At 56.6% G+C, this 46,884-nt stretch carries 42 protein-coding genes and 1 tRNA gene; 17 read left to right on the forward strand and 26 right to left on the reverse strand.

Annotated elements, in window-relative coordinates; genetic code table 11:
• Positions 1–920 precede the first annotated feature (920 nt).
• From ACLQ3M_RS12340 to rlmB, 9 genes are all read right to left on the reverse strand, one after another.
• On the reverse strand, positions 921–1,550 hold the full coding sequence (locus ACLQ3M_RS12340) for a DUF4830 domain-containing protein (RefSeq protein WP_411677986.1): 630 nt from the start codon (positions 1,548–1,550) through the stop codon (positions 921–923).
• 99 nt (positions 1,551–1,649) lie between these two features.
• A complete protein-coding gene (locus ACLQ3M_RS12345) occupies positions 1,650–3,722 on the reverse strand; it encodes an elongation factor G (RefSeq protein WP_411677987.1) in 2,073 nt (690 codons plus the stop codon).
• Positions 3,723–3,934: 212 nt separating this feature from the next.
• Positions 3,935–5,224 carry a S41 family peptidase gene (locus tag ACLQ3M_RS12350; RefSeq protein WP_411677988.1) on the reverse strand — a complete coding sequence of 430 codons (1,290 nt, stop codon included), beginning with the start codon at positions 5,222–5,224 and terminating at the stop codon, positions 3,935–3,937.
• Between the two features lie 183 nt (positions 5,225–5,407).
• The gene (locus tag ACLQ3M_RS12355) at positions 5,408–6,676 is read right to left on the reverse strand and encodes a S41 family peptidase (RefSeq protein WP_411677989.1); all 1,269 of its coding nucleotides are present in this window, start codon (positions 6,674–6,676) and stop codon (positions 5,408–5,410) included.
• An 82-nt stretch (positions 6,677–6,758) separates the two neighbouring features.
• Positions 6,759–7,385, reverse strand: a complete 627-nt coding sequence (locus tag ACLQ3M_RS12360) for a hypothetical protein (RefSeq protein ID WP_411677990.1) — start codon at positions 7,383–7,385, stop codon at positions 6,759–6,761.
• Positions 7,382–7,882 (reverse strand): flavodoxin family protein, encoded by a 501-nt coding sequence (locus ACLQ3M_RS12365; protein ID WP_411677991.1) that lies wholly within the window; start codon positions 7,880–7,882, stop codon positions 7,382–7,384. Before ACLQ3M_RS12365 ends, ACLQ3M_RS12360 begins: the two co-directional genes overlap by 4 nt.
• A 61-nt stretch (positions 7,883–7,943) precedes the next feature.
• Positions 7,944–8,546, reverse strand: a complete 603-nt coding sequence (locus tag ACLQ3M_RS12370) for a TetR/AcrR family transcriptional regulator (protein ID WP_411677992.1) — start codon at positions 8,544–8,546, stop codon at positions 7,944–7,946.
• Between the two features lie 897 nt (positions 8,547–9,443).
• Positions 9,444–12,470, reverse strand: a complete 3,027-nt coding sequence (locus ACLQ3M_RS12375) for a hypothetical protein (protein WP_411677993.1) — start codon at positions 12,468–12,470, stop codon at positions 9,444–9,446.
• Positions 12,471–12,488: 18 nt separating this feature from the next.
• Positions 12,489–13,259 carry a 23S rRNA (guanosine(2251)-2'-O)-methyltransferase RlmB gene (gene rlmB, locus ACLQ3M_RS12380; RefSeq protein WP_411677994.1) on the reverse strand — a complete coding sequence of 257 codons (771 nt, stop codon included), beginning with the start codon at positions 13,257–13,259 and terminating at the stop codon, positions 12,489–12,491.
• A 399-nt stretch (positions 13,260–13,658) separates the two neighbouring features.
• On the opposite strand from rlmB, the gene ACLQ3M_RS12385 reads away from it, so the two are divergent.
• The 6 genes from ACLQ3M_RS12385 to ACLQ3M_RS12410 all read left to right on the forward strand — a co-directional run bounded on the left by ACLQ3M_RS12385 (position 13,659) and on the right by ACLQ3M_RS12410 (position 20,007).
• Entirely contained in the window at positions 13,659–14,426 is a 768-nt protein-coding gene (locus ACLQ3M_RS12385) for a DNA-3-methyladenine glycosylase family protein (RefSeq protein ID WP_411677995.1), read from the forward strand.
• 105 nt (positions 14,427–14,531) lie between these two features.
• Positions 14,532–15,470 (forward strand): class II fructose-1,6-bisphosphate aldolase, encoded by a 939-nt coding sequence (gene fba / locus ACLQ3M_RS12390; protein ID WP_411677996.1) that lies wholly within the window; start codon positions 14,532–14,534, stop codon positions 15,468–15,470.
• A 216-nt stretch (positions 15,471–15,686) separates the two neighbouring features.
• The gene (larA, locus tag ACLQ3M_RS12395; protein ID WP_411677997.1) at positions 15,687–16,961 is read left to right on the forward strand and encodes a nickel-dependent lactate racemase; all 1,275 of its coding nucleotides are present in this window, start codon (positions 15,687–15,689) and stop codon (positions 16,959–16,961) included.
• A gap of 30 nt (positions 16,962–16,991) precedes the next feature.
• On the forward strand, positions 16,992–17,306 hold the full coding sequence (locus ACLQ3M_RS12400) for a UxaA family hydrolase (protein WP_066645602.1): 315 nt from the start codon (positions 16,992–16,994) through the stop codon (positions 17,304–17,306).
• Entirely contained in the window at positions 17,303–18,466 is a 1,164-nt protein-coding gene (locus tag ACLQ3M_RS12405; RefSeq protein ID WP_411677998.1) for a UxaA family hydrolase, read from the forward strand. Before ACLQ3M_RS12400 ends, ACLQ3M_RS12405 begins: the two co-directional genes overlap by 4 nt.
• Before the next feature lie 137 nt (positions 18,467–18,603).
• Positions 18,604–20,007, forward strand: a complete 1,404-nt coding sequence (locus ACLQ3M_RS12410) for a GntP family permease (protein ID WP_411677999.1) — start codon at positions 18,604–18,606, stop codon at positions 20,005–20,007.
• An 80-nt stretch (positions 20,008–20,087) separates the two neighbouring features.
• On the opposite strand, the gene ACLQ3M_RS12415 is transcribed toward ACLQ3M_RS12410, so the two are convergent.
• From ACLQ3M_RS12415 to ACLQ3M_RS12440, 6 genes are all read right to left on the reverse strand, one after another.
• The gene (locus ACLQ3M_RS12415) at positions 20,088–20,792 is read right to left on the reverse strand and encodes a GntR family transcriptional regulator (RefSeq protein ID WP_411678000.1); all 705 of its coding nucleotides are present in this window, start codon (positions 20,790–20,792) and stop codon (positions 20,088–20,090) included.
• Positions 20,793–21,157: 365 nt separating this feature from the next.
• Complete coding sequence (locus ACLQ3M_RS12420) at positions 21,158–21,622, reverse strand: DUF4358 domain-containing protein (RefSeq protein ID WP_411678001.1); 465 nt, start codon at positions 21,620–21,622, stop codon at positions 21,158–21,160.
• A gap of 16 nt (positions 21,623–21,638) precedes the next feature.
• Positions 21,639–22,547 (reverse strand): GDSL-type esterase/lipase family protein, encoded by a 909-nt coding sequence (locus tag ACLQ3M_RS12425; protein ID WP_411678002.1) that lies wholly within the window; start codon positions 22,545–22,547, stop codon positions 21,639–21,641.
• A 145-nt stretch (positions 22,548–22,692) separates the two neighbouring features.
• The gene (locus ACLQ3M_RS12430; protein ID WP_411678003.1) at positions 22,693–23,391 is read right to left on the reverse strand and encodes a GNAT family N-acetyltransferase; all 699 of its coding nucleotides are present in this window, start codon (positions 23,389–23,391) and stop codon (positions 22,693–22,695) included.
• A gap of 121 nt (positions 23,392–23,512) precedes the next feature.
• A complete protein-coding gene (locus ACLQ3M_RS12435) occupies positions 23,513–24,523 on the reverse strand; it encodes a GGGtGRT protein (protein ID WP_411678004.1) in 1,011 nt (336 codons plus the stop codon).
• 23 nt (positions 24,524–24,546) lie between these two features.
• Entirely contained in the window at positions 24,547–25,239 is a 693-nt protein-coding gene (locus tag ACLQ3M_RS12440) for an iron-sulfur cluster assembly scaffold protein (protein ID WP_066645591.1), read from the reverse strand.
• A 230-nt stretch (positions 25,240–25,469) separates the two neighbouring features.
• Between ACLQ3M_RS12440 and ACLQ3M_RS12445 the strand changes: the two genes are divergently transcribed.
• The 3 genes from ACLQ3M_RS12445 to ACLQ3M_RS12455 all read left to right on the forward strand — a co-directional run bounded on the left by ACLQ3M_RS12445 (position 25,470) and on the right by ACLQ3M_RS12455 (position 27,649).
• The gene (locus ACLQ3M_RS12445; protein WP_411678005.1) at positions 25,470–25,784 is read left to right on the forward strand and encodes a hypothetical protein; all 315 of its coding nucleotides are present in this window, start codon (positions 25,470–25,472) and stop codon (positions 25,782–25,784) included.
• Between the two features lie 381 nt (positions 25,785–26,165).
• Entirely contained in the window at positions 26,166–27,158 is a 993-nt protein-coding gene (gene pta, locus ACLQ3M_RS12450) for a phosphate acetyltransferase (RefSeq protein ID WP_411678006.1), read from the forward strand.
• Positions 27,159–27,247: 89 nt separating this feature from the next.
• Complete coding sequence (locus tag ACLQ3M_RS12455) at positions 27,248–27,649, forward strand: C-GCAxxG-C-C family (seleno)protein (protein WP_411678007.1); 402 nt, start codon at positions 27,248–27,250, stop codon at positions 27,647–27,649.
• Between the two features lie 79 nt (positions 27,650–27,728).
• Here ACLQ3M_RS12455 and ACLQ3M_RS12460 read toward each other — a convergent pair whose 3' ends face one another.
• Both ACLQ3M_RS12460 and ACLQ3M_RS12465 read right to left on the reverse strand, forming a co-directional pair.
• Complete coding sequence (locus ACLQ3M_RS12460) at positions 27,729–28,559, reverse strand: alpha/beta fold hydrolase (protein WP_411678008.1); 831 nt, start codon at positions 28,557–28,559, stop codon at positions 27,729–27,731.
• A gap of 85 nt (positions 28,560–28,644) precedes the next feature.
• Entirely contained in the window at positions 28,645–29,598 is a 954-nt protein-coding gene (locus tag ACLQ3M_RS12465; RefSeq protein ID WP_411678009.1) for a dipeptidase, read from the reverse strand.
• A gap of 122 nt (positions 29,599–29,720) precedes the next feature.
• Here ACLQ3M_RS12465 and ACLQ3M_RS12470 point away from each other — a divergent pair.
• From ACLQ3M_RS12470 to ACLQ3M_RS12485, 4 genes are all read left to right on the forward strand, one after another.
• A tRNA-Arg gene (locus ACLQ3M_RS12470) sits at positions 29,721–29,797 on the forward strand.
• A 149-nt stretch (positions 29,798–29,946) separates the two neighbouring features.
• The gene (locus tag ACLQ3M_RS12475) at positions 29,947–30,573 is read left to right on the forward strand and encodes a potassium channel family protein (protein WP_411678010.1); all 627 of its coding nucleotides are present in this window, start codon (positions 29,947–29,949) and stop codon (positions 30,571–30,573) included.
• A gap of 17 nt (positions 30,574–30,590) precedes the next feature.
• A complete protein-coding gene (locus tag ACLQ3M_RS12480) occupies positions 30,591–31,253 on the forward strand; it encodes a potassium channel family protein (protein WP_411678011.1) in 663 nt (220 codons plus the stop codon).
• 31 nt (positions 31,254–31,284) lie between these two features.
• Positions 31,285–31,782 carry an HD domain-containing protein gene (locus tag ACLQ3M_RS12485; RefSeq protein ID WP_411678012.1) on the forward strand — a complete coding sequence of 166 codons (498 nt, stop codon included), beginning with the start codon at positions 31,285–31,287 and terminating at the stop codon, positions 31,780–31,782.
• A gap of 56 nt (positions 31,783–31,838) precedes the next feature.
• On the opposite strand, the gene ACLQ3M_RS12490 is transcribed toward ACLQ3M_RS12485, so the two are convergent.
• From ACLQ3M_RS12490 to ACLQ3M_RS12520, 7 genes are all read right to left on the reverse strand, one after another.
• Positions 31,839–32,414, reverse strand: a complete 576-nt coding sequence (locus ACLQ3M_RS12490; protein ID WP_411678013.1) for a class I SAM-dependent methyltransferase — start codon at positions 32,412–32,414, stop codon at positions 31,839–31,841.
• A 106-nt stretch (positions 32,415–32,520) separates the two neighbouring features.
• Complete coding sequence (locus ACLQ3M_RS12495; RefSeq protein ID WP_411678014.1) at positions 32,521–33,189, reverse strand: HAD family hydrolase; 669 nt, start codon at positions 33,187–33,189, stop codon at positions 32,521–32,523.
• Between the two features lie 99 nt (positions 33,190–33,288).
• Positions 33,289–34,719 carry an alanine/glycine:cation symporter family protein gene (locus ACLQ3M_RS12500; RefSeq protein WP_411678015.1) on the reverse strand — a complete coding sequence of 477 codons (1,431 nt, stop codon included), beginning with the start codon at positions 34,717–34,719 and terminating at the stop codon, positions 33,289–33,291.
• A gap of 339 nt (positions 34,720–35,058) precedes the next feature.
• Positions 35,059–36,960: an NAD(+) synthase gene (locus ACLQ3M_RS12505; RefSeq protein ID WP_411678016.1), complete on the reverse strand. Its 1,902-nt coding sequence runs from the start codon at positions 36,958–36,960 to the stop codon at positions 35,059–35,061.
• Positions 36,953–38,080, reverse strand: coding sequence for a lysylphosphatidylglycerol synthase transmembrane domain-containing protein (locus tag ACLQ3M_RS12510; protein ID WP_411678017.1), 1,128 nt, complete (start codon positions 38,078–38,080; stop codon positions 36,953–36,955). Before ACLQ3M_RS12510 ends, ACLQ3M_RS12505 begins: the two co-directional genes overlap by 8 nt.
• Positions 38,081–38,114: 34 nt before the next feature.
• Positions 38,115–39,095 carry a glycosyltransferase gene (locus ACLQ3M_RS12515; protein WP_411678018.1) on the reverse strand — a complete coding sequence of 327 codons (981 nt, stop codon included), beginning with the start codon at positions 39,093–39,095 and terminating at the stop codon, positions 38,115–38,117.
• A gap of 176 nt (positions 39,096–39,271) precedes the next feature.
• Positions 39,272–40,939: a VanW family protein gene (locus ACLQ3M_RS12520; RefSeq protein WP_411678019.1), complete on the reverse strand. Its 1,668-nt coding sequence runs from the start codon at positions 40,937–40,939 to the stop codon at positions 39,272–39,274.
• Between the two features lie 199 nt (positions 40,940–41,138).
• Between ACLQ3M_RS12520 and ACLQ3M_RS12525 the strand changes: the two genes are divergently transcribed.
• The gene (locus ACLQ3M_RS12525; protein WP_411678020.1) at positions 41,139–42,260 is read left to right on the forward strand and encodes an MGDG synthase family glycosyltransferase; all 1,122 of its coding nucleotides are present in this window, start codon (positions 41,139–41,141) and stop codon (positions 42,258–42,260) included.
• A gap of 76 nt (positions 42,261–42,336) precedes the next feature.
• Here the strand turns inward: ACLQ3M_RS12525 and ACLQ3M_RS12530 are convergent, their stop codons facing one another.
• Entirely contained in the window at positions 42,337–42,792 is a 456-nt protein-coding gene (locus ACLQ3M_RS12530; RefSeq protein WP_411678021.1) for a hypothetical protein, read from the reverse strand.
• Positions 42,793–42,951: 159 nt separating this feature from the next.
• A complete protein-coding gene (locus tag ACLQ3M_RS12535; protein WP_411678022.1) occupies positions 42,952–43,680 on the reverse strand; it encodes a DUF975 family protein in 729 nt (242 codons plus the stop codon).
• A gap of 280 nt (positions 43,681–43,960) precedes the next feature.
• Here ACLQ3M_RS12535 and ACLQ3M_RS12540 point away from each other — a divergent pair, with 280 nt between their 5' ends.
• From ACLQ3M_RS12540 to ACLQ3M_RS12550, 3 genes are all read left to right on the forward strand, one after another.
• The gene (locus tag ACLQ3M_RS12540; protein WP_411678023.1) at positions 43,961–45,163 is read left to right on the forward strand and encodes a quaternary amine ABC transporter ATP-binding protein; all 1,203 of its coding nucleotides are present in this window, start codon (positions 43,961–43,963) and stop codon (positions 45,161–45,163) included.
• Positions 45,156–45,998, forward strand: coding sequence for an ABC transporter permease (locus tag ACLQ3M_RS12545; protein ID WP_411678024.1), 843 nt, complete (start codon positions 45,156–45,158; stop codon positions 45,996–45,998). The genes ACLQ3M_RS12540 and ACLQ3M_RS12545 overlap by 8 nt, the downstream gene beginning before the upstream one ends.
• A gap of 68 nt (positions 45,999–46,066) precedes the next feature.
• A partial coding sequence (locus ACLQ3M_RS12550) for a glycine betaine ABC transporter substrate-binding protein (RefSeq protein WP_411678025.1) occupies positions 46,067–46,884 on the forward strand: 818 nt, incomplete at its 3' end.

The following is a 46,884-nucleotide window of genomic DNA, read 5'->3' on the forward strand; positions in this document are numbered from 1 at the left end:
ACGGCGCCCACGGCTGAAGAATCGTGTTTTGCTTTACTTTCTCTCGCCGCTCTTGTTACCGACACTTTGGATGCAGCGTCACGCTGCCCCCCCGACCCGTACTTTGCATACTTTCGTACGGGATCGAAAGTATGGGCCCGTCCGGCCTGAGCACAAACTGAAAATAAGAAATAATTTGGGTTAAGGAGAACACCGCCCCAGAAAAATATAATGAGAATATTAAGACATCACAGCGCGATAGATGCCTTGCGTTCTCGTGCGGCCTGAGCACATTAAAATAAACTAAAAGAAATAATTATGAAAAGAAAACATAATTAAAAATTGCTAAAAGTAACGGCGAACGCCGCCGCTTTCAAACGATAAAAATATTTAGTTGAATTTTGGAAAATAAAGGATTATAATGAAATTGCAAGGCAAATAAAAAGCGCAATGCAGAGACAGAGTGCTAGCCCACTCTGCCCCCTGCATACGGAGTCCAAGCTCCATATACCACGGAATTCACCGCGCATTGCAGAAACCATTATACTTCCTTTTTCCGTTTTTGTACAGAGGGAAGAAAGATGGTCCACAATCTGATTGCGCGCGCGCCGGTGTATGGAATGACCCTTTTCCGTACCGGCGCTTTTTGTTTTCTTGCGGGTAGCGGCTGTCGCGCCTGGCAAAGGGTGAACTCCTCGGCAGGCACGCGGCGGCATGTTCCCCGCCGGCGAAACTGATGTTTGTGAAAAGAACTGTGGAAAAAGTAATGCAACCCCTACCATACCCGGCGCGCGCGGAGCGTTTTTGCCGGCAAAAGGGAGCAAAGCGCCCGTTCGGCGGGCGCTTTGCTCCTGATTTTTTTATGCCGGTCCGTCCGGACGGGGCGCGCCTGCGGTTTCCCCATTTTTAAGGGGCGAACCGCGCATGGGGGCCCAGCCTGCTCAGTCCGTCGGCCACGCGTTCGCGGGAATTTCCGACGAAGCCTTCGACTGCGCTTCCTCCACCGCCGATGAAACCGTCTTAGCCGGGGCCATGGTCAGCGCGTCGTCGTTCCCCCGCGCGAGCGTCGGTTCGTTGACGCCGTAGTCGTTGCTGTCGAGCTGCCCGTCAAAGCCGGTCATAAAGCCGTCCAGCGCCGGCGTGCAGAGGTCGCCGCCGACGACCTTGCCGTCGTAGACGAGCAAAGTCCCCCGCATGACCTCCTGTTCCGGGAAATTCGTGATTTCATACACCCACTGCTTGCAGGTTTTGCCCGCATAAGGGGCGAGGTCGAGCCCCTGCTCCTGCTGAATGTTGTTGTATTTTGTGTAAACGTCGTCAAATGTCTGCGGAATCGTCACTTCGCCGTCGGAAACCGACTGCGGCTTTACCTCCCAGCCGAACTGCTGAAAAAAGGCGACGCGCTCTTCGTTGGTCGAAGCGGCCAGGCTGTATTTTTTGCCGCTGTTGTCGGCTTGCGGCGCGGAGTTGTTCAGCTTCACCACAACAATGGCGGCGGTGACCACCAAAAGCACGGCCGCAAGAACGGCGATTGTTTTCCTTTTTCCCGTTTTAACCGAAATTACAAACATAATTCCGCCCCCTCAGGCAAATACATATGCCGGGGGGGCGGAAAAGATTCTCAGTTTCGACGGCAATTGCCCTGCCGCTGAAATAAAAATTAAGCGGGATCAGGCGTCCGCGGTCTCCGCGGAGGTGGAGGATTCCATGACCTTCTGCGCGACCTGCGGCGGAGCCTCCTCATACCGCGCAAAGGTAAAGGTAAACGAGCCGCGGCCCTGCGTCACCTGACGGACGAAGGTGGTAAAGTCGTGCATTTCCGACTGGGGAACGTCGGCCTCGATGGTCTGCGTCCCCGCTCCGGCCGGTTCCATGCCGAGCACGCGGCCGCGCCGTTTGTTGATTTCGCCCATCAGGTCGCCCATGTTGTCGTCCGGCACGGTGCAGCGCAGCGTGCCGATCGGTTCCAGCAGAACGGGGGAAGCCTTCGGCATCCCGGTTTTGTACGCGAGCGCCGCCGCCATTTTGAACGACATTTCGGACGAATCCACCGGATGATAGGAGCCGTCGTAAAGCGTCGCCCGCAGCCCGACCACGGGGTACCCGGCGAGCGGCCCCCGCTCGATGCACTCGCGCAGGCCCTTTTCCACCGCCGGGAAATAGCCCTTCGGCACCGAGCCGCCGACCACGCGCTCCGCGAATTCCAGCCCCTCGGCCTCGCACGGCTCGAATTCGATCCAGACGTCGCCGTACTGCCCGTGGCCGCCGGTCTGCTTTTTGTACTTGCCCTGCACCTGCACCTTTTTGCGGATGGTTTCGCGGTAAGCGACCCGGGGCATTTCCAGCTGAATCGCCACGCCGAATTTCTTCTTCAGCTTGGAGGCGAGCACGTCCAGATGCTGTTCGCCCATGCCGGAAACAATCATCTGGTGCGTTTCCGCGTTGGTGGAAAAGCGCAGGGTGGGGTCTTCCTCCGTGAGCCGTATGATGCCCTGCGCCACTTTATCCTCTTCCCCCTTGGCCTTGGGCAGAACCGCCATGGAAAGGGAGGGCGCCGGGTACTCGACCGGGGCGAGCTTCACCCTGCGCTCGGGGGAACAGAGCGTGTCGCCGGTTTTCGCCGAAAGCTTCGGCACCGCGCCGATGTCCCCGGCCGTGAGGTACGGGACGTCCTCCTGCTTTTTGCCGCGCGGAAGAATCGTTTTTCCGATGCGCTCCGGCTGGCCGGTCGTCATGTTCACCAGTCCGATGTCGGAGGATATTTTCCCCGAGATTACCTTCAGATAGGATAATTTTCCGATAAACGGATCCGCGACCGTCTTAAAGACGATTGCCGCAGACGGCGCCGTTTCGTCCACCGCAAGTTCAACCGGGCTGCCCCCTTCGTCCGTTCCGGTTTCGCCGCTTTTTTCCGCCGCGGAGGGCGCGAGCCAGACAAGGCCGTTTAAAAGCTGGTCGATCCCGTTTAAGAGAAGCGCGTCGCCGCAGAACACGGGGGAGACCGCCCCGGTTTTCACACCCCTGCTGATTCCGACGATGACTTCCTCCGGCGTAAAGCTCTCGCCGGAAAAATATTTGTCGAACATGTCGTCGCCCGTTTCCGCAACGGCTTCGTAAATCGCGGTGCGCAGGCCCTCAAGCCGCGTACCCATATCGGGCATTTTCACCTCGACCGCTTTTCCGTCATGGTATTCGTACGCCTTGTATTCCAGCACGTTGACGTAGATATTCGCCTTTCCGTTCTGGATATACGGCACGACCACCGGGCACACCGACGGGCCGAAATAGGATTTCAGGTTTTCAAACACCTTGTAAAAATCCGCGCTTTCATCGCACAGGCCGTTGACGAAAAAGATTTTGGAAAGCCCGCGCGCGTCCGCCGCGGCGGCGGCCTTTTCGGTTCCGACCGCGACGCCGTCTTTCCCGGAGACCGCGACCAGCATGCAGTCGGCGGCGCGGACCGCCTCGCACAGGCCGCCCTCAAAATCGAACAGGCCGGGCGCGTCCAGCAGGTTGATCTTGTTGTTTTTCCATTCGAGCGGAGCCACCGAAGTCAATACGGACGTTTTCCGTTTGATTTCCTCCGGGTCGAAATCGCAGACGGTATTTCCCTCACCGACCTTCCCCAGGCGGTCGGTGGCGCCGGAAAGATACAGCATCGCCTCGGCAATGCTGGTTTTTCCCGCGCCGCCGTGTCCCGCGAGCGCAATGTTTAAAATATGCTTCGCCTCATATTGTTTCATTAATAGCAGCTCCTTTCAGAGGTTGAAGAATTCATGAGATCAAACATACAATTACTCAACCGAATTTATGATAATTATAGCTTGTTGCTATAAAAAATACAATGGATTCGATTAATTTTGTTTGCTTTGCGCAGCACAATTCTCACGCGGAATTTTTGGCACTGTTGGACAAAAAAAGCCCGCCGGCTGCCCGGCGGACTTCCTTTTCAAATTCAGAAAGACGCTTCGGATCCGCCCCGTTTTTCAATCAAATCCAGGCAGGTTTGCAGCGCGTCCTCCCCCGGTTTGCAGCGAACATCCGGCGTTGTGCCGAACTCCTCGTTGCTGCCGCCGTCCGGGTTCAGCCCCAAACCTGCGGAAAACCTCAGGCAGATTCCAGAGTTCGGCAGGACGAAAAACAGCGGGGCAATTCCAATCCCGTCGCCGCCCGTCGGATCTCCGACGATCGTCGCAAAGCCGGTCTGCTTGCAGAAATGTGCAAATCCCTCCGCCGAAGAATACACGCCGTCATCCGTCAGAAGATAAAACTTCCCCTGAAACTCCTTTTTCCCGATTTTGCTTTTCATGTCAAACCGGTCCTTGATAAAATACTGCATTTGCGCAAGGTCGCTTTTGTTCAAATTCGACAGCTTCGGCAGTTCCGAAATCGGAAAAAACTGTGCGTGTTCCGTCGCTAGATAGTCGCGGCAGGCCTTTCCGCGAAACAAACTGTAATCCGTATAGGAAACGTCCTTCTCCAAGTTTGGCTCGACAATCAAATTCATCCAATACCCGTCGTCTCCGCCGCCGTTGCCGCGAATGTCGATAATACAGTTTTGATCGGACGCGTGCTCCTGAAAAAACTTCTCTATTTTCGGTATGTCAGGCTCGATGTGCTCATTCAAAAAGCTGTGAATCTGTAAGCACACTGTCCGACCTTTTCCAAACGGAATCGTGGTCACATTGCCATTGGAGTTCCCGGTTTCATTTGATAAAGAATAGGATTTTTTATCGCTGTATCCATAAAACGTCCTGCTGGCCGGATTGTTTAGAACGCTGTAAAAATATGCGTTCTGTGGTAATGAATGGTATTTTCCATAAAGTTGCGTACTATAGTCATACAGATTCTGATTAACCAAACACATATGACCGCAGCCTTGAAAATTTTCAGCGCAGGAATTCAGTCGGTCAAAAAAATCCTTGTCGCTCGACGCGTTTGCCACTTGGGCGCGGTATTTTTGCCGGATTTTCTGAAAATCATTTCCCGTTGTCCGCTCCGCAACGCCCATCAGGGGATAATTGTCGTCAATGTCCTTCCACATGGCGTCGTAGTCCGCCATCCGCTGTTCGCGCGTCAGCCTATGGCTGTCGATACTCAGGGTTGCGCCCACGCCTTTCACCTGTGACGACGAACTGCCGGGGCTTCCGTTGTTTCCGCCCGTTTTGGCCCCTGCCGCGGAGCATCCGGAAGAAAGCACCAATGCGGCCGCAAGAAAACAGACGATGCCAGTTTTCAGCTTCAATCGACTCACCTTAATTCGTTTGATGAATCAATTATAGCACTTATTTTTCCCGTTTTCAACTATTTTCTCGCATTGAAAAATTTCTACCGCTTTTGAAAATTTTCCCTCGCGACAAAGCGCCGACGCTTTCGGCCAACTGCTTCAGTGCGGCGAATTATATTAAATCAGGCAGGAAAGTCAATTTTAAGATTTTTCAATCAAATCCAGGCAGGTTTGCAGTGCGTCTTTTCCCGGTTCGCAGGGAACATCCGGCGTTGTGCCGAACTCCTCGTTGCTGCCGCCGTCCGGGTTCAGCCCCAAACACGGGGAAAACCGCAGGCAAATTCCCGAGTTCGGCAGGACGAAAAACAGCGGGGCAATTCCAATCCCGCCGCCGCCCGTCGGGTCCCCGACAATCGTCGCAAAACCGGTCTGTTTGCAGAAATGCGTAAATTCGTCCGCCGAAGAATACACGCCGTCGTCCGTCAGAAGATAAAATTTCCCCTGGAACTCCTTTTTCCCGGTTTTGCTTTTCATGTCAAACCGGTCCTTGATAAAATACTGCATTTGCGCAAGGTCGCTTTTGTTCAGGTTCGGCAGCTTCGGCAACTCGGAAATCGGAAAAAACTTTGTATTTTCTGTCGCTAGATAGTCACGGCAGGACTTTCCGCGAAACAAACTGTAATCCGTATAGGAAACATTATGGTCAATGTTCGGTCTAACAATCAGATTCCACCAATACCCATCGTTTCCGCCGCCGTTACCGCGAATGTCGATAATGCAGTTTTGGTCAGAAGCGTGCTCCTGAAAAAACTTCTCTATTTTCGGAGTGTCAGGCTCAATGTGCTCATTCAAAAAGCTGTGAATCTGTAAGCATACTGTCCGACCTTTGCCAAACGGAATCGTGGCCACATTGCCATTGGAGTTCCCGGTTTCATTTGGAAAGGAATAGGATTTTTTATCGCTGTATCCGTAAAACGTCCTGCTTGCGGGATTATTCAGAATACGGTAAAGATACGCGCAATGTGCTTGTGATTGGTGTTGTCCATAGAGTTGTGTACAATAGCCATACATATCCGGCTCAAACAAACACATATGGCCGCAGCCGTGAAAGTCCTCAATAGATGTTTCCATCCAATAAAAAAAGCTTTTGTCGCTCATAGCATTTGCCACTTGGTCGCGGTATTTTTGCCGGATTTTCTGAAAATCATTTCCCGTTGTCCGCTCCGCAACGCCCATCAGGGAATAATTGTCGTCAATGTCCTTCCACATGGCGTCGTAGTCCGCCAGCCGCTGTTCCCGCGTCAGCTTGTGGCTGTCGGAACTCATTACAGCGCCCACGCCTTTCACCTGTGACGACGAACCGCCGGGGCTTCCGTTGTTTCCGCCCGTTTTGGCCCCTGCCGCGGAGCATCCGGAAGAAAGCACCAATGCGGCCGCAAGAAAACAGACGATGCCAGTCTTCAGCTTCAATCGACTCACCTTAATTCGTTTGATGAATCAATTATAGCGCTTATTTTTTTCATTTTCAACTATTTTCTCACATGAAAAAACTCTACCGCTTTTGAAACAAATCTTTTTTCGCTAACCCGTTTGCCTTAGCCTGCTGCCGCCAGCCGATTTCCGCCGCCGTCTTGTACGCAATTCTGGGATAATTCGGGCTCGTAAACAAATCTTCCCCGCCCGACAAAGCATGGATGCTTTCCGCTAACTGCCGCAGCGCGGCGGAGAAATTCTTCTTCGGCCCTTTTCCCGGCGGCACGCCGGCAATGCCCGGCAGCATTCCACCGCCGCCGAGGCCGACTCCGCGCCCCCAGACAAGACCCGATTTTTCGCACCAGTTCCGCATGATGCGCAGCGCGTGCCGATTCTGGATCCCCTCGTAAAACCCGCAGTTGGCAACGGCGTACACCGTCGGGGGATTCTCTCTTTTGCGGAAGGATTCCTCCAGCCCCGCCATGCAGTTCAGAAGATGGGAGGGAATGCCGTCCACATAAAGCGGGAACGCAAACACCAGCGCGTCCTGATTCGCCAGCTCCTCCGTATTTTCCGGAAGCGCGGGGGTGTGGAATCCGTACTCCGTGACGGCGTGCTCCGCGAGCAGGCCTTTCAATTCTTCCAGAATCACGCCGGAGGCGCTGTCCTTTAATTTCGGGCTTGCATTGATCAATGCGATTTTCATGACAGCACCCCCTTGAAATCTTCCGCGCGCTCCGCGAAATGAACCTCGCCGGCCGTACCGTCGAGGTTCACCGTGTTGGCCTGCACCAGCTCCCGCGCGGTCTGCCGCTCCGCTGCGGTGATGTTTTCTCCGTAAAAACAGACCGACAGTTTGAAACGGTTGTCGTATCGTCCCTTGTGGTGCATTTCTCCGTTGCGGATGGTAAAGTCCGGAAGACTGTACGAAATATTTCTGTCTACTACATTTTTGACGAACGGACTGAATCCGCCGTAAAAGCACCTGCTGATCAGAATCAGCTCCTCGCACTGCGCCAGCAGCGCGCTCACGGTCTCGTACCCGTCGTGAATGACGCACTGCCCCGGGGTTTTGACCCAGCAGCCGAAGCAGCCGACACAGTGGCGAATCTTCCCATTGTCGGAAATCACGCGGATTCCGGATTGCTTCGGGAGGATCGTTTCCGCCTGCTCCGGCGTCAGATCATGAATGATCAGTTTCATTTGTTGTTCAACCTTTCTTCGCCGGAACGGTTTCCGGCGCGATTCTCGAGTTCCTTACGGCTCAGACGCAGGGCTTTTCTCCGGACGACGGCCCCGCGGAATTCTCTTCTTTCCGGATTTGGCTCAAAAAGGAGAAGAACGCGAAATCCACCTGCGGATGAATATCCTCAAACGGAAGCTTCGCCGCTTCCGCCGCAAGCATGCAGGCGATCCCGTGCGTATAAATCATCATGCTCATATAAAGCCGCCGGGCGCCCGCTTCCGTAAGGCCGAGCGTCGATTCTATTTCCTGCGTAACGCCGTTCACCGCGCATTGGCGGTAAACCTCCTCAAAGGTGTTTGCCTTCATGTAGGGCGAGAGGAACAAAAACCGGAACAGGTTCTTTTCCTCCTTTGCAAAGGCCAAATGGCATTTGCCGGCGGATTGGAACCGCTGCTCCGGGTCCGACCGTTCTTCGATGAATCGGTATAAATACCGGCGGCAGCCCTCAAACAGCTCCGTCATCAGTTCTTCCATCCCGCCGAAATAGCTGTAAATCGGCTGGACGGAGCACCCCGCCTCTTCCGCGATTCTTCGCGCGTTCAGCTCGCCGGCCCCCTGCTCCCGCAGGACCCGGAACGCGGCCCGCAGAATTTCTTCTTTCGACGTCTTTTGCTTCGGCAATTCGAATCACCCTTATATTACGTTTGTTATATAACACCTGTAATATATAATATTCCGTGCCGTTTGTCAAGCTGAAATTCATGGAATCCCAAAACGGCTTCAAAAAAGCCCGGGCGCACAATGGAACCGGCGCCGGGGCTTTTTCAATAGCCGAAAAATACTGTTGAAATCTGGAAAAAACAGGTTTATAATGAAAATTGCAGGGCAGAAACAAAAAGTGCAAAGCAGGAACAGGGTGTCGGAAGCACCCTGCCCCCTGTATACGGAGTGCACGCTCCATACACAACGGTTTTCACCGCGCAATGCAGGACTTATTATACTTCCTTTTTCTGTATTTGTACAGAGGGGGGAAGGGTTCGCAAGTCCGTTGAGATTGCACGCGCGCACCGGTGTATGGAATGAAAAAATTCCGTACCGGTGCTTTTTGTTGCCTTGCGGGGGCGGCGTACCGCGATTCATTTTTTCGCACGGGAAGTTTGGAAAAGCTTTGCGGTACCGTTTGTTCCCGCCGGCGGCGGGTGTGTGCCTGAAAGGGCGCGGTGAAAGGAAGTAGTAAAAATAAAAGCGTCGTCCCGCGGTTTTGCGGAGCTTAGGCAAGCTTCGGCAGAGCCGACGGGCCAGCGCGCCGGAATCGGGACCGACCCGGCCTGTGAAACGCGAACGCGCGAAGGGGCCGAAAAAGACCGCCGACGGCGAAGAAAAAAGGAGTGGAGCGCCTCGTTTGGGCGTTCCGCTCCCACTTTTTATCAGATTGCGCCGTCCCGGTCCATCCGGACCGGACGCGCCTGCGGCGTTCACGACTTTCGCTTTCGGGAGTGGCTACCCTCTATCCCGCCCGGCAAAGCCATGAACTTGCTCCGTTCCCAACGGCGGGTCGTTGGTGCGGCGGTACGCTGCTCAGGGTCGGCGGATGCGGGGGACGAGGAAAACAGCAAAAGCCCAGAACGCCTCATAAATGGAAAGCGCGGTCAAACTAAGCTGCTCAAGCCCGGAGTAAAGCGACAAAAACGCCACGAGCGCGAACCCCAGCCCCACGGCGGCGGCCTGAAGCGCGACGGCGATGGAGATGTTCCCGCGCTGCCGGACGCATCCCGTCAGCAGGCGCAGCATGGAAAAGGCCCGCCCCTTCGTCGCGATCATCGCGTCCGCCCGATCCGGTTCCGCGGAAACAAGATCGGTGTAAATCTGGCCGAGCTGTTCCGGCAGAACGGTAATTTCCTGCTCGTACAGCCCGAAGCACTCCGCCAGAAAGCGCGGCGTGATATTCGGGTCGCTGGTTCGCACGATCAGGCCGATCCCGTTGCGCTCCATCCGGCGCAGCTCCTGCGAGCGCCGCAGGTCAGAGCGGTAATTGATGATGAACATGGCGACCAGGCACCCTTCGGTCGCGAGATAGACAAGCCGCTTCCCGCTTTGAATATACTTCTTCTCATAATCGCGGGACGGCGGCTCGATGCCGTGCGCCCGCATCAGCTCACGGGTTCCGATCAGAATCTGCCGACCGGAAACGGTCCCGGTCACGCCCCTGCCGTCCTCATAGACCGGCTCGCCGATTTTGGGCAGGATTTCCCGGCGGCTTTTGATGATCTGGTCGAACAGGTCCGAAAGCGGGCCGCCGACCGTACCCATCAGCGCGGCGGCGTCCAGAATCGCCTCGTCGATGCGCTGCCCGGCAAACGTGCGGATGCCGTTCAAAATCACCGTTCCGCGCGGGAAGAGGTCCTCCGCGTCCAGCATCACGGCGTTTGTCGCGCTGAAGCGGTCGATCGCCGCCCAGCCGGAAACCATCGACCCGCCGCGGCGGGCGATGTTGCTCAGCCGGGAAACAGGCAGGTTGACGCAGAGCATGTTTGTGAACGGAACGCAGATGCAGCAGGACGCCGCGAAGGCGGTCAGCGAGGAAACCGCGTTCCCGGTCAGGAACGCGCACCCGATGCAAAGCGCCAGACTGAGCAGAAACCCGGCGGGAGCCAGCACCTGCGAAACATGGTCGGCCGGGTCCGGCGCATAGGAAATCCGCAGGAAATTGCGGAGAAACGCCGCCTTCGACTGGTAGGCGATGCGCGGCTCGCCGATCACGCAGTCCTTGGCAAGACGCAGAGAGGTATTGTAATCGCCGTAGATTCTGACGGCGTATTTCGGCTCTTTCGCGCAAAGGTACCGGAAGTTGGAATAGATGCGCCTTGCCATGCTGAATTTGCCGCAGGCGTTCAGGAACAGGGCCGCGGCGGCGAGCGGGGCGTACAAATAAATTCCCTGCGGAACGCCGAGAACGAGCAGCACCACCGTCTGGATCAGCACGGCCAGAACCGCGACGGCCGCCGCCGAATCGGAGTTTGCCTGAAAGGAGGTCAGCCCCCGGAGTCCGTTCCAGAAAGTTGGAAAGCTGAACGCCGCCGCGATAATCAGAAACACAAGCTGGAGGACCGGGTAAGCCCCGCCGTTCAGAACCGTATGTAGCTCCGGCGGAAGAATCGCCGGATGCTCGGCCAGAAAGCCGACTAAAAGCAAAATCAGAGTTGCGATGCCCGTCACGGCCAGCCGGAGGGACAGCCGGGTGACGTTTTGCAGAAGGTCGCGCCGGACGGAGGGCGCGTCCTCCTCATCCGTATAATCGTCCAGCTCCTCCTGTTCCCCGAACGGCTCGGCGGCCGACTCCTCCGGCTCCTCGCTCCCGAACAGGCGGAACCGGCGTTTGGTTCCGCGCGCCGGAGGCTGATCTTCCTCCCCGGCCCGCGGTTCGGGCAGGGGGTTTTCACCGATCAGCGGGCCGGGCACGGGCCAGTTTCCCAAATGCTCCGGGTCGTCCGGCGCGAAGTCCGGCTCAGGGTTTGGCTCCCGCTTTTGACCCGGCTCTTCCTCCGGCTCCGGAATCGGGCCGCTCTCATGTTTGGGGAACGGGATCGGCTCCGGCGGTTCGGGCAGCGGATAGGCCGCGGCCTCCGCCGTCAGAATCTCCCGGAATGACCTGGGTTTGATCACGTGGGTCGGCACGGCGCACGCGCGGTACTGCGGTTTTTGCCCGTCGGCCGGTTCCGTGCGCGGCGGGGGAGTGTGCCGGTCCTCTTTTGCCTGCGGCGGCTGCTTTACCGGCTCTTTCACCGGCACGGGCGGAGTTTCCTCCGCTTTCGCAGGACCGCTGTCTTCCTTTTCGGCGGAATCCGCCGGCTGTTCGTCCGGTTCCTGCCGCCCGCCCGTTGTGATTTCGGGTTTTCCGGGCGGCTGCGGCACGGGTTTCGTCACCGGAGGGCGCACCTCCGGCTGGCGCTGCGGCCCGGGCGTCACCGCCGGGTCGTGGGGGCGCTCCGGCTGCGGAACCTCCGGCTCCTGCGGCCCGGGCGCCGGAACCTCCGGCCCGCGCGAAGGCTCTTCCTGCGGCAGAATTTCGTCGGGGTCAAGGCCCGCCTGCCGCATGATTTTTTCCAGCCGCTCGTGGCGTTCCCTGTGAATCCGTTCAAAGGTCTCCGCCATATCCGGGGCGTCTTCCTCCGCGCTTCCGTCAAAAAGGTAGGGGAAACTGGAACCGGTTTCGTCCCGGTTCGCGCGCTCACCCCCGGAGCGGACGGTCTTTTCATATTCCTTGCGGTACTCCTCCAGCGGCTTGAGCTGAAGGCCGTAATAAAGGTCATCCTCCTCGCGGAATTCCTCTTCCTTTTTCTTGCGCCCGAACAGGGAAAACCGGCGCTTTTTCCGTTTCGGCTCCGGTTCGTCCCCGCCGGGCTCCTCTTCGGCAGACTCTTTCTCCGTTCCCGCTTCCATATTCAGCGCACGGCGGGCCCCCTGCAGAATTTCCTCTCTGTCGGGCGGCTCGCTTCGCGCGGTGCCCGGGGCCGGGGATGTTTCGCGGTCCTTGATGATGCGTGCCTCCGCTAGGATTTCTTCGACCGAATAATCTTTCTGCGGAGTTTTTCCGTTGTCGTCCATTCGATCCGCACTCCCGTATTATTTTGTCTTAATTCCAAGCCGCTGCCGGGCGATTTCATAACAGATGATACCGCATGCGACGGAAGCATTAAGCGAGTTTATCTTTCCCCTGATCGGCAGGGATATTACAAAATCCGATTTTTCTTTGACCAGCCGCCCGACGCCGAACCCCTCCGATCCGATGACCACCGCCGTCGGGCCGGAATAATCCGCTTCGCACCACGGCTGGCCGTCCATGTCGGCGGCATAAATCCACACGCCGCGTTTTTTCAGGTCCTCCAGCGTGCTGGCCAGGTTGGTGACCCGCGCGACCGGAACGTATTCCACGGCGCCGGCGCTGGATTTTCCAACGGCCCACGTCAGCCCGACGCTGCGCCGCGACGGCAGAATCACCCCGTGCGCGCCGGAACATTCCGCCACGCGCAGAACGGCGCCCAGGTTGTGGGGGTCCTCCAGCCCGTCGGCAAGAATCAAAAACGGCGGCTCTCCGCGTTCCTGTGCCAGTTGAAACATATCATCGACCGTCGCGTATTCCTTCGCGGCCGCGATGGCGGCCACGCCCTGGTGAACCGCCCCGGCGCACATAAAGTCCAGCTTTTTGGGGTCGATTTCCTTGACGGGAATGCCGCGCTGCTTCGCCTTGGCAATTAAAGCGGCGACTGAGCCGGACCTTTCCCCCCGCGCAAGGCAGAGCTTGTCGATCGCCCTGCCGCTTCTCAGCGCCTCCGCGACGGCGTTCCTTCCGGCGATTACGCCGCTGTCCTGTTGTATTTCTCCGCCGTTTTTCAACTTGCACCTCTCCAAATCCGGATGACATCCTGTATTGATACTGGTTATTATACCATATTTTACAGAAAACAGCAGGAAATTTCCTCAAGTTTCATTGATTCCCCGCAAGTATGCAGCGGGAAAACGCCCGTGCAAGGCCGATTATACCCATCGTATTTACATGAGTTGACATAAAATACGCGAACAAGCTGTGGAAAACTCTGTGGAAAATGTTGATAAGTCAGGCGGGCCGACTGTGGAAAATGTGAATTCATAAAACTGCATATTCAATTATGTAAACCTAAGACGGCGCTTTTCCACTTTCTGCCGATAACCGTCCGTATTCCCGGAGCGGTTGAAGCGCGGCCCGGTCCATGCTATAATAAACGCTGATTTCAGCAAAAAAGGAGGGACGGCGTCATGAATCTGGACACGCTCGGCCAGAGTGTGGACTGCGGGCAGTGCTTCCGCTGGGAGCGCCTGCCGGACGGCTCCTGGAGCGGCGCGGCCGGAAGCCGGTGCGTTCACGTCACGGGGGAAAACCTCGGCGGCGTGCTGTCGGACGCGTTCTGGGCGGACTATTTCGACATGGGCCGCGACTACGAAGCGATCCGCGAGCGGTTCTGCGCGCTCGACCCGATTCTGGGGCAGGCCGCGCGCTACGCGCCGGACCTGAGGATTCTGAACCAGGACCCATGGGAAGCGCTTTGCTCGTTCCTTTTGTCCCAGTGCAACAACATCAAACGGATTAAAGGCCTGGTTTCCCGCCTGTGCAAAACCTACGGGGAATCAAACGGCGCGTGCGCTTCGTTTCCCCAACCGGAAGCGCTCGCCGTGCTTTCGGAGCAGGACCTGCGCGCGCTTGGGTGCGGGTACCGGGCGGGGTATCTGGTTGGCACGGCCCGCCGGGTTGCGGAAGGCGCGCTGGATTTTGAGCGCCTGCGCCGCCTTCCGCTGGAAGAAGCGAAGCGGGAGCTGACTGCGCTGCCCGGGGTCGGGCCGAAGGTCGCGGACTGCGCGCTGCTGTACGGCCTTCACCGGTTGGAGGCGTTCCCGATGGACGTCTGGATGAAGCGCGCGATGAAAGTGCTCTTCCCCGGGCGAAAACCGGAAGATTTCGGGGAATACGCGGGCATTGCACAGCAGTATATTTTCCATTACAGCCGAAACCATCCGGAGTTGTTCTGAACAAAAAGATCATTAAATTTTTAACAATCTCTATCCCTTTCCATATTTATCTTTTCCGGAGAATGAGGTATAATAAAGGAAATTAAACATTAGGAGTGAAAGCCGATGTCGTTGGTCAATACAAAAGATATGTTTCAAAAGGCCTACAACGGCGGGTATGCCGTCGGGGCATTCAACGTCAACAACATGGAAATTGTGCAGGGTATCACCGAAGCGTGCGCGGAGCTGAAAGCCCCGGTGATTCTGCAGGCTTCCGCGGGCGCGCGCAAGTATGCCTCCCACACCTATCTGGTCAAGCTGGTCGAGGCGGCGGTCGTGGAAAACCCGGATATTCCGATCGCGCTGCATTTGGATCACGGCCCTTCCTATGAAGTCTGCAAAGACTGCATTGACGGGGGATTCACTTCCGTCATGTTTGACGGCTCCTCCAAGCCGTACGAGGAAAATGTGGAAGAAGCGCGCAAGGTTGTGGAGTACGCCCATAAGTACAACGTGACCGTGGAAGCCGAGCTCGGCAGGCTCGCCGGGATTGAAGACGCTGTGGCGGTTGAGGACGATAAGGCGCAGTTTACAGACCCGGATCAGGTTCAGGATTTTGTCAAGCGCACCGGCGTCGATTCCCTCGCCATCGCAATCGGAACAAGCCACGGCGCTTATAAATTCAAGCCGGGCCAGAAGCCCCAGCTCCGCTTCGACATTCTGGAGGAAGTCGCTTCGCGCCTGCCCGGATTCCCGATCGTGCTGCACGGCGCTTCGAGCGTCATTCCGGAATTCGTTCAGATGATCAACCAGTACGGCGGAAAGATGCCGGACGCGATCGGCATTCCGGAGGACATGCTCCGCAAGGCCGCGACCATGGCGGTCTGCAAAATCAACATCGACTCCGACCTCCGTCTTGCCATGACGGCAAGCGTCCGCAAATACTTTGCGGAGCATCCGGACCACTTTGATCCCCGCCAGTACCTCAAACCCGCCCGCGACGCGATCAAAGGAATGGTCGAGCATAAAATCACCGCGGTTCTCGGCTGCGCCGGAAAGGCCTGATCTTCGGCATCTCGCTTCTATGAATTGCCAATTCCCCTGTCTCCGTCTGAGGCAGGGGAATTTTTTATACATATATAACAATTATTTGTTTCATAATGGAATCTTTTTAACAAAATTCACTTTTAATTCTGATCTGTAAATTATAAATCAGTGTAGAGTGTAATATAAATTGTGTCATGTATACAATGTACATAAAACAAGATAGGAGGGCCTTTCTTGAAAACAATACCGATTCCATATTACAGGTCGACTTTGGACCTGCATGTTGAGGAACAGAACCTTGCCGCGGTCATCACCGCCAAAATGCACGGGGTTCGGGCGGAAAAAAGCGAACAGGAGCTTGTCCGCGACGCCCTTGCGCATCCGATCGGCACCAAAAGCCTGCGCGAACTGGCGAAGGGAAAGCAGAAAGTCGTCGTCGTAACCAGCGACCACACGCGGGCGGTGCCGAGCAAAATCACGCTGCCGATCCTGCTCGCCGAAATCCGGTCCGGCAACCCGGCCGCCGAGATTACGATCCTGATCGCAACCGGCCTGCACCGGGCGACGACGGAGGAAGAGCAGAGAAAGATGTTCGGCGACGAAATCGTGGATCACGAAAAAATCGTCGTCAACGACGCGTTTCGGCCCGAGGATTTCGTGTTCGTGCAAAAGCTACCCTCCGGCGCGGATTTTCATGTGAACCGCCTTGCGACCGAGTGCGACCTGCTGGTGACGGAAGGCTTCATCGAACCCCATTTCTTCGCGGGGTTCTCCGGCGGACGCAAAAGCATTCTTCCGGGAATCTGCTCTCAGGAAACCGTCAATGAAAATCACAGCTTTCAGGCGATCGCCAGTCCCTACGCGAAAGCGGGGGTGCTCTCCCACAACCCGATCCACGAAGACATGGTCTGCGCGGCCCGCGCGGTCAACGTCCGGTTTATTCTGAACGTCGCGCTGGACGGAAATAAAAAAATCATCTCGGCGTTCGCGGGCGACCTGGAGCAGGCGCATGAAAAGGGCTGCGATTTTATCAGGAGCCTTTCCCAGTGCCCGGTCGTCACCGGAGATATTGTCGTTACAAGCAACGGCGGCTACCCTCTGGACCAGAACCTTTACCAGGCCCCGAAAGCGGTCGCGACCGCCGAAGCCTGCGCGGGGGAGGACGGAGTCATCATCATGTGCGCGTCCTGCGTTGACGGTATGGGCGGAACTCATTTTGAAAAACTGATTCTCTCCGGCACCGTGGATGAAATCGAAAAGCGCCTTTCCGCCATCCCGCCGAAAGAGACCATCCCGGAGCAGTGGTGCGCTCAAATCTACTCCCGTATTCTGAAAAAGCACAAGATCATTCTTGTAACCACCTATCTGGACCATGACCTGGTGCGCAGGGCAAACATGATTCCGGCTTCCAGCCCGGACGAGGCGCTCGCCATGGCGTATGAAATCAAGGGAAAGGACGCGAAGGTGGTTGTCATCCCGGACGGCGTTTCGGTTCTGGCGGTCAAATAACCGGACATTTTGTGAAGGAGGTATTTTAATATGAGCCTGCAGCTGGCCTTAAAAATCAATGACCGGGACAATGTGGCGACGATTTTCGCCGACGGCATTGTCTCCGGAAGCGAGGTGGAGGTGCGCGACAAACAGGGGAATTCCGAAATAATCAAAGTGCTGGGCGACATCCCCTTCGGACACAAGATTGCGCTGAAAGACATTCACCCGGGCGAGGAAATCTTCAAGTACGGCGAAGAAATCGGGGCCGCCACCAAGGAAATCAAAAAGGGCGAGTATGTTCATGTGCACAACCTGGACAGCATGCGCGGCCGCGGCGACCTGAAAGGAGAGCGGAACAAATGAATTTTATGGGTTATGTCAGACCGGACGGGAAGGTCGGCGCAAGGAACCATGTGGCGGTCATCCCCAGCGTCATCTGCGCCAACGACGTCGCGCAGGCGATTGTCGGCCAAGTGCAGGGCACGGTCGGTTTTTTCCACCACCAGGGCTGCTGTCAGCTGCCGCCGGACCTCGAGCGCGTCACGGACACCCTCATCGGCTTGGGGTGCAGCCCGAATGTCGGCGCGGTGCTGATCGTAAGCCTTGGGTGCGAAGGCACCGACCATGAGCGGATGCTTGAAACCATCGCCAAAACGGGCAAGCCGGTTCAGATCATCCGCATTCAGGAGCTGGGCGGCGCAAGCCGCGCGATTCAGGCGGGAATCGACGCCGCGCAGGAGCTTGTCAGGCAAATTTCCGGGCTGCAGCGCGAACCGGCCGACCTTTCGAACATCGTCATGGCGATCAAATGCGGCGCGTCGGACACGACGAGCGGAATGGCCTCCAACTGCGTTGTCGGCTACGTCGCCGATAAAATGGTGGACCTGGGCGCAACGGTGGTGTTCGGCGAGACAACCGAATTCATCGGCGCCGAGCATATTCTGGCGCGCAGAGCCGTGAACAGGGAAGTGGCCGACAAAATTTACGAAATCGTCAACCGGATGGAAACGAGGGCGAAATCCCTCGGCTGCGACATGAGGAAAGGGCAGCCCACCCCCGGAAATATCGCGGGCGGACTCTCCTCCATTGAGGAAAAATCCCTGGGCGCAATCGTAAAATCCGGTTCCAGGCCGATTCAGGGCGTTCTGGAGTACCCGGACATGGTGAACGGCCAAAAGGGCCTTTGGATTAAGGACACCCCCGGCCGCGAACCGGAAATCCTGACCGGAATGGCCTGCACGGGCGCGCAGTTCATGATGTTTTCCACGGGGCGCGGTGCGCCGCAGGGCTTCCCGAGCATGCCCGTCGTGAAAATCTGCGGCAACCCGAACACCTTTGAGCGCATGAGCCACGACATGGACCTGAACGCCGGTTTGATCATCAAGGGCGAAAAAACGATTGAACAGGTTGGCGAGGAGGCTTTTCAGAAAGCCCTATGTGTTTTAAACGGTGAAATGACGAAAAACGAAGCGATTAAGTATTTCAATTCCATCGACATTCACACCCTGGGGCCTGTCATTTAAGTCCTCACTCTTTTCGCGATTCGGCCGCAAGACCTTCCAATGCGGTTCATCTGGTAATCTCATTTCTGCGATGACTGGGGAAAACGGCTTTTTCACTTGGGAAAGCACACTTTGTATTGTTAAGGGAGATTGTCATTATGATCAGTATTATTGCGCTTTTAATCGGCATCGCGCTGCTCATCTTTTTAGTCGTCAAGACAAAAATCCAGGCGTTTCCCGCGTTGATCCTTTCCGCAATCGTCATCGGGCTTCTGTCCGGCCTTTCGACCGACAAAACCATCAGCGCTGTCACCAAGGGGTTCGGCAATACCCTGGGCAGCATCGGCATTGTCATCGGCCTTGGCTGCATCATGGGAAAATTCATGGAAAAAAGCGGAGCGGTCAAGCGAATGGCGCTGACCATCCTCAAAAGAATCGGCATTAAACGGGCGGATGTTGTTTTGGGCATCACCGGTCTGCTGGTTTCCATTCCCGTCTTCTGCGATTCCGGTTTCGTCATTCTTTCCTCCCTTGCGAAGGAATTCTCAAGACTGACGCGTAAATCCATGATCCTGATGGGCGGCCTGCTCGGCATGGGACTTTACATCACGCATTTCCTGGTTCCGCCGACCCCCGGCCCGCTGGCCGTCTGCGGCGCGTTTGGAATCGACATCGGGGAATTCATTCTTTACGGCGTTTTGCTTGCAATTCCTCTGTTCCTTGTGGCTGTATTCTATTTCCGCTGGGTTGCAAAAAAGAATCCTGACATCATTCCCGAAATGGGGGAAGAGGATTTCAGCCAGCTTTCCGCAGATCAGCGCGCCGCACTTCAAAAAATTGAAGCAAAGCAAAAAAGCGGCCGCGACCTTACCAACGACGATTTTAACGAGCTGCTGAAGGACGAAGCCATGCCGGGAACCTTTATTTCCTTTGCAACCCTGTTGGTTCCGATTCTTCTGATTCTGACCAACACGGTTCTGGGCTTTATGAAGGTTACGGGCCCGGTCAAATCGTTCTTCACCCTGTTCGGCTCCCCGGTCTGCGCGCTCTTTATCTCGGTACTGATGGGCGTTTACCTGCTCTGCGGAAAAATGCCGAAAGGCGAAGCTCTTAAAACAATGGAATCCGCGCTGGCGGACGGCGGCCTGATCGTGTTCGTAACCGGCGCGGGCGGCGCGCTCGGCGGTGTTATTTCGGCAACCGGCGTCGGCACCCTGATGGCAAAAAGCATTGTGGCGGCGGGGCTTCCCGCAATTCTCGTTCCTTTGCTTGTGGGCACGCTGCTCCGTTTCCCGCAGGGCTCCGGAACCGCGGCAATGGTCACGGGCGCTTCCATCCTCGCGCCGATGCTCCCCACGCTGGGAATCAATCCGGTTCTGGCGGGCCTGGCCCTCTGCTCAACTGCAATGTGCCCGTCCTACATGAACGACTCCTACTTCTGGGTTGTGACCAGATTCAGCGGATTCGACGAAAAGACCTCCCTGAAGACATGGACCCCCGCAACCGTGCTGATTCCGCTTGTTTCTTCCGTAATCCTGATTCTTGTGAGCGTAATTTTCTGAAATCTTTGCAGTATATTTTTAGCCCGCCTTGTATACAACACACCGTATACTTGGCGGGCTAAGTTTATTTTACAGAGTTTTTACGAATCGGTCCGGATACATTTGGAAAGGTATTCCTTGCTGGTGATATATTCAATCACCTTTTCCTTTGCCAGAGCTAAATGACTGCGGTTGATCTCCTCCGCCTTTTCAACGTCTCCGGCAAGAATATTGCTTACAATTCCTTCATGCTCCACAATGGATTCGTCAAACCTCTGGCGGCTGACCAGCGAATAAATGCGAAAGGGCTGAATGATGGAGTGTATCTTGTCATAGGTCGATTCGATCAGGCTGTTGCCGCCCAGGCTGATAATCAGCGAGTGCAGCGTGGTATCATGCTCGATATAATTTTTCAGATCGTTGCTTTGATAGGTTTTTTTCAGATTTTCCAGACAGCCGGCAATGACTTTCTTCATCTCCGGCGTCAGAAACCGGGGCGATTTGCGGATGGCCTGCGACTCAAGCAGAACCCGGAATTCAAATACTTCGTCGATGTCCTTCGCGGTGAACACCCGCACAAAGGTGCCCTTGTTGGGAATTGTGTCCACCAGGCCGTCATTCGACAGCTTGCGCAGAGCGTCGCGAATCGGCGAACGGCTCACGTGCAGATGTTCCGCCAGTTCCTTTTCCTGCAGCCACTGGCCGGGCGAATAGGTTCCGTCGCATATCTCGCTTTTCAGGATCTGATAAACCTGATCCTGCATGGTTGTCACTAAATTGTTGCGGTTTCCGAACAATGATTTCATCCCCATAAACGACTAATTTAAATAAGACTCCGCGCGGCGAAACATAAAACTCTATTTTCATTCTTGATTGCTTCGATCCTTTACGGTACGAACCTTTGGGTCGGTTTCCCTTTTTTGTAAATAAAAAAGAAAGCCCCCAAAACAAGAGCCTTCCAGCATCTTTTCGAATAGCTTCAGCTATCGTTTTGCAGTCCTGGCCGCCTAATTTGCCAAAGAATCGGGTTCATCCCGAATCATGTATGAAGAATACATCCTTCTACTATAAACTACCTCATTTTATCTTTTTTGTCAATACCTAAAAAAGGCCGAACAAAGCCCGGAAAAGCGGCTTTTGCCGCCTCTTCCGGGCTTTTGATTCCCGTCTGTCAGGACAGGAACCCGTCTATGGTCTTTTTCGCGGTTTCATTGTCGTTCGAAACGCACAGAACCACGTATTTTCCTTTTTGCACAAGAACCGGGTCCTGCAGCTTTGCCATTTCGGCGGGCTGGTAATCCTGAAAACCCGCCCTTTGCGTCGTGATCCGCTCTTCCGCTTTTTCTTTCACCCGGCCGGCGGCCTGATCGTCCTTTGCCTCAAACGCGGCGACCTCTTCCGCGGTCGCGCCGGTGCTTTCATACACGGCGGCCTTTACGACGTCGCCGGAGTCGATTCCGTAGATTTGAATTGCCATATCCTGTTTGATTTCGGACATCTGGTCCTGAAACTTTACGCTTCCGATCAGACCGTCCGCAATTTTCTGTACATCCGCCGTTTGAGCGGCCCTCCCGCCGGAGCAGCCCGGCAGCAAAAGCAGCAGCACAGCCGCTGCGCATAGAATTCCCTTTTTCATTCCCGCTCCCCCGTATTCACTCGTTTGCTTTCAGATAATCGCACCATTTGGCGCAGTATTCGGAATTCAGATGAACCCCGTCCGTCGAGGCATCCTCCGGCAAAACGCCGTTTTCAGAAACCGCCCGCGCCGTATCCAGATAGATGACCTTCTGATCTTTTGCAATTTTTTGAATCGCCTGATTGTAGGAGACGATTTTGCTGTTTTTATAAATGGAGCTTTCAGCCGATTTTTGCGCGGAAACCGGAAAAATCGCCTGAAGATAAATTTCCGCCTTCGGATGGTCTTTTTTCAGGTCTTTCACCATTTTGGAATAATCGTCCACAAACGACTGCATGCTGGACCAGCCCAGCTCGTTCACGCCAAGCATCACATAGATTTTGCCGAACGGATGCTTCGCCTGAGCCTCCATCACGGTCTTTTTCGACCCGTTGTCCATAATTTCGCGCCGGGTGTATACCGTGTTGACCATCAGCCCTTTTAAGGCATAATAGGTCGCGCCGGATAAACCGTCGTAGTTTCTCAGCCCCTCTGTTCGGCTGTCCCCGATAAACAGCGCGTCGGAAAACCAGCCCTGCGCCGCCTGCCTGCCGGGCGGCGGCCCGGACTCCGAAGAAGGCGCGTTCCCCAAAGACGACGGGTCGGCAGCAGGCGCCCGGGAAGAAACCGAGGCCTGTGAAGACACGGCCGGTGCGAAAGATTCGGCAGCCGCGGTCTGCCGTGCCGAAGAAGCCGGCCGCGCGGAAGAATCACTCTGTGAGGAGAAAGCCGGCCGGGAGCCTGAAAGATCCGCCACCACCGCGGTCGTGCCCTTGACCACCGCGACCAGCAGAGATAAAAGGCACAGACAAACGGCAGTCCGCCACAGAAAAAGCCTCCTGCGTCTTTTTTTTCGGCGCACCACTTTTTCACTGATAGGCTGCATACGCGAACGGTTCCTTTCCCGGCTCAATGCGTTGACGGTCGCTTTCTTTCCTTATTATACTCCAACGAACCCGTTCGTAAAAGAGGAAAATCCGGGAATGACAAAACTGTTATTCCCATTACCTTTTTGTAAACATTCTGTCCCACTACCGCATCAGCCAGCAAATGGAATACTCCGAAAAACGGAACCCAAGCCCACGGTGAAGCGCGACGGACGCCGCGTTTCCGGCTTTAATCTGCGCGTACGGAACCCGGCCGTTCCGCAGCAGCCGGTTGGCCTGGAATGTTTCCAGCTGCCTTGCGATTCCCCGTCGGCGGTATTCGGGCAGAACCTCCAGCATACCCATTGCACCGTCGTCGTGCCGCCCGATGAACCCGGCGGGCTCGCCCCGCACAAAAGCGCCGAACGTCTCGCCGGAGCGCAGCCGCTCCCGCAGGTAGTCTTCGTCGTCGATGTTTTGATAATGCTCTTTGACAAACGGCAAAAAAGTTTCATCCAAAGCCCTGATTTGGGCCGGATTTTTGTCTGCGGGCAGCGGGCTTTCGCCAAAATAGACCGCGTTGCAAACCTGCAGCCGGGTGTGCAGGCCGAATTTTTCTTCGGCGTATTCCATCCCGTACTTCCGGTGCGCCACGACCAGCTCCGCGCGCTCCGCCGCCGAAAGCAGCCGCCGGGCCGCTTCCTCGCTTTTTGCGCTGAGCGTGTACGCGCCGCTGCCCGTGTCGTACAGCAGCACGCCGTTCTCCTCCGCCTGCAGAACGCGGGCGCTGCCGCGGCGGACGCTTTCCAGCATGTCCGTGTGCAGAAGCGGGTCCTGTTCCAAATATGCCAGTGCCGGTTCCATGAGATCACCTCGTCTTTCCAATATAAAAAAAAGGAGCATGACGCCCCGTCATGCTCCCGCCGGGCCGTATGGCAGCGGCCCGGACCAAACCAGCCGAATTGCTTCGGCCGTATGCTTTTTCTCAGTCCGCCAGCGCCTTGTAGACGGCAACCGCGCAGGCGACCGTCGCGCCGACCATCGGGTTGTTGCCCATGCCGATCAGGCCCATCATCTCCACGTGCGCCGGCACGGAGGAGGAGCCGGCGAACTGGGCGTCGCCGTGCATTCTGCCCATCGAATCGGTCAGGCCGTAGGAAGCGGGGCCCGCTCCCATATTGTCCGGGTGCAGGGTGCGGCCGGTACCGCCGCCGGAAGCGACGGAGAAATATTTCTTGCCGTTTTCAATCGCCCATTTCTTGTAGGTGCCCGCCACAAGATGCTGGAAACGAACCGGGTTGGTGGAGTTGCCGGTGATGGAAACGTCCACGCCCTCCGCCTGCATGATCGCGACGCCCTCGCGCACGTCGTTCGCGCCGTAGCACTTTACCTTCGCGCGCTCGCCGTCCGAGAACGGGCGGGTCTCGACAACTTTCAGCTCATCCGCGAAATAATCGAAGTCCGTTTTGACATAAGTAAAGCCGTTGATGCGGGAAATGATGTATGCCGCGTCTTTGCCGAGGCCGTTCAGAATCACGCGGAGCGGTTCCTTGCGGGCGGAGTTTGCGGAGCGGGCGATTCCGATCGCGCCTTCCGCCGCCGCGAAGGATTCGTGGCCCGCGAGGAAGCAGAAACACTTTGTCTCGTCACGCAGAAGCATCGCGCCCAGATTTCCGTGGCCGAGGCCGACCTTGCGCTGTTCCGCGACGGAGCCCGGCACGGTGAAGGATTCCAGGCCCGCGCCGATTTTTTCGGCGGCCTCCGCGGCGTTCGCGACGCCGGTCTTCAAACCGATGGCGCAGCCGACGGTGTAGGCCCAAACCGCGTTGTCAAACGCGATCGGCTGAACGCCCTTGACGATTTTTTCAACGTCCACCCCTTTGGAAAGGCAAAGATCGCGCGCTTCCTCAAGACTTCCCAGGCCATACTCGGCAAGACACTTTTCGATTTTGGCCATTCTTCTTTCTTTATTTTCGAATTTCACATCGTTAGCCATTTCGTTTGTCCTCCTCACTGGTCTCATTCTTCGCGCGGGTCGATATATTTCGCCGCGCCGTCGAAGCGTCCGTACTGGCCGATATTTTTCTTGTAGGCTTCGTCCGGGCTGACTCCGTGGCGGATGTCTTCCATCATTTTGCCAAGGCGGACAAACTGGTAGCCGATGACTTCGCTGTTTTCATCCAGCGCGAGCTTCGTCACATAGCCCTCCGTCATTTCAAGGTAGCGAACGCCCTTCGGCACGGTGCCGTACATGGTGCCGATCTGCGAGCGCAGGCCCTTGCCCAGGTCCTCGAGGCCGGCGCCGACGGGCAGGCCGTCCTCTGAAAACGCCGTCTGGCTGCGGCCGTAGGCCAGCTGCTTGAACAGCTCGCGCATCGCGACGTTGATCGCGTCGCAGACAAGGTCCGTGTTCAGGCACTCCAGCAAAGTCTTGCCCGGCAGAATTTCCGCGGCCATCGCGGCGGAATGCGTCATGCCGGAGCAGCCGAGGGTTTCGACCAGAGCCTCCTGCACAATGCCGTTCTTCACGTTCAGCGTCAGCTTGCAGGCGCCCTGCTGCGGCGCGCACCAGCCCACGCCGTGCGTCAGGCCGGAAAGATCCTTGATTTCATAGGCCTTGACCCATTTTCCCTCTTCCGGGATGGGCGCCGGGCCGTGTTTCGGTCCCTTTGTTACCACACACATTTTTTCCACTTCTGCGGAATAGTTCATATCGGTGCTCCTTTCGGTTTTGTTTCCCCCTGAAAACCTTCCCATGTTTTAAGATCTTGCATATGGCTTTCATTATAGCGGATTGTTTAAAACTTATCAATATCTAATCCCACAAATCGGCCGAAAGGCCTTTTAAAGTTTTAGATAAATAGGAAGTTTTTTTCGAAGCGTTTGCTTTATTTCATCATTCGTATTATGATGAAAATTGTCAAAAAAAGGAGGAACAGAACATGGAAAACCAAAACCCAATGCCGCAGCCCGCACAGTACCAGCCCCAGCCGCCGCAGGCGTATCAGAACCCGGCGTCTTATGAGGACGCCTCGCCGCTGAGCGTGGGGAACTACATCATCATGATGCTGATTTCGGTCATTCCGATCGTCAACCTCATGATGCTGTTCGTCTGGGGCTTCGGCAACAGCAACCGGAACAAAAAGAACTGGGCGCGCGCGCAGCTGATTATGCTTGCGGTCGGTATTTTGCTGTGCGTCCTGTTTGGGGCAAGCCTGGTCGCATCCATTGCAAGCATGGGCGTAGCCCGTTACTAAAAATCCGGTTTATTTGCGGCGGGGGCTCCCTTAGCAGGGGAGCCCTCTTTTTTTCATGCCCTTCATTCTCCCAAAATTCCAAACGGATACAGCGCCATGGCAAAATTTCCGCGGGCCGGCCTGTGCTTTTCATTGTTTGAAATCCACCCTGATTTCCTAACGAAAAAAAGCCCGGTGCGCTTGTTTCTTCCCTTTTTAGGTATTTCGACCGTTCGGGGAAAGAAATCCAGGCGCCGTTTGCCTTTTACTCTGTTAAAATGTTAACTTTTCTTTTTTTTCCGGTTGGAAAGAGGTATAATAACCAAAGAATACTGTTCGGCACAGGCGAAAATGTCAAACGTCTCACTATGATTCATATACAAAGAGAGGAAGTCTGAAGCAATGAATTTTATCGATCAGATGATTGAAAAGGCAATCGCCGACAAAAAGACGATCGTCCTTCCGGAGGGTACCGATAAACGCGTCGTCACGGCGGCCGCCGAAGTAGTCAAACGCAAAATCGCGAACGTGATTCTGCTCGGCAAAGAAGAGGAGATCAGGAAGGCGGCGGACGGAGCCGACCTTTCCGGCATAAAAATCATCGACCCGGAAAACACTGATCTGCACGACGATTACGCGAACACCTTTTATGAAATGCGCAAGGCGAAGGGCATGACCCCGGAAAAAGCCTCCGAAACCATGAAGGACGCAACCTATTTCGGCGTCATGCTGGTGAAAAAGGGCGTCGCGGACGGCATGGTTTCCGGCGCGTGCCATTCCACCGCGAACACGCTCCGCCCGGCGCTGCAGATCATCCGCACCGCTCCGGACGCGAAGATGGTCTCCGCGTTCTTCCTCATCAACGTGCCGAACTGCGAATACGGCGAGAACGGCACGTTCATCTTCGCGGACAGCGGCCTGAACATCAACCCGAGCGCGGACGAGCTTTCCGAAATCGCCATCGCTTCCGCCAAGACCTTCAAGTCCCTGGTCGGCGCGGAGCCGAAGGTCGCCATGCTTTCCTTCTCCACCAAGGGCAGCGGCAAGGACGCGCTGGTCGACAAGGTCGTGGAAGCGACGAAGCTGGCGAAGGAAAAGGCTCCGGACCTTCTGCTGGACGGCGAGCTGCAGGCTGACGCCGCCCTGGTTCCTGCCGTCGCGGCTTCCAAGGCTCCGGGCAGCAAGGTCGCGGGTCACGCGAACGTGCTCATTTTCCCGGATCTGAACGTCGGCAACATCGGCTACAAGCTCGTGGAGCGCCTCGCGAAAGCGGAAGCCTACGGCCCGGTTCTGCAGGGCATCGCCAAGCCGGTCAACGACCTGTCCCGCGGCTGCAAGGCCGAGGACATCGTCGGCGTGGTCGCCATTACCGCCGTTCAGGCGCAGAGCAAGTAAACCTTTTCGCAATTAAATCAAATTCCACTGAATATGCCTGTCCGAAAATCTTCGGACAGGCATTTCTTCAACAGAAAGAGGATGATTCCATGCTGAGAGACAAAGTGCGCGATTATTATCTGGGAAAAGACAACAACTGCGCGGAAACGACGCTGCACGCGATCAACGACGAATACCACCTGAACCTTCCGGAAGAATCCTTTAAGCTGATCGGCGGTTTCGGCGGCGGAATGGGCTGCGGAAAGACGTGCGGCGCGCTCTGCGCCTGCGTCGCCGCCCTCGGCGAAATGACGATTGAGGAACGCGCCCACGCTACGCCGGAATTTAAAGAGCGCTGCGCCGCCCTGGTGGAAAAATTCACCGAAAAGCTGGGGGGCACGGAGTGCTGCGAGCTGACGAAAAAGTACAAGAAAGAAGATACCCGCTGTCTTGACACCGTCCTGCTCGCGGCGGACGCGTTTGAAGAATTCCTGAAAGAGCAAAACGCTTAAAAGCCGGTTCGGCGCAGGTTATTGAAAACTCATTTTTCCTTTCCGGAATCGGCCGCCCGAGACAATCGGGGCGGCCGATTCATTCTTTCACGCTGTTTAAAAAGCTGTCAAAATATCCATAGAATTCCTCTTTGTCTGCAAGGTGTACATTGTGGTCCGGGTGAGACATTTCACGCGCGGCACAGTTGGGCAGCAGCTTCTTCATTTTCTCAAAGTCCTCGTCGGGCACCGCCTCATGACTCCCGGAACGGATCAGAAGAACAGGGCATTTTATCATCGGCAGCAAATGATACCAGCCTGTATAGTTTGCAATTCCCTCAGCCATCGCCGCGGAGCTGAATCTCATCTCCCAGCCCTCCGCCGTTTCGGTAAGGCTGCTCATAAAGTACCGGTATTCCAAATAGGAGCAGGCCACTCCCCGAAGGAATTCCGCCGCCTCTTCGCAGGAAGAAAACGGCATCGGCCAGTCCTTTGTGGGATTAAACCGCCGGAATTCCTCCGCGGGAAACGGCTTTTCAGGCCCGGCGGCCGATTTGTCCAGAATCGCCAAAGCTTTTACGCGCGCCGGGTATTTCGCCGCCAGATACCCCGCCACGGCGCCGCCCATCGAATGACCGACCACAATCGCGGAAGAGATTTGTAAATGGTCCATAAGCCGGACCGTATCCTCCGCCATGATCGCGTCGGTATAGCCGGAAACCGGCTTGCTGCTCAGCCCGTGCCCCCGCTGATCCGCCGCAATCACCCTGTACGCCGCGCCATATCTCCGCATCAGGTCGGCCCACGTCTCAGCCCGTCCGCATCTTCCGTGAATACACAGGATTGCCGGTTTCTTTGCGTCCGTGTCCAAATAGAAAATTTCCGCGCCGTCCAGTTTTGCAATCTTTCTGTAAAGCTTCCCCTGATTCATTTTTAATTCCTTTCTTTCCGGTTCTACCCCTGCAGCCAGTGCCTTTTCATATCGACGCGTCCTCCGGGCAGAAAACGACTCGGAATCATTTGAGGTTCTGCGTAAAGAACCGGTACGCATTGTTGAAAAAGATGTCGTCCGCGAGCTTTTCCCCGAAGCTCGCACGCATCGCTTCGTAAAGCAGACCCATGTCCCCGATGCCCCGAACTTCAGCCTCAAGACGGCACCCGTCCAGGTCCGCCCCGACGGCGACCGCCTTTTCACCGCCCAGATTCAGAAAACGGTCCGCGTGCCGCAGCAGGTCGTCGACAGTACCGCCGCCGCCGGTGAACTCCGAAAACAGATTCAGCCCGACCACGCCGCCGCGCCCCGCGATTTCGCGGAACTGGTCGTCCGTCAGGTTCCGCGGGTGGTCCGTAATGCGCTTTGAGTCGGAATGCGTCGCGACAAACGGGCCCTGTATAAGCCGCGCGACGTCCCAGAATCCTTTTTCCGACAGATGGGAAACGTCGACCGTCATGCCAAGCTCTCCCATTTCCAGCACGACCTCTTTCCCGAACCGGGAAAGCCCCTCCGCAGACGGGGTCATGCAGCCGTCCCCCAACTCGTTCGGCCCGTTCCAGGTGAGCGTGATCATCCGCACGCCTTCCTCCCGCGTTTTCGCAAGGTTGGAAAGCTCCCCGCCGAGGGCGGCGGCCCCCTCGATGGAAAGCAGCGCCATGTTCCGCCCGCCGGACCGCGCCCGTTCCAGTTCCCGCCCGTCCCGGCAGAGCGCGGGCGCTCCGCTTTCTTTTTCTTCGGCCAGCTTTTCCTTCAGGTTTTTGACCACCGCCTGAAAATAGTGAAAGGCGGCTTCTCCCCGCAGCTCATCGCGGATAAAAACCGCGAACACCTGCGCCCAGCAGTCAAACCGCTTTGTCTTTTTCAGGTCGATGTGCAGCCCGTTCTCCGACAAGCCCAGCCTTTTCTCATAACACTCCGTCGCGGTGTCACAGTGCAGGTCAAAATACTCCATACGGCGCTCCCTTTCTGTTTTCATAACCGTTCTTCTATTATAATACGAATTCCGAATGGGAAAATGAGAAAAGTTGAATTCGCGGCGTCTTTTCTCTTTTTTGGCATTTGACTTTTGCCGCAACTGTGTTATAATACAGTAGTTATCCGCCCGTGGCGAAGCTGGATATCGCAGCAGATTCCGATTCTGAAGGCCGGGGGTTCAAATCCCTCCGGGCGGGCCAAAATGAAACAAGCAGGCGGGTTTTTATAACCCGCCTGCGGTCATATTCCCGGTGATTTTTCCTTTCCCCGGACGGCGCGGCGTTTTACGCGGTGCTTTTCCGGCGGGGTTGATCTGATACAGCATTCATAATACAGGGGGAGAGCATCAGTGAACGTACTTGTCATCGGCTGTGGGCGCCTCGGCTCAAGGCTTGCAGGAATTCTGGATAAAGAGGGGCACGACGTCACCGTCGTGGACGCCGACCCGGACTCTTTTCACAACCTGAAAAAGGATTTCAGCGGCATTACCATCGTCGGGATGCCGATGGACATCAAGGCTCTTCGCAACGCCGGCGTGGAAGGCTGCGACGCCATGGCGGTCGTTACGCCGGACGACAACCTGAATATCACGGTTTCACAGATGGCGCGGGAATTTTTCGGGATTGAAAACGTGGTGGCCCGCATTTCGGACCCCCTGCGCGAAAATGTGTTCAAGAGCTTCGGCCTGAAAACGGTTTGCCCGACCAAGCTGGCGGGGGACGCCCTCTCGACCGCGCTGACGCTTCCGTGGGAATCGAAAACCATGACGCTCGGAACGTCCACCGCGACGTTCCACATTAAAGAGGTTGACCGCGCACACAACGGCATCAGGCTTTCCGAAGTCCCCAAAGACGACGGCGAAGTGATCTTCGGGGTCATTACCTCCGACGGTCAGATGACCCTGTGCCGGGGCGGCAATGAAAATTCGGTTCTGGAAGAGGGCGACCGCGTCGTCCTTGCGTCCGTGATCGACTGACCGAAGGAGGATTTCTGATGAAGATCATCATTGTCGGCGGCGGCAAACTGGGCAACCAGATTGCGCGCAACATGCTGGAACGGAAATACACCGTCAAACTGATTGAAAAGGACAAGGTGAAATGCACCCGCCTCGCCAACGACCTTGACGCCGAGGTAATTTTCGGCGACGGCACCGAGCTGGACGCGCTGGAAGAAGCCGGCGCGAAAAGCGCGGACTGCTTTATCGCCGTTACCGGAAGCGACCAGGACAACCTTGTCGCTTCTCAGCTTGCGAAAAAGGAATTTAAAATCAAAAAGGTGATCGCGAGGAACAACGACCCCCGCAACCTGGACGCGCTGCGCAAGCTCGGCCCGGATATCGCCGTGAGCAGCACGGAGATCATCACCAACATGATCGAACAGGAAGTCGACAGCGCCCAGATGCACCTGCTGGCCACGCTGAACAAAGGGCGGGCGTCCATCAGCGCGCTCAAGCTGCCGGAAGACACGGCGCTCAGCGGCGTCACGCTGCGCGACCTGACCCTGCCGAACGGCTCGCTGATCATTTCCATCGTGCGAAACGAAACGCTGATTATCCCGAACGGCCTGACTTCCTTTCTTCCGAACGATGAAATCGTCGCGGTCTGCGACGGCAGCAGCGAAAAGACCCTGCTGAAAACCCTGGGCGCCCGAAAATAAGCCGATTGAATTGAGCGGGAGGGAACGTCGCATGGAATACTCCGTTTCGCGCCTGATTTCGGAAATGCTCCGCTGCAACGCGGGCGACCCCAGACGAATTCAGCACGCGCTGAAGGTTTACGCGTTTTCCAAAGCGATCGGCGGGGAAGAGGGTCTCTCCCCGGCGCGGCGCAAGGTCTTGGAAGCCGCGGCGGTGCTTCACGACATCGGCATCCATGAGAGCGAGCGGAAATACGGCTCCTCCGCGGGCCGGTATCAGGAACTGGAAGGCCCTCCGGTGGCGCGGGAGCTTCTAAAACCGTTTGACCTGCCGACTGAATTTACGGACCGGGTCTGCTACCTGATCGGGCATCACCACACCTATGACGGAATCGACGGAATCGATTATCAGATTCTGGTGGAAGCGGACTTCCTCGTCAACCTGTATGAGGACGGCTGCACGCGGGAAGCAGCCCGGTCGGCTTTGGAACGGATTTTTAAAACGGAGACCGGCAAAGGGTATCTTAAAAGTATGTTTTTCACGGAATAAGCAGCAGACCAACGGCGCGCGGAATCAACCGCGCGCCGTTTTTTCCGTTCCGGCCGTTACTTTTTACCTGCCGCGAAGTACACGTTCTTAATCGGGGATTCCCATTCGACGTTCCGGAACGCCGAACGCCCCAAAATTTCACGGATTTCTTTTGCGGAGCACGTTCCGCCGGATTCCCCTGCGTAGCGTGCGACCACCCGCGCAAGAGTCAGTCCGGCCGGCGTCCTCCCGTATCCGAACAGGATCAGCGTTCCGTCCTTTCTCAGCACCCGGTAAAACTGGTTGACCGCCCGCGCGGGGTTTTGGCATCGGCGGATCGAGTTGCCGCAAATCAGCAGGTCGAACGACGCGTCCGGATACGGCAGGTTTTCCGCGTCGCCGACCGTTACCTGCGCGCGCCCGCCAAGCTGCTCCGCCGCCGCTTTGATCCGCCGCTCCGACAGGTCGATTCCGCAGGCGCGGATTCCGGGATGTTCCGCAAGGAGCAGCTCCAAAAGCTCACCGCGCCGGCACCCGACGTCGAGAACCGACCGGAATTCGAGCGGGCCGGTCCTTTGCAGCAGCAAACCGGCAATCCGCCCCCGCTCCGCCGACCGCGGGCCGGTTCGTGCCGCCGCTCTTTTTTCGTCCATCCATGTCACCGGCTTCCCTGTAAAAATGGGTTTCCCGCAGATCCTTCGTTGGATTGCGGGAATTAATTTTGTATTATAATCAATTTTATCGGCAAAGTAAATAGGCTCAGAAGAACTTCCGATAAAATTTTTCTTCTGTCAACTCCTCCAGGCTGCGGACATATCCGTCGCCGACGGAAAGCGCGTCCTTTTCGCAGAGATTGGAATTTTCATCGTACACGCCGACCGCGTTCATCCCAGCCGCCTTTGCACCGATCAGGCCGGGCAGCACGTCCTCAAAAACCGCGCAGGAACCGGGCGTAACGCCGAGACGTTCGGCGCACAGCAGGTAAACGTCCGGGAACCCCTTTCCCCGGGCGGTTTCCGTCACGGAGGCAAACGCGCCGAAGCAGCCGTAGATTCCGTTATGCTTCAGCGCCGGGCCGTACAGCTCTTCCGGCAGCGCGGTCGCCACGCCGAGTCTGACCCCGCGTTCCTCCAGAACGCGCAGGCATTCCCGCGCGCCCGGCTTCAGCGCGATGCGCTGCGCGTATTCCCGCGCGACCATGCCGTTCCACTCGCGGATGAGCTCCTCCGGCGCTTCCGGCAGGGCGAACCGGCCGACGGTATAGCGCGCCGCCTCGGTAAAGCTCATCGCGGATACCGTTTCGGTATAATCCGGCGGCACCTCAAGGCCCCTCCGCCGCAGAAATTCGCGGTCCACCCGGCTCCACACGGTCAGCGAATCGAGCAGCGTTCCGTCAAGGTCAAAAACCGCCGCGGTATGTTTTTCCATTTCCGTTCTCCTTTTCCCACGCAAAAGCGCCGGGGGCTTTCCCTCCGGCGCCGATCTGTTCTCATTTTAACATGCCCCGAAGGAAGAGTCAATCCGCGGTCATTTCACCGGATGCTTTCTCATGTGGTCGAGGAATTTGTCCGTTTCGCGCGCGACCACGCCGCTCAGGCAGAACAGGGCAATCAGGTTGGGGAACGCCATCAGGCCGTTCAGGATGTCCGCGATGTTCCACACGGCGCTGACCGTCAGGAACGGGCCGACCAGAACGGCGAGCACCCACAGCCAGCTGTAAACCTTGACCGCGCCCATGTTTTTGTTGCTCAGATACTCAACGCAGCGGGAACCGTAGTAATTCCAGCCGAGGATGGTCGTAAAGGCAAACAGGACCAGACAGGCCATAATGATAAACTCGCCGACGCGCGGGGCGAAGAAGAACCCCTTCCGAAACGCGTCGGAGGTAATCTGGACGCCCTCCAGCCCCGGCACCTTCCACGCGTCCGAAGCGATAATGCAAAGGCCCGTGATATTGCAGATAATGATGGTGTCGAAGAAGGTCCCGAGCATGGAAACCAGGCCCTGCTGAGCGGCCCAGTCCACCTGCCCGGCAGCCGCCGCAATCGGCGCGCTGCCGAGGCCTGCCTCGTTGGAGAAGATTCCGCGGGAAATTCCCTTCTGGATCGCGGCCGAAACCGCCGCGCCCGCAAAGCCGCCGACCGCCGCCGTGCCGCGGAACGCGCCGGAGAAAATCGCCCCGAACGCCGCGGGCAGACGGCCCGCGTTATAGATCAGCAGGTAAACACCGCAGACCACATAAACCACGAACATAAATGGCACGACGACCTGCGCCACGCTGGAAATGCGCCTAATCCCGCCCACGATGACCAGGGCGGTCAGCGCTGTGACGACCACGGCGGTAATCACGAGCGCCCAGGTGTATTTCATTCCGAAAATCGTAATGGTGTACGCCTGCTGCGGATCGGCGAAATCCTGCACCGCGCTGGTGATGCCGTTGATCTGCGTCATGGTGCCGATGCCAAGCAGGCCGGCTGCCGCGCCGAAAAACGCGAACAGCTTCGCAAGCCAGCGAAAGCTGATGTGGAACCGCTCCTGCATGCCGCGCTCGATGTAGTAGAAGGTCCCGCCCAGAACATGCCCGTCTTCATCAACATCGCGGTATTTGACGGCGAGCGTCGCCTCCGAATACTTTGTCGCCATGCCGAAGCACGCGGTCAGAATCATCCAGAACAGCGCGCCGGGCCCCCCGACGCCGATGGCCGTCGCAACGCCGACAATATTGCCGGTGCCCACGGTCGCGGAAAGGGCCGTGCAGAGCGCCGCAAAGCTGCTCACTTCCCCCGCGGCCCCGTCCCCGCTGCTGCGCATGAAGCGGAACGCGTTCGGCATCTCCCTGATCTGAACGACGCGCAGCCGCACCGTCAGCAGAACGCCAAGGATCAGGATCATCGCGATCAGCGGAATCCCCCAGACCCATCCGTCAATTATTTTAATCCAGGCATTCACGTTTTCCATTTCATCAGACTCCTTTTCCGGTGATTTACGTCCGGAGCCGCCCCGGACGCTCCGTCTCTCCCAGTAAAGCCGCGTTGGCTTCACCGGTTTTGTTCCCCCGGCGAACAATTTCCGTTCCGCGCAGGAAAAGAAAAAGGAACCCGAATATTTCATCGGATTCCTCTGATTGTTCCCCAAAAAAGGCACTGCTCCAAAGAGTTGTCATTCCGCCTTTGGAACTAAACTTAGTTAAGTATACCAAGCGGAATTTACTTTGTCAAGTGATCTGCGGCGTTAAAAACCGAAGCGGCCGCGGAACAAAGGAAAGCACAGACGGTTTCGTCACCCCGGGAAGGAGGCTCAGAGCCTCTCGATTTCCCTGCTCCAAAGCGCCGCGGAAGCGTCGCTCGGCATGCGCCAGTCGCCGCGCTGAGACAGCGAAACAGAGCCGACCTTCGGCCCGTCCGGCAGGGCGGAACGCTTAAACTGGTTCGTGAAAAAGCGGCGGTAGAATTCGCCCAGCCACTTTTTCACCGTTGCTCCGTCATACTGCCCCTCAAACGCGGAAAGCGCCATGCGGTAAATTTTCCCCGGCGTGAAGCCGAAGCGCATCATGTAGTACAGGAAGAAATCGTGCAGCTCGTACGGGCCGACGATGTGCTCCGTCTTCTGGGCAATTTCTCCGTTTTCTTCCGGCGGAAGCAGCTCCGGGCTGACGGGAGTATCGAGAACATCCTCCAGCAAAGCGCGAAGCTCCTCCGGGCCGGTCACCGCCGCGTGGTGCACCAGATGCCGCACCAGCGTCTTCGGAATCGAGCAGTTCACCCCGTACATCGACATGATGTCCCCGTTGTAAGTCGCCCAGCCGAGCGCCAGCTCCGACAAATCGCCCGTACCGATCACCAGCCCGCCGTGCTGGTTTGCAAGGTCCATCAGAACCTGCGTGCGCTCGCGCGCCTGCGCGTTTTCATAGGTGACGTCCCGGTTTTCCGGGTCGTGCCCAATGTCCTGAAAGTGCCTTGAAACCGAGTCGCCGATCGGCACCTCCAGAAACCGCGCGTTTAAAAACTCCGCCAGCTTCTGCGCGTTGCCGCGGGTTCGGCCGGTGGTGCCGAAGCCCGGCATTGTCACGGCCAGAATCCCCTTATGGTCCATGCCCAGCAAATCGAACGCCCGCGCGACGACCAGCAGGGCAAGGGTGGAGTCCAGCCCGCCGGAAACGCCGATTACGGCGCACTTGGAGCCGGTGTGCCTGAGCCTGGTTTTCAGTCCGGCGGCCTGCAGGTTCAAGATCATTTCGCAGCGTTCCGCAAGGTCGCGGACGTCGTCCGGAACAAACGGCGTCGCGGGGAATTTCCGCTCCAGCTTAAATTCCGGCATTTCAATGGAAAACTCGATTTCATGGGCGGCGCCCTCGTTGCGCCAGGTCGTCATGCGCAGGCGTTCCTGAGAAAGTCGCTCCAAATCCACGTCCGCCGCGGTCAGGCCGGTCGTGAACTGTTCCGATTCCGCGAGCACCGTCCCGTTTTCGGCAATGACGCTGTGCCCGGTGTAGACCAGATCGGTCGAGGATTCGCCCTCGCCCGCGTCCGCGTAGCAGTAAGCGCAGACCAGGTGCCCGGACTGCATCCTCACCAGGTCGCGGCGGTAAGGGGCTTTCCCGATGATTTCATCGCTTGCGGAAAGATTGAATATCACCGTCGCGCCGCTCTGCGCCAGATGCACCGACGGCGGGCAGGGGACCCACAGGTCCTCGCAGATTTCGGCGCCGACCGAAAGGCCGGGCACGCTGCCGCAGCGGAACACAAGATCCCGCCCGAGCGGAACCTCCCGCCCGCAGAGGGTTACCTGCCGATAATCCGGGCCGGGCGTAAAATACCGCGCTTCGTAAAATTCGGTGTAGTTCGGCAGGTTCGTTTTTGGCACCAGCCCCAGAAGCTCGCCGCGGCAGAAGACCGCCGCGCAGTTGTAAAGGTCCGCGCCGACCGCGACCGGCAGTCCGACCAGCGTGAGCAGATTGAGCCTCTGCGACCGGGCCAGCAGTTCGGCAAGGGCCGATTCCGCGCCGGAAATCAGCGTCCGGTCGCGGAACAGGTCGCCGCAGGTGTAGCCCGTCAGGCAAAGCTCCGGAAACGCGGCCGCGGCGACGCCGCGTTTTTCGCATTCCTGCATCAGAGCCCAGACCGACTCAAGATTATACCGGCAGTCGGCCACCCGGATTTCCGGAGTGGCCGCCGCAATTTTTAAAAAACCGTCATTCATGTTTGATTCCTCCGCTGTTTGCCGCCTGCCCGGCTTCGGGGGCCGGCTGCTCCGCCGCGTCCGCCGCGCGCGCGGCTTTCATGCCGGCCCGCCTGCGCTCCGGAACCGCGAAAAACGCCCCGACCACAATGCAGGAATAGTAGGCCAGCAGGCGCCACAAAAGCATCGCCTGCTGAATGATTCCCGGCGCGAAAAACATCTGGAAAATAACGAGGAAGCTCCCCTCGGCCGCACCCGCCGCGCCGGGCAGCGGGGTGTAGCCGGATATCATAGTGACGAAGCTCTGCGCCGAAATCATATCGATAACGGGAGCGCCGGGGTTGTGAAAGGCCTTATAAATAAAAAAAGGCACCAGAAAAAGCGCCGTCAGCTGAATGACCGTAAAGCCGTATATTTTAACGCCGAGCGAACGCTTTCCCTGAAGGGCACGGTTGTTTTCCAGAAAAAACTCCAGCTGGCCCTTCACCTTTTCTCTCGTTTCCTGCGGTTTTTTCACCAGGTGAACCCGGGTCAGGACCCACACGGCGCCGCGGATGAGTTTTGTGGTGAACCCCGGACTGTAGGAAAACAGAACCAGCGCGACGACCACGGCGGCCTGGTACAGAAATCCGACGAATGCCAGCGCCATAAAGCCCTGAATCCTGCTTTGAAAAAACTGGTATTTCACCAGAATGACCAGCAGGGAATACACGGTAAGGGAGGTCTGGTACGTCAGAAATTTTTTGACAAGCGTCGAAACGGCGACCCCGGTGGAAATTCCCTGCCCGGTCAGCGCGAGAAACTGCATGGGCTGGCCCGCCAGCGCGTAGGGCGTGATGGAGTTAAAGTACTGCCCCACCATCGTGACCCGAAACGCGCTGCCGAATCCATACCGGCCGCCGCTGGTATGGAAAATCAGGGTGTGAATGATCAGGCTGTCCATCATCCAGTTCAAAAAGACGCTCGCCGCGGCGCAGAGCATCCAGAAAAAGCTGATGTTCGGCAGACTTTGAATCAAAACGGCAAGATTGTTTCCGGAAACGCAGAAATAGACCAGCATTCCGAGCGTCAGCGAAAACAGCGCCGCCTGAAAGATCTTTCGCCGTTTTGTATTTTCCGCCACCAACCGTTCCGACGGCACCCGTCGCTCACCTCGTTTACGTTCCCGCCGCAGACTATCGAACCGAGTAGTTTTCCTCCAGCTTTTCCGGCGAGGCAACCACTTCTGAAAATTCGCACAGTGCCTTGGAACTGATCTTATCCGCGGAGTAGACCCGCATCGCTTTGGAAATCTGCCGCATGTTTGTCATACACCCACGCATACATTTTTTCTCGCCATGCATTTTTAATACATACAAATAACAGCAGTTGCAGGTTTTTCTGGTCAGCGCAAGATAACTTTTTTTATATTTTTCAAACAGGCCGTTTTTTTCAAGGGAAATCCGGACCATCGCGATCGCGCGGATAAAGTCGTTGATCTTATTCGCGTTCATGGTCGCGAGCGTGCTCATGGAGTGCTGATTGTAGTAATAAAGGGGACGGTCCAGAACGACGACCCGGTTCGCGTGGGCGAACACCTTGTTTGCGGTGGCCATGTCCTCAAAGCACATGGTGGGAAAGGTGATGCCGTAATCCGTAAACAGGCTGCGGCGGTACAGCTTGTTCCACACCAGGCTTTGAATCTGCACGTCGCGCAGAAGCTTATTCATGGCCTGCGCGCGGTTAAAGACGCCCTTGCAGCGAAAGGGATATTCAAACAGAAAATCGCTGTCGATAAAATGGTAGTAATAATAACAGCACGAAATATCCGCGCCGTAATTCACGCACGCGTCGTGCAGTTCCTCCAGAAAAGTCGGCGCGACATAGTCGTCGCTGTCGACAAAGGTCAGGTATTCCCCCCGCGCGACGGCCATGCCGGCATTTCTCGCCTGGGACATTCCCGCGTTTTTCTGGTCGACGACCGTGATATTGTCATATTTTTCTTCAAAATGGCGCAGAATTTCAAGGGAGCCGTCGGTGGAACCGTCGTTGACGGCGATAATTTCAAAATTCCCAAAGGTCTGCTCCTCCAGTGATAAAAGGCATTTTCCCACGTATTTTTCAACATTGTAAACAGGTATCACAACACTGATTACCGGCGTATGCGTCTCAGTCAAATCGGTTCTTCCTTTCCAAGACAGCGTTTTCCGCAGGCGCGGTTCCGCTTGTTGTGAAGTCTAGAAAACGGCACATCCGGCTTTTGAAAAGTCAAGCCTGCCGCCATCACCATTTTTGCAGATTGCGGCATAAAAGTCAAGTTGTTTTTCGCGCGGCGCAGCGTCCCGCCGCCGTTTCATGCCGCGGGTTCCCCCTGCGCGGTAACATCGTCGTTCGCCGCCGCGCCCGCGGCGGAATCTTCGGAAACCGGCGAAGAGGAGGCCGGAGCGGAGGAAGCGGGCGGAGCAGAGGAAACCTTCGCCGCGGACGACGGGGAGGACGCAGGTTTGGAGGATGCCACCGGCTTGGAGGACGCGGGTTTGGAGGACGCTGTCTGCGAAGAAGCGCCCCGCGCCGCGGAGTCGCGGGTCAGTTCGGTCCCCTTGCCGTAGGAATAGTAAGCCGGCTGCGGCCGATAATAGGAAGACGGCAGGTCTTCGGTTTTTACCGACGTCCCGTTCCTGCGAAAAATTCTCTGCGCCGTCACCTTATATCCGCTGCGCGCCTTGGAGGTCATCTTAATTTCGCCCTTTTTCAGCGCCGGGTCAAGAATATACTGCGCCTGCGCCGGGGCGGTGATGGTATCGGTCACCTGCGAAACGACGTCGACCGAATCATATCCGTCCGGATGATAGCCGTAGACGGCTGCCGTCAGCACGCGGTTTTTCACGGACGTGACCAGGTACACGGGATAATCGGCCGGATTGGTGAATTTAAAATCCAGACTCGGGAAGCTGACGGTCGCGTCCTGCCCGATCGGGCAGTAGCTGGACGGGATGGAGTGATTGTACCGCTCGGTTATTTTCATTCCGGCGCGTACCGCGGCGCCGTAAACGGTGGTGGAAGCCTGGCAGATGCCGCCGCCGTATTCCTGAACCAGCTTCCCGTTTAAGATCGCCCCGGCCTGCCTGTAGCCCTGCGCCTGGCCGCACTCTCCCGCGGTGCCGAAAAAGGAGAATGTTGCCCCCGGTTCCACACAGACTCCGTTTGCGGAAAGGAGCGCTCTCGTCATATTATAGGTTCCGTTCGCGTTGTTTTTACTCACCGTGCTGAAAGTTCCCAGCAATTTCATGTGGGCTTTCAAATCGTCAAGCGTGCCTTCAAACGGGACTTCCCCGGTTGAAAGCGAAACCTTTCCCACCCCGCCGGACTCCAGCACGGATTTTGCCCCCGCGAGCAGTCTTTTCCGGTCGACCGAAACGCCGTTTTTCCCGTTTTCAAACGAAAACTGCTTTGTCTCCGTGTTGAAAGCGGTCACACGCGGGTTCTGCGCGGCGGTATCCACTTCATCGGCGACGGCGTTCAGCGCGGACTCGAGGGACGATTCCTCCACTTTGCTCGTCACCGTATAGGTTTTTGGCGAGGTCTTCAGGCTTTGCACCTGCCGGTAGCGTTCTTCCCGGTCCCCGCTGCGCGCCCAGGCGTAGGCCTCTTTCAGAACATCATTCGTATTATATTGAAACTTCAGATTCTTATTCGTAATCCGCCAGGTTTTGCCTGCGCCGGCAATCTGGAGCTCCACCGGGCTCTGCGCGCCGGGCAGGGCCGCTTCCACGGCCGCTTTCGCCTCGCTCATGCTTTTCCCGCCCAGGTCGATGCCCTGAACGACAATTCCGGAATAGAACGCGTCGGTGTCGATCGCGGCGGATACCTCCCTGGAATGTTTATATCCGGAGTAGAGGCTGTGCCCCAGCACCGCACCCGCGACGATCAGCAAGACCAGCGCGCCGGCAACTGCCGCTTTGGTTTTCATTCCGGGTTTTCCCACGGCCTGAGGCTGCAGGGCCTTATTTTCAGCAATCATGCACGTACCCCCTGTTCGGCCATGCGGCCGCGACTCCATTATATCCCCTGCTCCGCCCCGCGTAAAGTCACAGTCCTGTTACCATTTTAACCTGCGCTTTTGCACCGCCGGGGCATGGTATCTTTTCCAAATATATGATATAATCATTCCGGTATAACCGGTGAAAGCTCCGTAAATGATCAAATTCAGGGGTGTTTACGTGAAACTCTTAATTCTAACCGCGGCAACCGGCGGCGGACATATCCGCGCCTCCCGCGCCATACAGGCCTATATTTCAAAGAACTCCGCCGGCAGCGAAGTGGTTGTGGTCGACGCGCTGAAAAGCATCAGCAGCGTTCTGAACAAAACCGTCTGCGACGGGTATCATTTTCTTGCGACAAAGACGCCGAAGGTGTTCGGCCAGCTTTACCGCAAAACAAACGAAGAAAGCCTTCTCTCCACCCTGGTCGCCCGGTTCAGCGGCGTGTTCAGCCTGAAGCTGATACCGCTTCTGGAGCGGGAAAGACCGGATGTGATTATATCCACCCACCCGTTCGCGACCGAAATGATCTCTCACCTGAAATGGGCGGGCGCCGTCACGGCGCCGCTGATCTGCCTGATGACCGATTACGGCCCGCACCGCGCGTGGGTTGCCGACCACGTGGACGCCTATGTGGTCGCGAACGGCGATATGATCTCCGAAATGGAAGCGATGGGCGTCCCGAAAGAAAAGATTTACCCGTTCGGGATTCCGGTCGAAAATGTCTTCTTCACGGCGGGCGACCGGCCCGCGTTTCTGAAAAAGATCGGGCTGGACCCGGACCTTGCCACCATCCTGATTATGGCGGGCAGCTTCGGCGTAACCAACATCCTGAAAATCTACCGGCAGATTGTGCGGCTGGAGCAGAATTTTCAGATGATCGTCATCACCGGGCGCAACGAGCGCCTTTACGAGGAATTCGCCAAGCTGATTCCGGACAGCCCCAAGCCGACCAAACTGGTTCTTTTCACCAATGAGGTTGAAAATTATATGCACGCCGCGGACCTTTTAATTACAAAGCCCGGCGGGCTGACCGTTTCGGAGGCGCTCGCCTGCGGGATTCCGCTGGCCGTTTTCGACGCCATCCCCGGCCAGGAAGAGGACAACGCCAACTTTCTTCTGACCCATAACATGGCCGTCAAGCTGGAAAACGGCCAGGACTGCGGAGAGACCATCCGCTCTCTGCTTGCGGACAACCGCAAGCTGAGCGAAATGCGCTCCTCCTGCAAGGGCTTCGACAAATCCCGTTCCGCCGAAAACATTCTCCGGCTGATTCAGGATCTGTACGAAAAATCCCGGTAAAAATTCCATAGCGACTGAAAAATCCCCCCGCGCGGTTTCTGAAAACTCCGCGTGGGGGGATTTTTTTGCGTTTTTCCTAAACCAGTTCGTCCAGAGTCCCGCCGGCCTGCGTGCTCAGGTCCGCTTTGCTCTCTTCCGAGACCTCCTGCACCGCCGTCGGGCCGGAGGCCGGAATCAGCATGCGGTAAGACGCTTTCAGCGCGGCCATGGAAAGCACCGTGCTGTCGCTGCGTGAGCCGCCGTCTTTTCCGTCTTTCTTTTTCAGCTCGACCGGGCGCGAGGATTCCTTCCGCTTAATCTGGCGAATCTCCTGCTCGATTTTCGCAATCAGCTTTTCATATTTCCTGATTTTACTGGTGACTTCGGTCTGTGACATCCCGCTTTTGTTCGCCTTGTCCTTGTAATCCGTTTTGAGCTTCTGCACATCCTGCTCGAGTCGGACCAGCTCCGAAATCCGGTCCTGTTCCGTGTTCTGCCCGGAATCCGCCGTCTGAACGGCCGTGGAAGCCGCCGCAATTCCTTCTACCGCCATAAAACACCCTGCTTTGCTTCTTGATAAAATATATATCGGCAGATGGATTGGAATATTTAGGAAGTAAAGGTTTGCTTTCTCATTTTTCTTTTCGTTTTTTGAATTCCGGCATGAATCCGGGTCAATCAGGGAATTCTACAAAGACGGGCAAAGCCGGAATCAAAGCTGCGCGCCGGAGCGGCCCAGACAGAGCTCTTCTGGGCGGACAAATTCCATACGCAGCGCCCGGTCGCGCAGGAATAAATAAAGCTCCGCCTGCGCCGCGCTGTAATACGGCAGAACAAACAGCATGCCGACGCCAAAGCAGAGCGCCCCCAGCAGAAACCATCCCAGAAAGGACAGGTCAAAAATGAAGATCGCGCCCTTCTGGCCGTCCGTCATCCGGCGGCTGATTTGCCGCGCGCGCTCGCCGGGCAGGGACGGATTGTCGGAAAGAAGAAACGGAACCATGCTGTACTCCAATCCCTTTACAATTCCCGGAATGATCAGAAGCAAAGTCCAGAGAAAAATAAAAAGCTCCGTGATAAACATAGCACCCACGCCGTTCATGTAATTCCATCGGAACCCGCTGAACGCGGTTTCCACCTCGGCGGACTCGTAATGATTGCGGACAAAGTAGCGGGAAACTCCGATGACCAGGGGCTGCACGATAAAAACCGCGTACAATATTCCAAGCCACCCGAAATGGAAACTCCATATAAAATTGCCCGCCGCTCGCGTTTCGGCGGAAAACCACGGAAAAACTCCGAACCTGTGCCAGAACCCCGGGTTCACAAGCTGAAAGCCTTCGGTTAAAAACAAAAAAATAAAAGTAACCAGAAAAGCGGTCCAGTAACGTCCGCGCAGGGCGACTTTCGCGTTTGATTTTAATATTGACCGATCCCACATGCCGAATCCCTCCAAAATCCCATTCAATCCTGTAAAGAACCATATTGCCTATCATTATATGCGAACAGCCTGCCGGCCATCCGCGCTTTTATTATTCTACCGCAAAACCGCGGGGGATGCAATTCATGAGACCGGGAAAGAGCCCGTTTTGATTTCCATTTATTTACAATTTATGTTCCGTGAGGTTGACATCCTGCAACCTGCAAGTTATAATAGAGTTGTCTGTTTTTAAAAATGAACCGATCATATTTCGAATTGATCGGATTAAGGGAGTGATGGAATGCCGAAAGTAGAGGTCAAAAATTTATATAAAATTTTCGGTTCCAATCCAAAAAAGATCATCCCGCTTCTTGAAAAAGGGAAGGGGAAAGCCGAAATTCTGAAGTCCACGGGACACGGAGTCGGCGTGAACAACGCGAACTTTCAGGTGGAGGAAGGCGAAATCTTCGTCGTGATGGGGCTTTCCGGCAGCGGAAAGTCCACGCTGATCCGCTGCCTGAACCTGCTCATCCGGCCGACTGCCGGCGAAGTGCGGATCGACGGCGAAAACATCGCCGCCAGCAATAAAGAAGCCCTTTTGAAAATCCGCCGCAAAAAGATCGCGATGGTTTTTCAGAATTTCGCCCTGCTGCCGCACCGCACGGTGGAAAGCAACGTGGAATTCGGGCTTGAAATTCAGGGCATCGACCCGAACACCCGCCGCGAAAGGGCGCGCGAAGCGCTGCGCCTGGTGGGGCTGGAGGGACACGAGGACCGCATGCCCTCCCAGCTTTCCGGCGGCATGCAGCAGCGCGTCGGTCTGGCGCGCGCGCTGGCGAACGACCCGGATATTCTTCTGATGGACGAAGCGTTCAGCGCGCTTGACCCGCTGATCCGCAAGGAGATGCAGGACGAACTGCTGGCGCTGCAGACCAAGATGCACAAGACCATCATCTTTATCACGCATGACCTTGACGAGGCGCTGAAACTCGGCGACAAAATCGCGATCATGAAGGACGGCGTTATCGTGCAGACCGGCACACCGGAGGACATCCTCACGAATCCGGCGGACGATTACGTCCGCGAATTCGTACAGGACGTCAACCGCGTCAAGGTCGTGACCGCCTCCACCATTATGAGAAGGCCGGACCCCATCGCCTACGCGAAAGACGGCGTGCGGGTTGCCGTTCGCAAAATGAGGGAAGCCTCCATCTCCAGCATTTTCGTCGTTGACAAGGACCGGCACCTGAAAGGGATTCTCTCCATCGACAAAGCGGTGGACCTGCTGAAAGCAGGCACCCATGAACCGGAGAGCGTCAAGAACGCCATTGACACAAATGTGGAGACCGTTTCGCCCGACACCTCCATTGAAACACTTCTTCCCCTCGTCATCAATTCCAAATACCCGATCGTCGTGGTCGACGAGGAGCAGAAAGTAGTGGGCATTATTATGAAAGTATCCGTTCTGTCGGGTATCCTCGGGGAGGATGATGAAAATGTATAGACTTCCAATCGGGGATGTGGTAGAGAAAGCCATCGACTGGATGACGAAAAACTGGGCCGGATTTTTCGGCGGGATCAAGATGATTCTGCTCTGGGTCGTAACTTCCTTCGAACACCTGTTCGCCTTTATCCCGTTCTATGTCATGATCCTGATTCTGGCGCTGCTCGCCTGGCGTCTCGCCAGCCGCGGCACCGCGATTTTTACCGCGATCGGACTTCTGGTCGTCGTCTCCATCGGCCTTTGGGCGGAGACGATGGAAACGCTGGCTCTGGTCATAACCTCCACGCTGATCGCCCTGATCATCGGGATTCCGGTCGGCATCTGGATGTCGCGCAGCGAATCGGCCAACCGCATCATCCGGCCGATTCTGGATTTCATGCAGACCATGCCCGCCTTTGTGTACCTGATTCCCGCGGTTTATTTCTTTGACCTCGGCGTGGTGCCGGGCGCGGTCGCGACCGTGATCTTCGCCATGCCGCCCGCCGTCCGCCTGACAAACCTCGGCATCCGGCAGGTTCCGGGCGACGTGATCGAAGCGGCGCGCTCCTTCGGCTGCACCGGGAACCAGATGCTGTTCAAGGTGCAGATTCCTCTCGCAATGCCGACCATCCTGGCCGGGCTGAACCAGACGATCATGCTTTCGCTTTCCATGGTGGTCATCTCCTCCATGATCGGTGCGGAGGGCCTCGGCATCACCGTGCTGCAGGGCATCACGCAGCTGCAGGTCGGCAAGGGATTCGAGGGCGGCCTCGCCGTCGTCATCCTCGCGATGATTCTGGACCGCATCACGCAGGGAATCGGCAAATCAAACCGAAAAAAGATGAGCGCAAAATAATCTTACCGGAAAACGCCTTTCGGGGCTTTTCAATAAATTCACACATTCTATTCTGAAAGGGGATTGAAATGAAGAAATCAATTACAGCGGCAATACTGGCAGGCGCAATCTGCCTGGGTATGCTGGCGGGATGCGCACAGAACGGGGGAAGCAGCTCCGCGGCGAGCCAGACAGGCAGCGCGAATAACGGGGGAACGAAGCCCGAGATTCAAATCGGTTACGTCAACTGGTCGGAAGATATCGCCATGACGAACCTGATGAGCGCGATTTTAAAAGATAAGATGGGGTACGATACCAAGCAGGTTCAGACGGACGTCGCGCCGGTATTTGCTTCTCTGGCAAGCGGCGGCACCGACGTTTTCCTGGATTGCTGGCTTCCCGTCACCCATAAAAGTTATATGGACAAATACGGTTCCGAAGTGAAGGATTACGGGGTCAGCTTTGACAACGCGAAAATCGGGCTGGTCGTTCCGTCCTATGTCGATATCGACAGCATCGACCAGTTAAACGCCAACAAAGACAAATTCGACGGCACCATCGTCGGCATCGATTCCGGCGCGGGAATTATGACGACGACCGACAAGGCGCTGAAGGATTACGGCCTTGATTACAAGCTGATGCCGGGCAGCGGCCCGACCATGACGGCGGCGCTGAAAAAGGCTATTGACAACAAGGAACCGATTGTCGTGACCGGCTGGCAGCCGCACTGGATGTTCGCCAAGTGGGACTTAAAATTCCTGAAAGACCCGAAGGGCACTTACGGCGAAGCGGAATCCATCCACAAGCTCGGCTCGAAAAAGCTGGATGAGAAAGCTCCGGACGTTGCGAAGTTCCTCACCAATTTCAAGATGACAAGCGATCAGCTCGGCGACCTGATGGGCGCCGT

Source organism: Caproicibacter sp. (assembly GCF_046707225.1).
GTDB lineage: Bacteria > Bacillota > Clostridia > Oscillospirales > Acutalibacteraceae > Caproicibacter.

Coding starts and splice junctions, on each gene's coding strand:
- ACLQ3M_RS12340 (WP_411677986.1), bottom strand. CDS start 1,550: ATGTTTGTAATTTCGGTTAAAACGGGAAAAAGGAAAACAATCGCCGTT.
- ACLQ3M_RS12345 (WP_411677987.1), bottom strand. CDS start 3,722: ATGAAACAATATGAGGCGAAGCATATTTTAAACATTGCGCTCGCGGGA.
- ACLQ3M_RS12360 (WP_411677990.1), bottom strand. CDS start 7,385: ATGAAAATCGCATTGATCAATGCAAGCCCGAAATTAAAGGACAGCGCC.
- ACLQ3M_RS12365 (WP_411677991.1), bottom strand. CDS start 7,882: ATGAAACTGATCATTCATGATCTGACGCCGGAGCAGGCGGAAACGATC.
- ACLQ3M_RS12375 (WP_411677993.1), bottom strand. CDS start 12,470: ATGGACGACAACGGAAAAACTCCGCAGAAAGATTATTCGGTCGAAGAA.
- ACLQ3M_RS12385 (WP_411677995.1), top strand. CDS start 13,659: ATGAATCTGGACACGCTCGGCCAGAGTGTGGACTGCGGGCAGTGCTTC.
- fba (WP_411677996.1), top strand. CDS start 14,532: ATGTCGTTGGTCAATACAAAAGATATGTTTCAAAAGGCCTACAACGGC.
- ACLQ3M_RS12400 (WP_066645602.1), top strand. CDS start 16,992: ATGAGCCTGCAGCTGGCCTTAAAAATCAATGACCGGGACAATGTGGCG.
- ACLQ3M_RS12405 (WP_411677998.1), top strand. CDS start 17,303: ATGAATTTTATGGGTTATGTCAGACCGGACGGGAAGGTCGGCGCAAGG.
- ACLQ3M_RS12410 (WP_411677999.1), top strand. CDS start 18,604: ATGATCAGTATTATTGCGCTTTTAATCGGCATCGCGCTGCTCATCTTT.
- ACLQ3M_RS12415 (WP_411678000.1), bottom strand. CDS start 20,792: ATGAAATCATTGTTCGGAAACCGCAACAATTTAGTGACAACCATGCAG.
- ACLQ3M_RS12420 (WP_411678001.1), bottom strand. CDS start 21,622: ATGAAAAAGGGAATTCTATGCGCAGCGGCTGTGCTGCTGCTTTTGCTG.
- ACLQ3M_RS12425 (WP_411678002.1), bottom strand. CDS start 22,547: ATGCAGCCTATCAGTGAAAAAGTGGTGCGCCGAAAAAAAAGACGCAGG.
- ACLQ3M_RS12430 (WP_411678003.1), bottom strand. CDS start 23,391: ATGGAACCGGCACTGGCATATTTGGAACAGGACCCGCTTCTGCACACG.
- ACLQ3M_RS12435 (WP_411678004.1), bottom strand. CDS start 24,523: ATGGCTAACGATGTGAAATTCGAAAATAAAGAAAGAAGAATGGCCAAA.
- ACLQ3M_RS12440 (WP_066645591.1), bottom strand. CDS start 25,239: ATGAACTATTCCGCAGAAGTGGAAAAAATGTGTGTGGTAACAAAGGGA.
- ACLQ3M_RS12445 (WP_411678005.1), top strand. CDS start 25,470: ATGGAAAACCAAAACCCAATGCCGCAGCCCGCACAGTACCAGCCCCAG.
- pta (WP_411678006.1), top strand. CDS start 26,166: ATGAATTTTATCGATCAGATGATTGAAAAGGCAATCGCCGACAAAAAG.
- ACLQ3M_RS12455 (WP_411678007.1), top strand. CDS start 27,248: ATGCTGAGAGACAAAGTGCGCGATTATTATCTGGGAAAAGACAACAAC.
- ACLQ3M_RS12460 (WP_411678008.1), bottom strand. CDS start 28,559: ATGAATCAGGGGAAGCTTTACAGAAAGATTGCAAAACTGGACGGCGCG.
- ACLQ3M_RS12465 (WP_411678009.1), bottom strand. CDS start 29,598: ATGAAAACAGAAAGGGAGCGCCGTATGGAGTATTTTGACCTGCACTGT.
- ACLQ3M_RS12480 (WP_411678011.1), top strand. CDS start 30,591: ATGAAGATCATCATTGTCGGCGGCGGCAAACTGGGCAACCAGATTGCG.
- ACLQ3M_RS12485 (WP_411678012.1), top strand. CDS start 31,285: ATGGAATACTCCGTTTCGCGCCTGATTTCGGAAATGCTCCGCTGCAAC.
- ACLQ3M_RS12490 (WP_411678013.1), bottom strand. CDS start 32,414: ATGGACGAAAAAAGAGCGGCGGCACGAACCGGCCCGCGGTCGGCGGAG.
- ACLQ3M_RS12495 (WP_411678014.1), bottom strand. CDS start 33,189: ATGGAAAAACATACCGCGGCGGTTTTTGACCTTGACGGAACGCTGCTC.
- ACLQ3M_RS12500 (WP_411678015.1), bottom strand. CDS start 34,719: ATGGAAAACGTGAATGCCTGGATTAAAATAATTGACGGATGGGTCTGG.
- ACLQ3M_RS12505 (WP_411678016.1), bottom strand. CDS start 36,960: ATGAATGACGGTTTTTTAAAAATTGCGGCGGCCACTCCGGAAATCCGG.
- ACLQ3M_RS12520 (WP_411678019.1), bottom strand. CDS start 40,939: ATGATTGCTGAAAATAAGGCCCTGCAGCCTCAGGCCGTGGGAAAACCC.
- ACLQ3M_RS12530 (WP_411678021.1), bottom strand. CDS start 42,792: ATGGCGGTAGAAGGAATTGCGGCGGCTTCCACGGCCGTTCAGACGGCG.
- ACLQ3M_RS12535 (WP_411678022.1), bottom strand. CDS start 43,680: ATGTGGGATCGGTCAATATTAAAATCAAACGCGAAAGTCGCCCTGCGC.
- ACLQ3M_RS12540 (WP_411678023.1), top strand. CDS start 43,961: ATGCCGAAAGTAGAGGTCAAAAATTTATATAAAATTTTCGGTTCCAAT.
- ACLQ3M_RS12545 (WP_411678024.1), top strand. CDS start 45,156: ATGTATAGACTTCCAATCGGGGATGTGGTAGAGAAAGCCATCGACTGG.